The sequence below is a fragment of the Pseudoalteromonas sp. BSi20495 genome, assembly GCF_000241185.1.
GTDB classification, from domain to species: domain Bacteria; phylum Pseudomonadota; class Gammaproteobacteria; order Enterobacterales; family Alteromonadaceae; genus Pseudoalteromonas; species Pseudoalteromonas fuliginea.
The window spans coordinates 1-57,671 of record NZ_BADY01000181.1; the positions used below are offsets into that span (position 1 = coordinate 1).

Consider the following 57,671-nt stretch of genomic DNA (forward strand, 5'->3'; position numbering starts at 1 on the left):
GGGTTCTTTCTAGGGACGATTAACTCTTTGTTGCTCGGTTTTTACTTAGCCCACTAGGTTACAAACCTCGCGCCGCGATTTAATCGCCCCTAGATTGAACAGATTTCAATCCACAAAGATCAACACGCCCTAGGCAAAAAAATGGCAAGCTATATAGCTTGCCAACAATAGGGGATATTCAGTGTTTCCAATACTTGCTGTCTCATGGCAAGTACACACAATATAACCATAATATATTTAAGTTACTTTACTGTTAGATGACTCTTTTATGACTACTGTAAAGGGGCTTTACATTGTTTATTGCTCAACCCAAATTATTTCATCGGTAGCAAAGCCCAACTCTTTAGCTTTAGTTAAAAAGTGTTCTTTAAGCTCTTTGCTAACCGTTGGTGTACGCGACAAAAACCACAAGTAATCTTTGTTGTAACTGGTTATAAATGCATATTGATAATCGGGTTGGTCAAGTTCAAAAATCACGTAAGCGCCATAAAATGGACCAAAAAACGAGACTTTAAAATGCCCTGTGTCTGTGCCCTCTACAAACTTGGCTAAGCCTTCGGCGTCATCCCATTTTTTATCATCCGTTAAATACCCTTTGTTAAGGACCTTTACTGTGCCGTCGTCGTTAATTGAATAAGTCGCGGTAACTTGCTCCATACCTTCTTCGAATGAGTGATTAAGACGCGCTATTTCAAACCACTTGCCTTTATATTTTTGTATATCAAAGTTTTTAACGGGTGTTATTCCCTCCGGAGGGCTGGTGCAGGCACTAAGAAAAAATAACCCTGTAATAAGTAAACCGTATTTAATAGCCTTCATGTAAGCTCCTTTTTTAATTACATAAATCGTACGTATTATCTAAATATAGATGGATATAAAGTTTGCTAGCCGATTAAAAAAATTTGCTATAGGATCATATTAATTCTAAAGCAATAAAAATGACCATAGCATGAAAATTTGGGTAGATGCAGACGCGTGTCCTGTTGTTATAAAAGAAATACTTTTTAGAGCTGCAGAGCGTATGAAAATCGAGACTATTTTAGTGGCCAATCACGCAATGCGTATTCCGCCGTCAAAATACATAAGCCGCGTTCAAGTATCGTCGGGATTTGATGTAGCCGACGACGAAATAGTAAAACGTGTTGAAAAAGGTGATTTAGTTATTACAGGCGATATTCCGCTAGCAAGTGAAGTAATTGATAACGGCGGGCAAGCGCTCAATCCACGTGGCGAGCTTTATACCACCGAGAATATCCGCTCAATACTTAACGTGCGCGACTTTATGGATACCATGCGCTCAAGTGGCGTAGAAATGAGTGGTGGGCCGCCGCCACTTAGCCAAACCGATCGCCAAAACTTTGCAAATAACCTCGACCGTATTTTAGCGCAAAACAAGGCTAACTAGTTTGAACACACAATTAGTTGGCTTAGGTGATACGCAATTTAGCGTGGCGGTATACGTAGAAAAAGCGCCGCCAATGCCGTTTTTTGAAACACTCGAATGCCTAGAACCGGTTATAAATGAGCAAATAAATACCATAAACCAGCACTGTGGTAATGGTTGGCGCAAAGTGTTTAACGTGTATGCAAAAGTGCTATTTTCCCTGCCAAGCGAGCATTACTCATTTGCCAAACAAGCCCCTACTTGGCAACAATATCGCGATGAGTATTTACTGCAAAAAAACAGTAAAACCGCCCTGCTATTTAGCGCGCCCAACATTACTATTACGTGTGCAAATAAAGCTACTAGCAATAAAAACCAGCTACACATAATTGCTGGGCGTACGCACGCTAAAAACTTATTACAACAGGGTAAGTTGCATGCACAATTTGATTGGCTCGACGACGAGTTTGCAATAGACACCAGTAACAACATTATTGTGTGCCCATATTTTGATTACAGGCAGCTAAGTAATATAAAAATTGCGAGATTAAGCGAGCTAGTCGCGCAGCTAAAAATGACTAAATAACCTGAACTCTGGATAATAAATCTATCTCAAGCAGCTATTTTCAGCGCTAACTGCGTTGAATTTACTTGCAATAGGCCAGCTATTGACGCGTAAATTCGCCTTGCTTTCACTGAAAATCTCTGGCTAGAGAAAATAAATTTAAATATCAAAATAATTTAATATGTTAGTAAATATCTTAACCAGAGTTCAGGTTAAATAACACATTGTAAGGAACGACCATGGCCGGAATTTTAGAGTTAAACGAATTATTAAAATCAATGCAGCCAGCGCTTAAGCAAGGCGAGTATATTTTTTGTTGCTTAGCAGGGAAATTGGCTGATTATGTTCATTTAGAGCCACTTGCCACTTATATTGAAGAGGAAGGGCTAACCCTTATTTTAAAAGCTGAAACCGCCGATAAAGCAGGTATTACTTACGAGGGTAAATATAATTTAATTACCCTTAACGTACATTCAAGCTTAGAGGCCGTTGGGCTAACTGCTGCGGTATCTGCAAAGCTGACTGAGCATGGCATTAGCGCTAATGTGGTTGCTGCGTTTTATCACGATCATATTTTTGTACAAACAGATAAAGCACAAGCTGCAATTAAAGCACTTGGAGAGATTGGTTAGGATTGCTGGCACAGCAATGATCTGAGTGATGTGGATATTAGAGCGTCGGGTGGCGCTTCGCTTAACCGACCTACGTATAAAATAAAAGCGTGGTGTAGAGAGGTTTACATAAAAACACCGAGTTTGTTCACTCGGTGTTTTTATTGGTGCTAAATAGCGGGTGCTTGTTTAGCTTGTAAAACTTAAACTACATATCCGCTAAAACCTAGGGCTTTAAAATACAGCTTCGGAATGCCAAATTTGCACTCGTTTAGCAGTTCGCTAAAGCGCATTCTATCAAGCGGGTAAAACTCATTTTCTAAGTCATGCCCTGTTTGTGTTTTACCTGTTTCGGTTAAACCCAATTGCGCGCACGTTGTAAGCTGGGCTTCGCGCTCAAATGAAGTTTCAGGGCGCATTAAATCTGCAATATAAAGGTTTGCGTCTTTTTTAAGGCTTCCTTTAATTGCTTTTAATAACTCTTTTTTATCGCCGTTATCTTCTAAAAAATGCATTACTAGTAAACATAAAACGGCATCGGCTTTAACCGATAACTTATCAACGGGGCCATTATGTACATCTACGCGGCTTGTTATGCCTTGCTCATCAAATTGCTGCTGTGCGATAGCAAGCATATCGGCTGATGTATCTTGCGCAGTAAATTGCCACGTAGGGTTTAGTGCAGCCAGTGCAAGTACTTCTTTGCCTATGCCTGCCCCTACTACCAAAATATGTGCATTATCGCTTAGCGTTGCTTGTAGTTGCGCATTAGTGAGCTGATGTAATAATTCATAACCAGGAACTAAACGGGTTATACGGCTATCGTATTGTGTTGCTTGCTCGCCTGTAAACGTTGGCATTGTATCTCCTTGTTTTCAGTAATGTTGCTTATAAAACTTCAACTGTGGAATATCCACCTGGCTTTTTGGCTACATGCACTTGAGTGGCTACACGCTCGCTCATTTGTGTTACGTGCGATATAACGCCTACTTTTCTGCCTTGTGCTTGCAAAGAATCCAAAGCGTCCATTGCAATGCTTAGGGTTTCGCTGTCTAACGTACCAAACCCTTCGTCAATAAACAAAGAATTGATTTGTACTTTGTTAGACGAAAGCGATGCTAAACCAAGTGCAAGTGCTAGCGATACTAAAAATGACTCGCCGCCCGAGAGTGTATTAACAGAGCGTTGCTCGTCGGCCATGTCGCGGTCGATAATTGCAATGTCGAGCGTTTGCGCTATGGCGGTTAATTCGTAGCGTTTGTTGAGTGTTTTTAAATGGCTGTTGGCATAGTGCAGTAATATTTTTAACGTTTGTGTTTGTGCTAAGTTACGCATGGTTTTACCCGTTGCATCACCCAATACTTTATTAAGCAAGTGCCATTGTTCAACCTGTGTTTTAAGCGTAGTTAACTCAGCTTGCTTGCCTTCAAGCGCCTTTGCATTTTGGTTGTGTTGCTCAATAGCGGTATTAGTTGCTAGTAATGAATTTTGCAGCTGTGTTTGTTGCTCGTTTAAGCTGCTTAATTGCGTACTTAAAGCCTCTGCACTTTGAGTTGGTTTATCGCTAATGTTGTGTTTTTCAAGCGTAAGTTGCTGCTGTTTTAATGCGGCATTTGCATCTGTTAACGCTTGAGTTAACTGCTCGTGTTGATTTAAATGCGCTTTAATAGTCTCGCTACTAAGCGTTAGTAAAATTTTGACCTGTTCGTGCGTTGCATTGCTATATTGCGCTTTAAAGTCAGCAAACCATTGGTTATAACGTGCCTCAAGTGTTGCTAGTTCTTGGCTGTTTTCAAGTAAGCGTTGCTCCACATTTTTAAGCGTTATAGCGTGCTCATCTCGTTGTTTTATCGCGTCGTCATAGGCTTTTTGGCTCGCTTGAACCTGCGATTGTTTTTGCTCTTGCTCACTTGTGAGTTTTGCTTGGTAGTCGTCTGCGCTTATTTGCTGATTATTAAATAAAGCTGAGCGCTCACTTTGTACAGCGTCTAATAGCTCTTTAGCTTTTACAAACTCTTCATTAAGTGCTTTTAACGATTGCTCGCTTTTACTAACAAGCGGGGTAAGCTGCTTTATTTGCTCATTAGCTGTGTCTTGGCGCTTTTGGCTTTGCTCAAGTTGCGTTTGAGTTTGCTGATACTGCGTAACCTGCTTGTTCAGCTCGGTAAGTTCAAGCGTATTGGCTTGTAATTGCTGCCAAAAATCACTGTTTTCAAATTGATTATTGAGCGTTGTACCCAGCTCGTTAATTTGCGCACTTAGCTCGCTATGCTTACTCGTTAACTGGTTTTGCTGGTGTGTAAGCTCAAGGTGTTTATTACTCAACTGCTGCTGTACTTGCTGCTCTGCTTTAAGTGCTGCTTGTAGCTCATTTACTTTAGTTTGCAGTGTACGTTGACGTTTTTGTTGCTCAAAGTATTGCGCTTTCTGATCGTTTAATTGCTTATAAGTTACTTCAAGCTGTTCAGGCGTTAAGTCGTTAAGCTCTGTGCGTGCGCCTTGCATGGTATTTTTAATGTCGAGCTGTTTGGCTTTTGCTGTTTGTATTATTTGCTCAAGTTGTCCGTGTTCAGCAGTTAATACGGCATGTTGAGTTTGATGCTTATGCAGCTCGCTTTGTGCATGGTCAAATTGCTTTTTAGCTATATTAAAAGCATTTTCAAAATCAGTAATTAAGTTATTTAATTGCTGATTTTGATTTACCGCATACGGGTGCTCAGTTGCACCGCACACTAAACAAGGCTCATTAGGGCGAAGCTCAGTGCGTAAATGTTCTACGTTTTCGCTGGCTCTTAAGCGCGCTTGGTTAAGTGCGTACTCGCTACCTTTAAGCGCTTGCTCGCTGGTTATTAAATGCTGATTAAGTAAAGTATGGGCTTGCTGGCTTTCATTTAACTGCTGATTAAGTACTTGTTGGCGTTGAGTGCTTTGTTTTAGTTCTGCGTTAAATTGCCCGTAACGCTCGCGCTGCTCTTTTAAGTAATCAATACTTTTTAACTGCGCGTCGCAGTGCTCTGCATTAAATTCATTAAGCTGAGTATTTAATGCCTGTAAAGTTGATTGCTCACCACTAAGTGCCACCTCGCACTGCTGCACTTTATTATTTTGCGCATTTAAAAGATCGTTCTGACCTGCAAGCTCGCTATTAAGAGTTTGGCTTTGCGCAGCGTTTGCGGTTAATTGCTGCTGTGCATTTAAGTAGGTATTGAAGCTTTGCTGATAGTAGCTCCAGTCTTTTGCTAAAACATGCAGCTGTGCATGCTCATTAAGCCATTGCTGGCCTTTAGTTGAGTCGGTATTAGCAAGTTCAAGTTCGTTATTGCTTTGTTTAAGCTGCTGTGTGAACTCATCTAATTGAGATTGCTCTTTGGTTATTTGCGACTCTGTGCCTTTTACAGCTTGAGTTTGCAAAGCAATGCTGTTGTCGAGCTCTCTCGCTTTAGCTATAATAGGCGCTGCATTTTGTTTTTGCTCATTGGCGTTATTAAGTAGCTCGGTATGCTTAGCAAGCGCGGTATTACGCTCGTTAATTACCGCTAAATGATCAACACTTTTAAGTGATGTTATTTGCTGAACCAACGCCGTATTTTGATCGGTTAACAAATTAAAACGGCTGCGGTTATCTTTTATTTCAAGCGCTTGTTTAGCTTGTTTTGCCTGCTCGCTTTGCTCAACGATACTTTCAAGCGCTGAGCTTGCTTGTTGCTGGGTTTGCTGTGCTTGCAGTAAGTTTTGCTCAAGCACTGTAGCTTGCTGATACCAGTTAAGTGCTTTTTCGGTTTTGGATAGCTCTTTTTTAGTGTGTTCGGTTTGCGCTTTTAAATCGGTTAACTTGGTTTGTTGTAGCTCAAGTTCTTCGCTCGTTAATAAGGTATAGCTTTCAAGGCCTGCTTTAAGCGCTTCAAGCTTTGCTACTTGCTCTTTATGGCGCTCAAAAATACGCACGCCAATACGGCTAAATTTATCGGTGCCTGTTAAACACTCTAAAAGCTGCGCTCGCTCATCGCCAGTGGCTTTTAAAAATGCAGCAAACTCATGTTGTGCTAAAAGTACGGCACGGGAGAACTGCTCAAAGTTAAGCCCTATTTTGCTCTCAACTTCTTTTATTGTGTGGCTTTTGTCAGCTATTAAAGTTTTGTCTGGCAGGGTAACTAATGTGTGCTCTGCTACTTTAAGTTTACCTGTTACTTTTTTATGGGTTCGTGAAATTGTATAGCGTGCACGATAAAGCTGTTTATCTTGTCCTAAAAAGTCGACCTCGGCGTACCCTTCCCATGTACCTCTGCGTAGCAAGTTTCGCGCATCATTGAGTTTAATGCTGTCGCCGTTAAACTCAATTAAGTTACCTTTATCACCGCGCAGCCTCGCTGTTTTTGTATAAAGGGCTAAACAAATGGCATCTAAAAAGGTACTTTTACCAGCGCCAGTATCGCCTGTGATGGCAAATAGACCAGCGTCTTTTAATGGGGCTTTAGTAAAATCTATTTCAGCGTCAACTATTGAGGCTAAATTATGAATACGAACTGCGGTTATTTTCATAGTTGCTCTTGCTCCGTAAGCTCGTTTATCACGTCACTTAAAAGTGCTTTTAGCTCATCGGGTACACTTTGCCCTGCCATGTCTTTATCGTTTGCGAATGCTTGTTCTAATAGGTTTAGTGGGTTGAGCATTTCAACTTCGCTTAAATCTTCAAATACGGTGTTGTCGTCATTTTGCGCTGATTGTTCACGTACACGTTCAATACCACAAAATTTAATATGCTTGCCTTCAAGTGCTTGTTCTATTTGTTCTCTGAAGGTGGTGTCGGTATCGCTTGATTTAAGCTTTACACGTAAATAAGGCGCTATTGTATTTTGTGCGGTGTCGAGCGCTTTAATTTGCTCGCATAGTTCGTTTAATGGTACACACTCCCCTTTTGGTAAAATAATTACATCGGCAGAGCGCGGAATGTAAAGGGGGTTTACAGTTGTACTAATGTGTTGTTTTTCATCAATAATAAACTCAACAACATTTACTTGGTGCGTGTAGTTACGCTCTGAAAACGACATAGGTATAGGTGTGCCGCTGTAGCGAATAATATCGCTTTTAGCGACTTGTTGCGCTTTGTGTAAATGCCCAAGGGCAACATAGTTGGCTTGTTTACCAAATACATTGGCTGAAATAGACTCCTCACCACCTATTACTAAGTTACGCTCAGAATCACTTGAGATATCCCCGCCTTTTGCGTGTAAATGCCCCATAACTATTAATGGTGAGTTTTGCTCGTTTATATTAGTAGCGTGTTCTAGTGCACGCTCGTAAGCTTTTGCAACGCCTTGAGAATAACTAGGACCGCTTTCAGTTTGGCTAAGTAAACTTACATCGCTTGCACGTAAAAATGGCATAGCGACGATTACAGCGCGTTTACCATTGGTATTTATGGTAATAACCGTTTCATCGGGTGTTGCGACATCAAAGCGCCCTACTACGTGTGTATCAAATTGCGCTAGTAATGGCTGAGCTGCCAAAATACGATTCGCAGAGTCGTGATTACCCGCAATAATGACTATGTGTAATTGTGGGCATGCCTTTTTGGCGTCTTTAATAAATTGGTAAAGCTGATTTTCGGCGCTAGCGCTTGGAGTTGCGGTATGATAAATATCGCCAGCAACTAAAAGTAAGTCTATTTGTTGTTCAACAAGAGTGGCTAATAACCATGTAAAAAAGGCTTGGTGTTCAACACGGCGGTCGTGTTCATAAAATTGTTGGCCAAGGTGCCAATCTGAGGTGTGGAGGACTTTCATGTCGCGCTCTTAAAAAACCAGTAAGAGCGCCAATATACCCAAGGTAATTAAAGATGCAAGCCTAAGGACCATTTTAAGATTAGGTTAAACTATACCAGCCTACAAAAATAATCGGTAATGCTAGCAATGCCATAATTAGTGGGTACTTTAGTGTTTTAGTTTGCTTAGTTTGTAGCACTTTTAAAGCATTAACTTCGTTACATGCTGCTACTTTATCAATGTAAAAATAACCAGAATCGAGATACTGTTTACAGTTGTTCTCATTTGCCGGGATAGCAATTAGTTCTTGTTGTTTTTTTAGGATATAAAAATCCATGAGTCCACCGCATTTATTGCTACTAATCTATATTTATTTGAGGATAAATGTGACGAATTTATTTGCCTCAAATAAAAGGGTGGGCGATTTTAAATACAAACAGCATTAAAGATCAATAAAAATATTAACTATTTTTAATTTATCGTATAAATAGCCAATATTATTGAGATTGCAGCAATATTTACGCCAATAATAATGCGTTTCTTATTACTTTTTTGTATGGATGGGAGTCGTTTTAACGCATCCTGTTTGTTACATGCCGACACTATATTTACGTATTTGTAGTTATTATTTTGGTAACTTTCAAGCAATTCTTCTTCAGCTGGAATAGCTTCGAGCTGCTGATCTTTTTTAACAATATAAAATTTCATAGCAGTCTCCGTTTTTACTAATGTAATTTGAAGTTAATGTAAGTTAACAAATATACCTACACTGTAGTTTGTTGTAATGAATTAGGGATGAACTCTATAAATTGAGTTGTTTGTTCCTGTTTTAATACTAAGTAATTGTGTTTTTTGTAAACCCCCTTTACAGTTTTGCTCCCGTTTATTTTAGTCATAGTTTTATACATAATAAAAAGCTGTAAAACGTTAGTGAATACCACCTTATAAAAGCTGCACTTTATCGCTAATTTATTGAAGCTAAGCTGTTATTTTGTCAAAGTACCCTTACTAAAATTTATCAGGACTAACAATGAAAAAAATAGGTCTTACGCTGAGCGCTTTTGTATTGCCACTGGCAATGTCGAGTGTTGTTATGGCGTCTTCAGTTGAGCAAACAAAAGGTTCTTATGTTGATAAGTTTCGTCAATTAGACGAAGCTCTGCCAACACCAAATGTTTACCGTAGTGCGGCTGGCGAACCAGGAGAAAAATACTGGCAGCAACGTGTTAATTACGATATTGATGTAAAGCTAGATGAAAAAAAGCACCGTATTACGGGTAGCCAAAGTATTGAATATAAAAATAACTCACCACATACGCTTAAATATTTATGGTTACAGCTAGATCAAAATATTTTTAAAAGTGACTCTATTGCCGAAACAACAAAAACATTTAAAAGCACTTTAGAAAGCTTACCAGCTCAAAAGCCAGCTAAATTAAGTTTAGGTGAGCTACGTCGTCAGCAATTTATGAGCGACAACGAACTTGGTTACACTATTAGTGGTGTTAAAGACGAAGACGGCAAAGAGCTGCGCGTAACTGTTGTTGATACTTTAATGCGCGTTGATTTAAACGAGCCATTAAAACCAGGTAAAGAAGTAGAATTTAGCATGAACTTCGCCTTCAACATTGTTGAAGAAGATGCTGTAGGTGCACGTTCTGGTTACGAGCATTTTGAAGAAGACGGCAACGACATATTCTTAATTGCTCAGTGGTTTCCTCGCTTAGCCGCTTATACCGATTATGAAGCATGGACAAACAAACCATTTTTGGGTTCTGGTGAATTTACGCTTGAGTTTGGTGATTACGATGTAGAAATTACCGTTCCTGCAGATCACATTGTATCGGCAACAGGTAAGCTTGATAACGCGAGCAAAGTACTAACAAGTACTCAGCGCAAACGTTTAAAGCAAGCTGAAACATCTAAGCGTCCTGTGTTTATTGTTAATGCAGAAGAAGCGCTAGAAAACGAAAAAGAAGGCACCGACAAAACTAAAACGTGGCACTTTAAAGCGCAAAACGTACGCGACTTTGCTTGGGCGTCTTCTCGTAAGTTTATGTGGGATGCAAAAGGTTATCAACAAGGTGGTGACGTTCAGCCTTTAGTTATGGCAATGTCGTTCTTCCCTAAAGAAGGTGGTGACTTATGGAAAAAGTACTCAACTGAAGCGGTTGTACACACAATGGAAGTGTACTCTAAGTATTCTTTTGATTACCCGTACCCAACTGCACAGTCGGTTAATGGCCCCGTTGGTGGTATGGAATACCCAATGATCACCTTTAACGGTCCACGTACTAAGTTACAAGATGATGGTACACGTACTTATTCTCAAGCTGAAAAGCGCTTTTTACTTGGCGTAGTTATTCATGAAGTGGGTCATATTTACTTTCCAATGATTGTTAACTCAGATGAGCGCCAATGGACGTGGATGGATGAAGGCTTAAACAGCTTTTTAGATGGTGTTGCTGGTCGTGAATGGGATCCTACTATTCCTTGGGGTGTTGAGCCTCGCGATATAGTGAGCTACATGAAGTCACAAAACCAAGTACCTGTTATGACTCAGTCAGACAGTGTATTACGCTTAGGTCCTAATGCTTATACTAAACCTGCAGCAGCCCTTAATATTTTACGTGAAGTAATTTTAGGTCGTGACTTATTCGACTTTGCATTTAAAGAGTATGCTCAGCGCTGGAAATACAAGCGCCCTACTCCAGCTGATTTTTTCCGTACAATGGAAGAAGCCTCTGGTGTTGATTTAGATTGGTTTTGGCGTGGCTGGTTTTACACCACAGACCATGTAGATATCTCTTTAGATAAAGTATATCAACTACGTTTAAACACTAAAAACCCTGATATTGATTACAGCCGTTTACGTGATATTGAAGCAGACAAACCTACTTCATTATTTGTTGAGCGTAACCGCGCCGAAGGTAAAAAAACATGGGTTGAGAAAAACTCTGATGTTACCGATTTTTATGACGAAAACGACCGTTTTACTGTAACCAATAAAGAACGTAACTCGTACAATAAGTTTTTAAAAGGCTTAGAGCCGTGGGAGCGTAAAACGCTTGAGCGTGCTTTAGAAGAAGATAAAAACTATTACGTTATGGAATTTTCAAACCTTGGTGGTTTGGTAATGCCTATTTTATTAGAACTAACATATGAAGATGGCACTAAAGAAGAGCGCTATATTCCTGCTGAAATTTGGCGTCGTAATTATAAGAACGTTCAAAAGCTGATTGTTACCGATAAAAACAAACCGCTTGTATCAGTTACTGTCGATCCAGGCTGGGAAACAGCTGACGTAGATGTTGAAAACAATAACTACCCTCGTCGTATTATTCCTTCACGTATTGAAGTGTTTAAAAAGGAAAAGAGTAAAGCTAAAGTAAGTCGCGATATCATGCAAGATATTAAAACTGAGCTTAAAACTGATGAGAAGAAAGACGAAAAGGATGACGGTGAGGAGCAGCAATAATGCGCTTTTTGCTTATTATTGTTTGCCTTTTAGTTGCTGCGCCAAGTATGGCGCATCAACTAAAGTCGTCAGTTACAACCGTGCTTTTTAATAAACGAACGCATAATGTTGAGTTAATGCATCGCTTTTATTTACATGATACCGAACATGCCGTAGGAACATTATTTGAAGGCAAAATCGATATTATTAGTAATAAAACCGATCAACAACGTTTTGCTAAGTATGTTGAATCGCACGTTGCGCTACAAACACTAAGTGGTGAATCTATACCGCTTAGCTTTGTAGGTGCACAAGTTGATGGAAAGTTTTTTTGGGTTTACCAAGAAGCACCTATACCAAAAGGGATTGAAGGGATTAAAATGAGTAATGGTGCACTGCGTGATTTATGGCCAACTCAGGTGAATATGGTTAATGTTGAGGGGAAAGGTAGGATTAAAACCTTAAACTTTGCCCAAGATGATACATGGCTTGAAGCCCGCTTCGAGCAAAATTAATTATTATTTGAATAAACCTTTCCCAATCTACGCGCACTGTAATTAATGTGCGCGTATTCTCTTCTTTTGTTTAAGATACATTCATAATTGATCTGTACTATGTAAAGTACCGTAAAATTAATCAACTTGTATTGTATATTTACCTTGTTTCGCGCAATCTAAAGGTAATTACTAAGTTTTTATTTTTTCTTTATTATCAGTTGATTGATGTGTTTACGCATTATTAATTTAAATATAGTTGATGTTATTTCCCCATAATTTGGGCATAAGTAGTAGAGCATTTTATGTTTAAAGTACGTTTAGTAAATTATTATTACACCCAAGGAATGATATGACGACTCAGGTAGAGGCTATTCATGGTGTTATTTTTGATTTAGATGGCACATTGGTATCGTCTGAATTAGATTTTTCGCTTATAAAAGCACAAATAGGCTGTCCTTGTGAGCAGGACTTACTCGATTTTATAGCGCAACTCCCATCACCTTACATGCGTGAAGAAGCTATGAATATTGTGCATCAGCATGAGTTACTCGATGCTCAACATGCCACGTTATTACCAGGTGTTAGCGAAGCTATTGCACAGTTAAAAGCTAAAAAAATTCCAATGGCTATAGTTACTCGAAACTTTGATAAAGCAGCATCAATAAAACTTCAGAATAATCCATTACCTATCAGCACGGTTTTAACGCGAAGCGACGCACCCGCAAAACCAGATCCAAGTGCATTAAATGCAATTGCTACGCTTTGGGATATTAGTTCTGCTAATTTGCTCTACGTTGGTGATTACTTATATGACATACAAGCTGCACACAACGCAGATATGCGTGCTTGTTTATATGCTCCTGATGTGACTCCTGGTTATGCAGATCAAGCTGACTACGTTTTACATGACTTTTATGAGCTAGTTGGATTAATTGATAATTACTCAGAAAATTAGAGTTATGTTAAATAGCGTGTTACTTAATTTAATTAGTAATAAGTAGTACACTATTTAAATTACAAAACTAGCCCAATACGTTTTGAATTGGTAAAATACTGCAAAACGTAACGTATTCATTAGAGGCACAAAATGGGCAGAGCATTTGTAGTTCGTCAAAGTTCTATGATCAAAACGGCTAATGCTAAAACGAAAATAAACTCAAGGTATGGTAAAGAGATTTACGTTGCAGCAAAAAGTGGTGAACCCGATCCCGAAGTAAATCAAACATTACGCCGCCTAATCGAAAAAGCTAAAAAAGACCAAGTTCCCGCACACGTTATTGAAAAAGCAATTGAGAAAGCAGCCGGTGGAGCAGGGGAAGACTATTCAGTTGCCCGTTACGAAGGCTATGGCCCTGGTAATTGCATGGTTATTGTTGACTGTTTGACCGATAATCCGAACCGTACTATCAAAGATGTACGTTTGCCATTTACTAAAACAGACTCAAAAATTGGTACTCCTGGCTGTGTAGCGCATATGTTTGATCATTATGCGGTACTTGGCTTTGCAGGCGATGACGATGAGGTCGTATTAGAAGCATTAATGATGGCTGATGTTGATGTAACCGACGTTGAAGCCGAGGACGGTAAAATATCGGTATTTGCACCGCCAACAGAATACTTTAAAGCTAAAACAGCCCTTGAAGACGCATTTGAAGGCATTAACTTTGAAGTAGATGAAATTACGTTTATTCCTCAAGTTAATATTGAAATTGAAGACGAAGAAGTTATCGCTAACTTCGATAAGTTTATAAATATGCTTGAAGATTGTGACGATGTACAAAATATTTATCACAATGCCATTGTAAAAAATTAAACGTAAACGGTTAAAAGCTTTAAAAAGCGTGTTTTGTGTATGCAAAACGCGCTTTTTTACGTTTGAATAAATGTTAGATATTCATATGTATTATACTTATTTGAATATATATATTTTTAAAATGCCATAAAAGCGCTGCTATTTTAATTCTAGGCGATAAAAAACCAGCCCGAAGGCTGGTTTGACTCAAAAAACAATTCAAGCACGTGTTAAAAATTTGGAGTGATTAACAATGTTGTGCTTTGTATTTAATACGGTAGCTATGCAGTAATGGTTCAGTGTAACCACTAGGCTGTGTTACGCCTTCTAAAACTAATGCAGTAGCGGCTTGAAACGCAATGCTGTTATTAAGGGTTTCTTCGTCTGTTGCCATGGGTGTATAGGCAGTGTCATGCTCGTTTTGACCATCAACCACTTTGGCCATTTTAGCCATGGTTGATTTTATTTGCGCCTGTGAGCACACGCCATTTAGCAACCAATTAGCCATATGCTGGCTTGAAATACGCAGTGTTGCTCTGTCTTCCATTAGCCCAATATGGTTAATGTCAGGTACTTTTGAACAGCCTACGCCTTGATCAATCCAACGTACAACGTAACCTAAAATACCTTGTGCGTTGTTTTCTAGCTCACTTTGAATATCTTCTTTTGAAAGCGTTTTAGGGTCTGCCATTAGCGGCGGTGTAAGTAGGTTATTAAGGCTAGCAATAGTACGTTTAGCTATGCTTTGCTGCTCATTAAATACGTTTATATCGTGATAATGCATTGCATGCAGGGTAGCAGCTGTAGGGGAGGGCACCCATGCTGTATTAGCGCCTGATTTAGGGTGAGCTTGTTTTTGCTCCATCATTAATGCCATTTTATCTGGCATTGGCCACATGCCTTTACCTATTTGTGCTTTATGACTCAAGCCACAAGCAAGGCCAATATCGACATTGCGATCCTCGTAAGCTTGTATCCATGGTTGCTGTTTAATCTGTGCTTTTGGAAGTACAACGCCCGCTTGCATAGAGGTATGAATTTCATCGCCTGTGCGGTCTAAAAATCCAGTATTTATAAATACAACACGCTCTTTGGCTGCACAAATACAGGCTTTTAGGTTTACAGAAGTGCGGCGTTCTTCATCCATAATACCCATTTTAAGCGTGTTTTTAGGTAAGCTTAGCGCTTCCTCTACTAAACTAAATAAAGTGTTAGTAAATGCTACCTCTTCAGGGCCATGCATTTTTGGTTTAACTATATTAATACTTTGCGCGCTTGAATTTTTTATACCTGTTTTTTTATTTAGGTCGTGCAGGGCAGCAGTAGCAGTAAACATCGCATCCATAATGCCTTCAAATACCGGTTGATTGTACACATCAGTAATAGCAGGGTTCGTCATTAAATGGCCAACGTTTCTTACAAACATCATGCTACGGCCTTTTAAAGTAACTGTGCCACCATCAAGTGCGGTGTATGTTTTATCACTTTGCAGAGTACGCTCTACAGTTTTATCGCCTTTTTTAAACGATTCAACTAAGTTACCTTGCATCAACCCAAGCCAATTTTTATAAACTTGTACTTTATCTTCTGCATCTACCGCAGCTACTGAATCTTCACAATCCATAATGGTGGTAAGCGCGGCCTCTAGCACTACATCTTTTAATCCTGCTTTATCAGCTTGGCCAATAATGTGGTGGTGATCGATATGCAGCTCTATATGTAAGCCATTGTTTTTTAATAACACTACAGTTGGATTTTGCGCTTCTCCTTGATAGCCAATAAGCTGAGATGGGTCAGCTAATGTGGTTTGAGAGCTATCACGCAAGGTAATTAAAAGTGCGCCATCTACTACTGAGTAATTCGTGCTTTCTATATGCGAGCCATTAGTCAACGGCAATGCTTTATCTAAAAACTGGCGAGCGTAGGCCATGACCTTAAAGCCACGAACAGGGTTGTAGGTATTACCTTTTTCAGCCCCGTCATCTTCGCTTAGTACATCAGTACCGTATAAAGCGTCGTATAACGAGCCCCAACGCGCGTTAGCGGCATTAAGTGCAAAGCGTGCGTTACTTACAGGCACAACCAATTGAGGGCCTGCTGTAAGGGCCACTTCAGGCTCTACATTTTGGGTTTCAATTGTAAAGTTGGCAGGCTCTTTTACCAAGTAGCCAATATCTTGTAAAAAGGCATGGTACTTGGCGCTATTCCACGTTTTATTAGCTAGATGATAGTCATCTATTTGCTGTTGAAGCAGCTCTCGCTTTTCAAGCAGTGCCTTATTTATAGGAGTAAGCGTTTGGACGATATGTGCAAAGCTTTGCCAAAATTGCAGCTCACTTAAGTGAGTGCCAGGGAGTAATTGGCTTTTAACAAAATCAGCGAGTTGTGTGTCTACGCTGAGTCCTGAGTGTGTGAGAGTGTGGGACATAATTGCCCTCCTTAAACGGTCGCGATGTTGTTGTGCGCTTGTGCGTTAAGGCAACAATAACGCAAAAAAGCAATGTTGAGTGCTTTTTAGCCATTCATAAAATATATAGCCGTAATAACAACTATAAATTTACTAAATCTAAAAAATGAGCCTAATGTTGATTTAAGCGCTACGGAGCATGAGTAACGTAGCCACTCTCACAACACTAAAATTATTTACACACCCGTTCGAAGGATTTTATTATGACAACATATCAACGCGAAACAGACACACTCTCAACTCTTTGCCAATCTCAAGGTAGCGCATGGCACGCAATCAACCCTGAATATGCAAGCCGCATGCGCTTGCAAAACCGTTTCCGTACTGGGATTGAAATTGCACAATACACAGCAGACGTAATGCGTGAAGATATGGCAGCATATGACGCAGATACAAGCCAGTACACACAATCTTTAGGCTGTTGGCATGGTTTTACAGCACAACAAATGATGATGGCTATTAAGCGCCATCAAAAAACAACTAAACGCAGCTATGTATACTTAAGTGGCTGGATGGTTGCAGCGCTTCGCTCTGCATTTGGTCCGCTGCCAGATCAAAGCATGCACGAAAAAACATCGGTACCTGCATTAATTGAAGAAATTTACACATTTTTAAAGCAAGCAGATGCACGTGAACTCGATCACTTGTTTAACGACCTAGATGAAGCAAAAGCGAACGGAGGCGATGTTCAAGCTGTTATTGATAAAATAGACAACTTTGAAACCCATGTTGTGCCAATTATTGCTGATATTGACGCAGGTTTTGGTAACGAAGAAGCAACTTACTTACTGGCTAAAAAAATGATTGAAGCCGGTGCGTGTGCCATTCAAATAGAAAACCAAGTATCTGACGCTAAACAATGTGGTCACCAAGCGGGTAAAGTGACCGTTCCACACGAAGACTTTTTAGCAAAAATTAACGCAGTACGTTACGCCTTTTTAGAGCTAGGTATTGATAACGGTATTATTGTGGCACGTACAGATTCATTGGGTGCCAGCCTTACGCAAAAGGTACCTGTTTCGCAAACGCCAGGTGACTTAGCAAGCCAATACAATGCATTTTTAGAAACCACGCCAATTAACGGTGTTGATGACTTAAATGAAGGCGACACGGCAATGAAAATTAATGGCCAGTTATGTAAACCAACTCGTCTAGATAACGGTTTATTCCAATTCCGTGAAGGCACGGAAAAAGATCGTGTAGTACTAGATTGTATTACTAGCTTGCAGTCGGGCGCTGATTTACTGTGGATTGAAACAGAAAAACCACATGTTAAACAAATTGCAGAACTGGTAAATCGTGTAAAAGAACACGTGCCAAATGCAAAACTGGTATACAACAACTCGCCTTCGTTTAACTGGACGCTTAAGTTTCGTGAGCAAGTGTATCAAGAGTGGGAAGAGGCAGGCCGTGACCTTAGTGCTTACCCAAGTCTTGGCGATAATAAAGGCCTTATGGCACCAGAAATGGATGCAACAGAGCTTGCGCAAGCAGCCGATTTACTAGTGCAAAACTTCCAGCGCGATGGCGCACGTGAAGCCGGTATTTTCCATCACTTAATAACCTTGCCGACATACCATACAGCTGCGCTAAGCACTGATATTTTATCAGAAGGTTACTTTGGCGATATGGGTATGCTGGCTTATGTACGTGACGTACAACGCCAAGAAATTCGCCGTGAGCAAGCATCGGTTAAGCACCAAGATTTAGCAGGGTCTAACATGGGCGATACGCACAAAGAATACTTCTCTGGTGATAATGCGCTAAAAGCCGGTGGTGAAGATAACACCATGAACCAGTTTTAATTCCTAACTAGATAGTGTTACTCAAGGGCCAATAGGCCCTTTTTTATTGCTTTAAATAAAGTTAGAACATTGAAGCATAATTACAGATCAGACTTTAACTAGGGCGTATTGATCTTTGTGGATTGAAATTTGTTCAATCTAGGGGCGATTAAATCGCGGCGCGAGGTTTGTAACCTAGTGGGCTAAGTAAAAACCGAGCAACAAAGAGTTTATCGTCCCTAGAAAGAACCCAAAGGGCAGCGCCTGTTTGGTATTTATGCTACGTTATCGCCTATTAATGGGGAGTAACCACACTACATAAGCTCCGCCTTGCCTAAAAACCAAACATACTGCTGCAAATTCACCAACCAAAGTTCAACACGGCCTTGCCAAATTATTTTGGATCACTATTTAACTACCTGAGTGAATTTACAGATCAGAGTTTAACTAACCTTTCATAAAACGGCATATTTGGGGTGATTTTGCTGTAAAAAGCGTTTACGGCAACTTTAAAAGGCGGGTAAGTGACTGATTTTTGCTTTAATAGGCAAACTAAACGAATTTATAAACCGATTTTTTACTAACTTCTTTGTGCTATAAAACAAAATTTTACTAACTGAAAGGCTATAAACAGTGACTCAAACCGATTTTTTACCAACTCAAGTTACAAAAAATGTTATAAACCGAAATTTTACTAACTGAAGTTTTAGCTAAGTCCGATATTTAACTGTCACAGAAGTGTAAAGGGGGTTTACAGTTTGAATACTATAGTGGTAAATATAAAAGCCACTTATTTGAAGTGGCTTTTATTTGAGCTATAAATTTATTATTTAGTGTGTTTATCAAACCACCATTGAATATAAGCAACTTTTGTCATTAAGTTTGATGGCCGAGCTGTAATGCCATGTGAAGCATTAGGAATTCGCACCATTGCAGTATCAACACCTTGTAATTTTAATGCCTGATAAAACTGCTCAGTTTCTGAAATTGGTGTACGGTAGTCAGATTCACCAGTGAGCAACATAGTAGGAGTTTTAACGTTTCCAACATAGCTAATAGGCGAGCGTTTCATGTAGTGCTCAATGTGATCCCATGGTTTACCTGGGAACCAATAATCAGCAAAAAACGGGTAAAAATCTGCTGTTAGTACAAAACTGATCCAATTGATAACAGGCTTAGCAACTACAGCTGCAGCAAAGCGATCTGTATGACCCACAATCCATGCAGTTAATACACCGCCACCAGAGCCACCGGTTACAAACAATTTAGACTCGTCAATAAAGCCTTTCGCTATTAGCGCATCAACACCTGTCATTAAATCATCAAAATCGTTACTTGGGTAATTATGATGAATAGTTTGTGCAAACTCTTTACCATAGGAATCACTACCACGTGGGTTCATGTATAAAACGACATTGCCTTTGGCTGCAAACAGTTGAATTTCAGCGCTAAAGTGCGGGCCATAATTAGCGACAGGGCCGCCGTGAATTTCTAGTATTAGCGGGTATTTTTTGCTGCTATCAAATTCTGGCGGGTAGGCAATCCACCCCTGAATAGGAAGTTCATCGTGGCTTGATTTAACCCAAATTTCTTCCACTTTAGCCAAAGCTTTGTCGCCCAATGCATCTGCATTAAGGGTAGTTAAACGCTGGGCTTTACTGCGTTTAATTGTTGCTATATCAGCAGGGCGCTGGGTATCGGCAAGGGTAAATGCTACCTCTCCATCTTCGCTTACATCAAAGTCGCCACCAGAATAAGGGCGTCCAAAGGCAACGCTGCCAATTTGAGTTGTTATTATTTTACGCTTGCCACTGCGTGGTTGATAGGCGAGGGCGGTTTGGCCTTTATCGGCGTAACTAAAGTACACACCTTTTGAATTGGCACTCCATTTTATTTGCCCAACACTTCGATCAAAATTTGGCGTTAAACTAGTTGTGTTACCTGTTTTTAAATCACGAATATAAAGTTGAGCATTTTCGTAATTAGTGCGTATATCGTCATAACCTGTGTACGCTAAGTAACGGCCATCGGGCGATACTTTAGGTTGTTCATCAGGGCCATCTCGGTTAGTAATTTCGCTTATAGTTTGCGAGGCCAAATCAAGTTTATAAATTTCATTATTTGTGAATTTTAGCTGGTTGTTTTTATGCCTGTTCGCAGAAAAATAAAGTGATTTACCATCGTTACTAAAGCTTACATCGCCGGCGTTATCAAACTCATCATGAGTGAGTCGCTTGGCATTACCACCGTTAGCATCTATGGAAAATAATTGGCTAAAACCTTTTTGTGTGTAACCGCCACCATCTGAACGGTAATAAACATCATCAATAAATTTAGCGGGTTCTGCCCACGTTGCCCCTTTTGGTTTACCGGGCAGGTTTACGGGGGCTGAAGTTGCACTTGGTACAAACATGCTAAATATTAATTGGCTAGAATCAGGGCTCCATGTAATTGCACGTGGGCTACTCGTTAAGTTACTAATTTTTGCCATAGCACCTGTTTTAAGCCATTTTATATATATTTGGCTGCTGCCATCACGTGTTGATATAAACGCAAGGCGTTGACCATCAGGAGAGAGTACTGGCGAATAATCCATATGCACGCCAGAGGTTAATGGTTGCATTTGTTTGGTTTTGTAATCAACAGACCAAATATTACCCACTTTGCGATCTGTTTTTATATCCATACGATTACGCACAAAGTAAACGGTTTTACCGTCTTCGGTTATATCTATCTGATTCGCATATTCAAGGTCGAATACGTTTTCAAGTTGTAGCGTTTGCTCTGTTTGACTCGTAAAACCTGAAAAACTGACTGTTGCCAAAAGCGCAAAAGGGGCAATAAACTTCATTTTTATTCCTTGTTATTAAACAGTATCACATCTGTTATAAGGCAATAATGATTGAAAATAAACCCGATTGCGATGAATGCACATTACTTAGATAATGACTTATTTGAGTAATATGCATTTCAAGTGGTTAAGCTAAAGCAACTGCTTGCTGAGCCTGTTCTTGCAACTCTGCCTGTAATGAGTGTGCTATTTCTGCTGACCTTACTGAAAGTATTGAGAGTAAGGTGTCGCTTAAACCATGGGATGATTCTGAACGCCCTTGCAAAAATAACGATGGAAGAAAACGTTCGTCCGTTTTAACTTGATAATTTCGATCAATATCAATGTTTCCTAAATAGGCTTTAATAGGTTCTAACATAGGCGCCATTTTAGGACGTTGATACCCTGTTGCTAAAATTACTAAATCGTAATTATTCGTGGCATGCTTATTTGATTTTCTATCAAGTATAGACAGCGTTATTTTTCCATTTTTTTCAGATGCTTCAGTAACTTCACTGTTAGGGCAATATGTATGTTGCTCCATCATGGCAACTTTTTGTTGATAAAAAATATTATATATTTGCTCAATCATCGATGAGTCAACAGCTGAATAATTAGCGTATTTATATTCTTTTAATAGCTCTTCTCTTTCTTGCTGCGTTTTACTGAATATAGAGTCTGTTGATGATGGGTTAAAAATTTCATTCACATAGGGACTTGAATCTGCTGGCTTCATCGAATTACCACGCATAATTAAATCAACTTTTGCGTGTGGATAATTATCATCAATATCAATAAAAGCTTCCGCAGCACTTTGTCCACCACCGATTATAGCAATGCGTAAATCTTTTGTTTTTACTGGAATAAGTTTAGCCATTTTTGATAGGTAGTGAGTATGATGAAATACAAGCGGGGTTTGTTTTAGCGGTTGAAAAACTTCCGGTATTAAAGGGGTTCCGCCAGTGCCCATAACAAGTGATTTAGTAAAACGGATCTTACTTGTACCACCTGTATCTGCTGTTGTCACTTTGAGTAATTTTACTTTTTGATTATCCATAACCGGCTCAATAGAGGTAACCTCTTCGCCGTATTGACATTGAGAAGAAAAATGACCCGCAACCCAGCGAAGGTAGTCATTAAATTCTAACCTGCTTGGGTAGAAAGTACTTAAATTTATGAAGTCCACTAAACGATTATGTGAATGTAAATAATTTAAGAAAGAGTAAGGGCTGGTTGGATTTCTCAATGTAACAAGATCTTTCAAAAATGAGACTTGTAGCCCACTTTGGTTAGTAATAGTATCACCATGCCATTGATACTCTGGCTGTTTATCAATAAATAAGGCATTTAGTGTGGTGGAATTGCTCTTAATTTCTTCTAAGGCAATCGCCAAAGCTATATTTGATGGGCCAAATCCGACACCAATGATATCGTATGTAGGTATTAGTGGCTGTGCCATGCTTAAACTCCTCGTTTAAAACAACTTTTATCTGCTACATAAATTTACTTTTGTTTATAAAAATGTGTAGCAGTGGGTATTAGCTGAATAAGGATTCATTAAGTATCCTTATTTAATGAATTACGTTAATTTAGCTTGTTTTTTCAACAACCCAAGGTGAAATGCTTGCTAGTTTTTCACTGGTTTCGGTGAGTTCTCTTTCTGGTGTTGAATCAAGTACAATTCCGGCTCCAGCCTGTAACCAGTGCTGATCGCCTTTACTCATAACACTGCGTAAAACTAATGCTGCGTCAATAACGCCTGTGTGATCTAGTTTTAAAATTGCGCCTGCATAAAGCCCTCTGCTACTGCCTTCGTGTCGTCGTATTTCTGAAAAAGCAGCCAGCTTTTGAATACCAGACGCTGTAACAGCAGGGAATAGGCTTTCGAATGCATGCCAAGCGTTATATTCTGTTTTTAGAGTGCCACAGACTCTCGAAGCTAAATGTTGCACAGAACCTCGCTTTTTTTGAACCATGAACTGTGGTACATGTACAGATTCTGGCTCACAAACTTCATTCATTTCGTCAACTGAAAGTCTCACAGATATTGCGTGTTCGTGGGTTTCTTTTGGATCTTTTAGTAACTCATCAAATATTTTTTGATCTGTTTCTGGATTACCTTCTAATCGTCGAGTACCCGCTAACGGCTCTGTTGTAACTTTACGGTTTTCATCAACTGAAAGTACAATTTCAGGACTAAACCCAGTGATTTTCCAACCAGCTAAATTCATTGTAAATGAACGAGCCGGTGTGTTCATCGAACGCCCTTGAAGCCAAGTCGCAGTGTAATCGGGCGAAAAATGTAGGGGAACCTTACGCGAGAGTATGACTTTTTCTAGTAAACCATTTTTAATATTGGCGACAGACTTTTTGACTGCATTTTTATAATTAATATTGTCTGGTATTTCGACATTTTTGTAAGGAACGTGTGCTCGTACAACTGCATTTTCTAGTATTAAGCGTACTTGCTGCTCAAGTTCACTGGATTTAGATTTAATGAGTGTTGGTTTTTTCCCCAGGGATACCGTTATTTTTGGCTCACAAATAAATAATAACGCTTCTTGACCTGCTTTTTCTTCTTCGGTTAATAGTTCTGGTGATTTCAGGGCATACGCGAATTCAAAACTAGACCATCCGCATGCTTGCCACTCACCATCCCAAGTATTTAATTCTTGCTGTAGGACTTGGCAGAGGTTTTCGCTGTTAACTTGGCGCTGAGTTTTTCCTGCAGAGGTATTAGATTCAATGTGAGTTGCAAATACGGTTATAGATCGAACAATACCCCCTGCAAACCAACATTCACCGTTATCTTCGTAAATTAAATATTCTTTAAATATACCACTGTCGGCTAGAGCGGCTGCTCGTGCGAAGATTAAATTTTGCTCATCGCTTTGGGTTGTGCCTTCATTGGAAAAATTAGTTTTCATAATATCTTATGCTCCTTTTCAAAATACATTTTGCATACACACGGGATTAATTTTCAATCAATGTGTTGCAATAATAACTACAGTAAATAATAATGCAAATTATTATTGTTTATATTTTAGGGTCTGTTTTATGGATAATGCACTTAGGCTAAAGCTTGCGAGAAAATTGGCGGCAACTCGAAAAATAATCATGCCGAATAATAATGTGGACTCTTTATCGACATTAAATCAAAGCTTTACAGTTTCAAAAGCAAAAAATGAGACCAGTTATGTACTTTCTAATGCGCAAGAAAGGATGTGGTTACTTAATCAACTGGACCCACTTTCGTCTGCTTACAATGTTTGTGTCTTGTGGCAATTTAAAGGTTGTTTAGATGCGCGTGTTTTACAGCAAAGTTGTTTTGAATTAGTGAACAGGCACAGTATTTTTCGAACTTCCTATTATGCAGACCCTATTGTTGGTGCTCGACAAAAAGTGCTTGATGAGTTTCCTTTGCAGTGGTGTGAATATGATTTACAAGATTTAGATCATCAGACGCGAGAAGTACGTCTTAAAGAAATAGCACAACATGCAAGTACAGAACCTTTCGATCTTGCAACTAAGAGTACACTTCGACTTGCTCTCGTAAAAATGACCGACAGTCATCACACTTTAGTTATGGTAGGGCAACATATTGTTTGGGACGGGGCGTCATTTGGTATTTTTTCTAATGAATTATCAACATACTATAGGCTAATTAAGAGCGGCGAATCTAAACAACGGGCTCCTTTACCCATCCAGTATTTAGATTTTGCTCAATGGCATCGTGAAAAATGGCAACAAGATTCCGAACAAAGCAAAGAGCAGGTTGCGTTCTGGCAAAAGCAGCTTACACCGCTACCTGAGCCTATTGATTTTCCAACTGATTTTCCTCGGGGAGTGAAGCAAAATGAAAATGGTGGCTGGCACAGTGATAATCTTGATCAAGCAACAACACAAACTCTACTTACGTTAGCACGAGAAGAACAAGTTACAACTTTTGAAGCCATTATTGCGGTGATTGCTTTATTAATGACTCGGCTTTCTAGGGCCTCAGAAGTGACGATAGGGACAGTGGCTTCGCATCGTAATTTACCTGAGCTGAGTGATCTGATAGGTAATTTTGGGAATGTTATTCCACTGCGGATTAAGGTTGATAATAAACTTTGTTTTCGTGAGCTGATCCGTGATTGTGCGACACAATGTCGTGCTGCTTTTTCACATGCAGACTTACCCTTTGAATTATTACTTGAAAAATTACAAATAAAACGAGGGGAATCGCAAAACCCATTATTAGACACTATGGTGACTTTCTTAAGCCATGGGATGTCTCCACCCATAATAGATGGCTTAGATGTACATTGGGAAAAGTATTTTAATGGTACAACGCAAACAGATCTCTCTTTTGACGCATTATTAAAAGATAACTGCCTTCAGTTTCAAGCCACTTGGCGTGCTTCATTATATCGACCAAAAACCATACCAAATCATTTAAAACGGTTGCTACAGTTACTTAAACATTGTGTCCAAGAACCAGATGTAGCACTAGCTAACATTACCACTGTATTACCCGATGAAAATCAGTTAATAAAATGGGGTCAACGCGATGCTTTTGTAAGCCCAGTAACAACGCTCGTTGCTTGGTTTGAGAGTACCGTGAGCAAATACCCAAATCGAACTGCCGTTGAGTTAGTTGGCAGTGAAACGATAAAGAGTGTTTTGCAAAAACAAAACGTGCTGCATGACCTCAGTTTTCTAACGCTCAATGCAAGAGCAAATAGAGTCGCAAGGTGGCTAGTATCGCAAGGGATTGGGCCAGAAGATCGGGTTGCCATAATAATGCCTCGCCAGTTGGAATGGTTCGTTGTGATGCTTGGTACACTCAAGGCAGGTGCCGCTATTGTACCTATAGATCCAAATTATCCAGAGGATTACATTAACCGAGTACTTACATTGGCGGCGCCAAATATAGTAATTAATAATGGTGATGCACATTCATTTGAATCAGCTAAAGCGACTGAATTAAAAACTAAAACAGTCAGTTTGTTAGTTATTGAGAATGAAGCATTAAGTATAAAAAATAGTGATCTTAATCTTACAAACGAAGAGAGATGCCGGCCATTGCGCCCATCTCATCCAGCCTGTATTACGTTTACATCAGGCTCAACAGGGCAGCCAAAAGGTGTTGTTGTAAAACATGCTTCTCTGGTTAACCTTATTGCTAGTCATAAACACGATCTCTATAGCGAAGCTTCTGCGCTTGTAGAACATAATCAGCTAAAAGTTGGCCATGCTTGGTCTTTGGCTTTTGATGCCTCATGGCAACCTACACTGTGGATGTTTGAAGGCCATAAAGTCTATTTATTTGATGCAAATACGATGCAAGACGCGGTCACTCTTGCCAAAGAGATAATGCTTAAAAAAATGGATTTTATTGAGTTAACTCCCAGTATGCTAGATGAAGTATTACCGTGGTTACAGTCAGGACTTACAGATACAAATGGGCAATTTATTGAACCTCACACACCTGCAATATTGGGTTTTGGTGGTGAATCGGTAAAACAAGAGCTTTGGCAACGTATAAAGAGCCTTCCTGGTACGTTGGGCTTTAATTTATATGGCCCGACAGAGGCAACAGTGGATGCGATGATTGCTAAAACCAATGTCGCTGAAAAGCCGGTAATAGGTGGGCCGGTTGCAGGAGGGCAAGTTTATGTTTTAGATAATTGCTTGCAATTAGCGCCTTTAGGGGTGCCAGGTGAGCTTGCAATTGCTGGTGCTGGATTAGCAAGAGGATACCTTGATCGTAGTGATTTAACAGCAAGCAAGTTTATTGCTAATCCTTTTGCTGAACAAGGTGAAAGACTTTATCTAAGTGGTGATAGAGTAAAATGGACAACTCAAGGAAATATTGAATACATTGGCCGTATAGACGAGCAAGTGAAAATTAGAGGTTTTCGTGTTGAGCCGCTCGAAGTTGAGTCAACCATTGAGCTGTTAATTAAATGTCCTTGCGCTGTAATTGCCAGAGCAGTTACTCAAAGTGCGATGGAGTTAATTTGTTATATTGAAAATGAAATAGAGCAACTAAGCGATAATCAAGAGGCTAATTTAAACTTAATAGCTCGCTTTCGCTATGTATGTGAGCAAGCTCTACCCCCTCACTTAGTCCCCAAGTATTTTGTAATTAATAAAAAACTACCTAAGTTACCTAATGGAAAAATTAATCGTAAAGCGCTGTCGATACCTGATGATTTAGGTGTTATTGCCAAAAGAGCCCCTCGCAATGAACTGGAGAAAAAGCTATGTAATTTAGTGTGTGACGTTTTAGGGATTGAGACAATAGGCATTGACGATGGATTTTTTGCAGTGGGTGGCGATAGTATTTCAGTTGTAAAATTAGTCAGTCGCGCTCGTCGAGAAGGGATCCACCTTACTCCTCGCCAAGTATTTAATGCAAAATGCATTGCGAATTTGGTTAAAGAATTACACGAAGTTGATCCCCTCGGAGACAGTCAAAATAGTAAAACGGTTAGCCACGATAGTAATGATAAAGGTCAGCTTACTTCAACTTTATTAATGCAGCGCTACCTTAATGCAGCGACACCGCTTGATCGATTTGCACAACTAGCAAGTGTAGTAGTGCCTGAAAGTATGACGGCTGGTGAACTAAAAGAGCTTGTGTATGCTTTACTTAATCGCCATGGGTTGTTGCGAGCTCAATTGGTGCAATCGGGTACGGGAGAGTTATCCCTAAATGTTCCGGTTGAAAATACCCAAACCATTTATTGTGAGCAAACTTATCAACAGTGTGATGATAATAAATATAGAGTGTATTCTGAAAATGCTGATTTACCCACTTTAGAAAACTCAGGTGTATTATCAGCAGCTGAGTTGGCAAAACAACTATGCAGTAATTTAAGTCCTAAAAACGGTGTTATGGTTGCCGTATCGTTAGTTAAAGAAAATGAAAATAATAACCAAAGAGCTTGGTTTGCCATAAACCATTTAGTCATAGATGCCTCATCATGGCATATTTTGGCTGAAGACCTTGCGATTGTCCGAAATCAGCAAGTGAGTAATGAAAAACTTGAATTACCTCCCGTACCAACATCATGGCGTAGTTGGTCCAATCATATAAATAAATTAAGCCAGCAGTATATACCTGCGCCAAATTCAACCAATTTGGGAACGTTGGCAAGTGCTCACACATTAACTTGGAGCTTGGAACCTTATAATAAAACATGTCCTGCATTAACTGTCGCTCGTAGGTTAGGGCTTCCACTGGCTAGTTTATTACCTGCTATAAGTTGCTTAGCTGCTATTACATCAAAATTAAAACCAGCGCTAGATAATCGCTGCCCTACCTTGGTACTAGAGCGGCATGGTCGAGAAGTACAGGAACCAACACAAGATTTAAGCAGGACCATTGGCTGGTTTGCCCGTGAAGTTTATGTGGCTCTCAATAGTGATGTTTTAAAGACTAAATCGGACGAAATGTCGAGCCAGTTGATAGAAACAGTATTGCGTAAATGGTGTGGTCAAATTATTCAGCAAGACTCTCCTTTTGTATCATCAAGTGGTGTCGCGCCTGTTCAACAAAGTGTAAATGGATGGTTAGTCGGTTTTAATTTTCTTGGTGATTTAAATTTATCCTCCAATTCAGATTTATGGTCAGTAACTCCGCTTCTTGAGCAGCTCACTGAAGCTTGCTCCGATCACTGGCCGTTACTAAATTCTTTAGATTTAACAGCCTATTACAGCCAACAAAAAGGGATAAAAACACTTCACTTTAATGCGATAGCACCTAGTAGCGAATTGCACCATAGTGATCTACTACGATTTAAAGCTGAGTTAAATAAGCTTTTTCATCAACTACACGACTGTTTTATTGAAGAACAACAACAGCTACAAGCGCAAGGTCTTGTTGATAGTAATAATTTGACAATTAAGCCAGCTACGCCACTGCAAGTTGAAATGCTTCGCCACTGTCATGGACTAGCAGATCCATGGACAACACAAATGGAAATAACTCTTTCTAATCAACACAACCCAGAAATATCTGAAAGTGCTTTAAAAGCAGGGGCCGCGGATCTTCTGCGCCGTCATGACGCGCTAAGATCAGGCTTTTTTGTGAAAACATTTTCTACCTTTACTGCCGATATACTCGAGCCTGTATGGGAAACTTTAGATTTACGTGGTGAACCAAGTGAGCAATATGAAGCATTGTTAGTGCAGCATCGCACAGCATGGTACCAATATCGCTTTGAATTTGATGCTCCGCCACTCATGCGATTTTTATCTATACGTATAAGTGATAGTCAGTGGCTAATTTTGATTCATTGTCATCACTTACTGCTTGATGGTTGGTCAGCCCCTCGAATTTTGCAAGAGTGGCTTGGAGGAATGAGTGCTGAAGCCACTTTAGCTTATCCAAATTTACATTGGGGTCAATATCTTGATTGGTTACAAAAACAAGATCCGACAATAGCTTGTCAATATTGGAATAAAGCGCTGGATGGTTTCAAAGCCCCTTCATTATTATGCCCGACAAGACAACAACGATTTCCTTCACAAGAATTATCTAGTGTGCTTTGTGCTGCTGTAAATGCAGACATTAAAGCATTAGCTGCAAAGATTAATGTATCTACGGCCATGCTATTTCAATTGGCATGGGCTAAAACAGTGGGTAATGCACTTAATCAGGACGATGTCGTATTTGGTTTATTTGATTCTGGTCGTGCAGCGTCGTTAGCAGGTATTGAAACGCTTGTTGGATTGGTTACTCAGTTAGTACCAATACGGATTAAGACCGATCCTTTGAGTAGTCCAATTGTGTTGTTGCAGCAGTTGCAAACTGAACAATTTGAATGGCAAGCGTTAGCTCCGGTTAGGTTGGATAATTTGGAGGCGACTCATCGTTTTGGCGAATTTTTTGATACTTTATTAGTTATTGAAAATGCCCTTGATGCGGATACACAAACCGCAGAGCTAATTAAACAAGTCGATTCATCTCAAGGGCTTACATTACCAGTTGTATTGGCAGGATTGAAGGATGTTAAGTGGCAAGATTCGGTTGGCCAAGCCGCTGCTTTATTTATCTACCCTGGTGCAACAACCAAGATCCGTTTGAGCTTTGACCCGCATGCAGTGGGCAAAAAACGTAGCGCTCAGCTATTAACTGATTTTGAGTTCTATTTGCAAGAAGTTGTCGATAGTTGTAACAAATTCAGTAATGAAGCCGCAAATTCTGCGCAACTTAATAACAGCGAATTAAACCCCCTATCAACAGTCTCTTTGGAGTTAAATCATGAGTGAAAATATTTTCGATGATGAATCAATGGCATTTGTAGTTCTTATCAATCATGAAAAACAGTATTCGTTATGGCCTGAAGTATTAACTATTCCTTCTGGTTGGGAGCAGGTTTTTGGCCCTCAAACACGTGATACTTGTTTGAGTTGGCTAAATGATAATTGGACAGATTTACGTCCTAAATCACTCATAGAGATGGATGGGAATTAATATGGAGCAGATTAACAAAGGGATGCCAGCAGGTACAGCATGCCTGTATCAATCCTTTGCTGAACAAGCCGTTATGCACCCTAATCGCATCGCCGTTAGTGATGAACATAGCTCCTTGACATATAAAGCGCTTAAACAAAAAGCTGATTTGGCATCACATCGACTTTATGCAAGTGGTGTTCGTACAGGAAACTGCGTGGCTTTAATACTGCCTAGAAACTGTGAGCAAATTATTCACGTGTTAGCAATATTGCAACTTGGAGCGTGCTATGTGCCGATTGATCCCGACTACCCTAAAGAAAGGATCGATTGGATAATTGCTTGTAGTCAGCCTAGCGCAATTGTTACTCAGCGAGAGTTGAGCAAGACACTTTGGGGTAACGATTCACTTACTAAAGCTATGAGTCATTTGTTGTTTGTCGAGGACCAATTTAACTTTGTTCCAGATGAGCACGAGAAACCTGTTTACAGAGCCGCAGGTGCTTTCGCTTATATTATTTTTACTTCAGGGTCGACGGGAAACCCTAAGGGAGTTGTTGTAGGGCATCAGCAAGTTCTGGCCTTAATTAATGCGGCAATGCCTTTATTAGATGCAACACATACTGATGTTTGGGCTTTGTTTCATTCACTGGCTTTTGATTTTTCGGTGTGGGAAGTGTGGGGAGCTTTGACCACAGGAGCCAAGCTAACGATTATTCCAAAAAGTGTAATTTGGTCACCAGACGCCTTAGTGCAATATTTGAGAGCAGAAAAGGTCACTATTCTGAATCAAACGCCTTCAGCATTTTATGCCTTAATTGACGCAGAAAGTAAGGCTCTAAAAAATGAGTGAGCAACCACTATGCTTGCGCAAAGTGGTCTTTGGTGGTGAAGCACTTAATTTGGATAAAGTAAAAAAATGGTGGCAGCTTTACCCTTGCGAAACATTGCAATTGATAAACATGTACGGGATCACAGAGACAACGGTGCACGTAACATGGCTAACACTAAGTGATTCACTTTGTGGCACTGAAAATAGTCCAATAGGTGAAGGACTATCTAGTTTGGAGGTGCTTTTACTTGATGAAAATTTAGAAAAAGTGGCTGATGGTGAAATTGGTGAAATTTATGTAGCAGGAGATCAAGTGGCATTCGGTTACATCAATCGCCCTGATCTAACCGCGATGCGATTTGTTGGCAGTCCTTTTCACACTGGGAAGCGGATGTATCGTTCGGGTGACTTAGCGAAGCAAATTGATGGTCAACTCTTTTATTTTGGTCGCGCAGACAGGCAATTGAAAGTAAGGGGATTTCGTATTGAGCCGAGTGAAATAGAAGTTATTTTAGAATCTCATGCAAAGATACAAAGAGCAGCCGTGATAGCAAAACCATGCCTCGACAGTGGTTTATCAGATGGCTTAATTGCTATTTTAATCGCGACAGAGGAATCATTTACCGCACAACCAATAGCAACATTGAGAAATTATCTATCTCAGCTTCTCCCTGTTCACTATTTACCTTCAGACTTTCTATTTGTTAAAAAATTCCCGCTAACAGTAAATGGAAAACTGGATGAGAAAGCGTTACTTATGCAGTGGCAAGCAAATCAAAAAAGTACTTCTTCTTTGCATCAACAGCGGCTAGAGCTGCTGCGTTTGAAGCAACAAGACATCCTCGCCAAGTCAACAACATGATTTGGTAAAGACAAACATTAAGAATGGAAACTACCCAAATGAATAAAAATAGTAATTCAGCCTCGCTATTAGAAGATGTACTTGCTGTCGTTAGTAATACGTTAAATTTACAGCCTGGCGCTGTATCAGCAGAATGTAACCTAATTGAAGCAGGACTTGATTCGATCACATTAATGAACTTAGTGTCAACTTGGCGAGCGGCTGGTTATGATATTAACTTTGCAGATTTAGCTAAAAAACCATTTGTGGGGGCATGGGTTGAGTATCTTAGGGTATCGGCTGCCAGCCTCGCTGATAATACACAAGACACTATCTTTGGGGTCCCAAAAATAAAAATCGGGAAACTTCCTCATGCGCCTTTTTCACTTGCGCCTATGCAGTATGCCTATTGGTTAGGACGTGATGTTAATCAACCGCTTGGGGGTGTATCAGCGCATCTGTATTGTGAATTTGAGTTGTCGGCAATCAATGATAAGTCACAGCCATTAGATTTAGCCCGTTTGACGCTAGCAATAGAGAAACTTGTTCAACGTCATAGCTCGTTGCGTTTACAAGTATGTTCCAGCGGACAGCAAATACATAATCCAAGTAATAATACAGTGCATGTCATTTTTAATGATTTACGAGATAAACCTACTGATGTTGCGCAGCAGTTACTTGAGCAGTATCGCTCGACCTATTCATCACAAATGTTAGATATTGAGTCAGGAGAAGTATTTGCGGTCGCTTTAAGCTTATTAGAAAATGGTAACAGTCGCCTGCATTTAGACATTGATATGATAGCTGCAGACGCCGTTAGTTATCGCACGCTACTGCGTGATCTTGCACTGTTATACGATGACCCCGATGTAGAACTTGCTGATTTAGCAATGAGTTATAAAGATTGCCGAATGGCCATTGAGCATAATTGGGAGTCAATAAAAGAAAGCTCAGGAATGTGGTGGCAAACACAGCTAGCTTCTTTACCCAATGGCCCATTACTGCCTTTAAAAGCAGCTTCATCGCAGCATCCTATTACAACACGACGCCATTTTAATATTGATCCGCAGCGTAAAGCACAATTATATGCGCAATGTCGTCAGTACGGATTAACCCCATCAGTGGTGTTAGCAACCGTGCTGGCAGAAACCCTGGCTGGATGGAGCAAAGATCCGCGTTTTATTCTTAATGTTCCTTTATTTCAACGTCCACTCGCAGGCCCTAATATTAAAGAGGTGGTAGGCGACTTTAGTAGTTCAATACTTCTCGATGTTGATACTGGCCCGACTGCAACTTTTGTGACACGAGCGCGTGATGTTCAATCTAGTATGCACGAGGGAGCAGCGCGCGCAGACTACGGTGGAGTTCATGTTTTAAGAGATTTAGGGCGTGCACGTGGGCAGCAAGTAACAGCGCCTGTTGTATTTACAAGCGCATTAAATTTAGGTGAGTTATTTGATGCAAATGTGCGCCGAGTATTTGGGGATCCTATTTGGATTATTTCTCAAGGGCCACAGGTATTACTTGATGCGCAAGTAACTGAACTTGATGGTGGTATTTTAATTAACTGGGATTGTCGAGAGGATGCTTTTGTTGATGGTGTGCTCGATGCAATGTTTAATTTTTTCAGTAATACCGTGGTGAACCTCGTCACTGAGCCGGGTTATTGGGATACGCATATTGGTGATACGTTACCCAAAAATAGAGCCGTTGCTGAGGTCCAAGAGCCAGTAATTACTAAAAATGTGGAACATGATGAAACCTTGTTAAGTATGCCAATAGTTCGTGTGGTAGCTTCTATTTGGCATGAAGTGATCGGGGGGGATGGTAGTAATATTCATCAAAACTTATTTGCTGCGGGTGGGGATTCTGTTTTAGCAAGTTCGTTAATCGCGCAAATTAGGGAAATCTTCGGATCCAATTCGATAGACATGAAAAGCTTATTTAGTTCACCTTCTATTGCAGGCATTGCCGCTTCAATTACTGACTCGAGCGATGCTGAAGAAGTATTACAAATTGCTCAAGTGTATTGTGAAATCTTAGATTTAGATGATGACGCACTCAGTGCTGAATTGGAAATGGAGGGGTCACTGTGACTGAGTTTGTGCCTACCGAAGCTGGGTTATATGCTTGGCCAGAAGAAATAAGCAGAAAGTACAAAGAGCAGGGGGTGTGGAAAAATGAAAACTTTGCAAATTGGTTAACTGCAAAACTTAAGCAATATGCTGATGTTATTTTGCTCAGCGGCCCCGACCTTCAATCTGGTGAATGGCAACAGATGACAGGCCAAGAAATAAGCGCTGTCGTGAATAATATAGTAGAGCATTGCCACAGTATTGGTCTTGGACGAGGTGATAAAGTGGTGATGCAAATGGGTAATAATAATGCATTTGTATTAACCTTTTTCGCTTTACTCCAGCTAGGCGTTATTCCTGTCATGGCGTTACCTGGACATGGACAACGTGAAATTTTGCATTTTGTGAAATTAACACAAGCACGTGCTTGGTTTGTTAGTGAACAATCGATTAGCTTCGATTGTCATGCATTTGCCAATGAGCTACTTAATACAGTCCCAACACTTAAACATGTTGTTGTGGATGGCCTAGATTTAAAACCGCATTCGTCAATATTATCTTTACTAGGGTTTACTAAAGCAACTGAAGCTCAAATGACAGCACTTGAGTTTCCTGGTCTCGCAGCGGAACCTGCTGAAATGGCTTTATTATTATGCTCAGGCGGTACAACAGGAATACCGAAGTTAATTCCAAGAACACATAGAGATTACCTCTACAATATAAAAGCCAGTGCTAAGCTGTGTGAATTGAGTTCACAAGACCGCTATCTTGTAGCATTACCAGCGGCGCATAATTTTCCATTAGCTTGCCCAGGTATTTTAGGTGCGATTGAAGTGGGGGCTGGTGTCGTTATGTGTCCAGTGCCGAGTCCTGAAATTGCATTTGAGTATATTGAAAAAGCAGGGGTTACGGTGACAGCGTTAGTGCCGACTTTAGTGAAAACTTGGCTTAATTATGCTGCATTAGTAACACCTCCAGCGGCATGTCTTGATTTATTACAAGTTGGCGGTGCTAAACTTGATGAAGCTACAGCTCGCAGAATCGGTAATGAACTTAATTGTAATTTACAACAAGTGTTTGGCATGGCTGAAGGACTTCTTAATTTCACTCGTAATTCAGATCCTAGTGTTTTAAAACTCAAGACTCAAGGACGTCCATTATCTGATTTGGATGAAGTTAGGGTGGTGGACGAACAAGGCCAGGATGTTGCAAAGGGAAAGTGTGGCGAGCTGTTGACCAGAGGTCCATATACAATCCGTGGTTATTATAAAGACGAGCAGGCCAATCAAAAATCATTTACTACTGAAGGTTATTACCGTACTGGGGATCAGGTAAGGCGGCTAAGCAGTGGTCACCTTATTGTTGAAGGCCGAATCCAAGAGGTTCTTCGCCGAGGTGGAGAGACTATTTCTGTTGAAACATTAGAAGCTCATTTAGCTTGTCATCATGGCATAAAAGATGTTGCTGTTGTGGGACTACCTTGCGAACAACTCGGTGAGCGAACATGCGCAGTTATTGTTTCGCAAGACCCAAATTCGCCTAACTTAGCACTCAAAGACGTAAGGCAATACTTAGCGGCACAAGGTGTTGCACGCTATATGTTGCCAGATACAGTGGCGTACGTTGAACATATCCCATTAACCGTTATAGGTAAAATTGCTCGTAAAAAATTATCTGCACAAATTCACCTTGAGCTTAATAAGCAACATCAAGCAATACAAACAGTGTGAATTAAATTAATGATGCGCAATCACCACCAGAGGATGTACCGCAGTGGCTGGCTGCTGAATATAAGCAAGCTAATGATGTTGATTATGGCTAATAGTGGATTGGTAGTGCGTTTAAAGTATTAGTTATTACTGGGAGTTTGTTGTTTAACTTGTTGATGAAACAAACTCCCTCAATACCCTTTATTTAATTATGAGGTGAGCCTTATCATCGATGAACAATTTACTTTAACGGCTGAGTTAAAGAGCGAATACCAAAGTCGAGTAATTGAGTATGCACGTGAATTACTGCAATTTGAATCGGTAACACCTGATGACGCAGGTTGCCAAGCATGGATTGCAAAAAAGTTATTAATGCTGGGAGCAAAAATCGATACATTTGAAAGTCATGGGGTGAGTAACCTAATTGCTGTTATATCTAATGGTGATGGACCCGATTTAGGTTTTTGTGGGCACACGGATGTTGTGCCCGCAGGTAATCTTAATAAATGGCAAGCCCCACCTTTTGCAGGTAAAATTAAAAATGATTACCTGATCGGTCGAGGTATCGCAGATATGAAAGGCGGTATTGCCGCAGCCTTAGTTGCAGCTGAGATGCTAGTACTCGAAGGGAGCTTTGTTGGGCGACTATGGTTTTTAATTACCAGCGATGAAGAGGGCGATGCTTTATTCGGCTCATGTGAAATTGTAAAACACTTTAAAGATGCAAAACAGGACTTGGATTATTGTATTGTTGGAGAACCGACATCAATAAAGCAGTGCGGTGACATGCTAAAAATTGGACGCAGAGGGGCGTTGAGTTTTGCCATTCAAATTAATGGAAAAAGTGCGCATGTTGCTTATCCGACTCAAGGCATTAATGCTATCCATCATGCCTGTAGCATTGTAAAAGATTTAATGAAATTTGATTGGGATAATAGAGATAGCAATCAGCTTGGTACAACAATGCAAGTCACTCATATTGACTCAGGCTTGTGCAGCGATAATGTCATACCTGACGCTGTAATAATTAATTTAAATATTCGTTATACCACGGCTTACAGTGAAGATGATCTAATTCATTTAGTCACTCATATTGTAACGCGAACTACTAATGATTTCTCACTAACAACATCGCATGCTTGCAACCCTTATTACTCTGCAGAGAATAGTAAAAATAAACTTTCGCTAATAAAAGAGTGTAAAACAGCCATTAATCAATGTACTGGTTTGCTTCCTCAAACCTCAACTGCAGGAGGAACTTCTGATGGCCGTTTTTTTAGCGATATTTGTCCGCAAGTAGTTGAACTTGGTTTAACTAACGGCACTATCCATCAAGAAAATGAACGAGTTCATATTAGCGAGCTTGGAAATTTAACAAATATCTATTTTACGGTGTTTAAAAAGTTACTAAGTAACCTGAACACGGGTTAAGAGATTTACTAACATATTGAATCATGGTGATATTTAAATTTATTTTCTCTAGCCAGAGATTTTCAGTGAAAACAAGGCGAATTTACGCGTCAATAGCTGGCCTATTGCAAGTAAATTCAACGCAGTTAGCGCTGAAAATAGCTACTCGAGATAGATTTATTATCCAGAGTTCAGGTTAAATAAATAGGGGAAAAATAAGCTTTAATTTACTTCTCGATGTTGAATTTGCAGCCGAGTGTTTGATTTTTAGGCAAGGTAGCGCCTATGTAGTGTGGTTATTTACCATAAGTAGGCGATGACAAACATGGATGACACTCGCTGCTATTTAGGTTTGACTCGGTGATGAAACCCTTTTGTCATCCACTATTTTAATTATTCTCACAAGGATACAGCTATTAGAGTAACGCGGGCCGTTATGGGGCGACTTGGTTACACATTTTACGCCGTGATTAAATGGCCTTTAAATTGAAATAATTTAACTCTGAAAAGCTAACATACCTTATTACCTAAGAGGCTAAACTAAATTTTATAGGTCATTAAAACAATCATAATAAAAACTACAAGTTGTAAATGAAAACTGTTAGTATTTTTGTTTTCAAATTAAATTTAACATCAATGAAACCCTTATCTATTTTATTTATTATGTTTGTTACTTTACTTGCTAATAGCTATGTACATGCAAGTCCGCAGCCTGTTAATCCACAGCGAATAGTGGTTGCAGGGGGCTCAATAACAGAAGTTATTTACGCCCTTGGTGAACAACAACGCATTGTTGGCGTTGATAGCACCAGTGTTTATCCAGCCGCTGCAACTCAGAAGCCACAAATTGGCTATGTTCGCAAAATAAGCGTTGAAGGTGTGTTGTCATTAAATCCAGATCTTATCCTCGCTGAATCAGATATTGGTCCTAAAAAAATGGTTGAGCAATTAAAGCTCACTGGCGCTAACTTGGTTATCTTGCATGAAAACGACAACTTTTGGCGTATTGAAAATAAAATAGAGCAAATAGCCAAACAATTAAATGTTGTGAGTAAGGGCAATATGCTCGCAGACTCTTTGCAAGCGGACCGCAAGGCCTTGTCATATATTTTAGAGCAAACAAGTACTAAACCTAAGGTTTTGGTTATCCGCAGTAGTAAACTTATGGTTGCAGGGGCAGAGACGACTGCTGATGAGTTGGTAACTATTGCCGGTGGAGTGAATATGATGGCTCAAACAATGGTTAACTGGCAGACGATTTCAAGCGAGGCTGCATTGGCACTAAATCCTGATGTGATTATTAGTATGGGAATTGGCGCCAATGATCAGCAACCAAGCGCTGAAATATTATCTGTTTTTAAATATTCAAATGCGATAAAAAATGGACGTATTTACAATTTTGATGCGCTCTATTTGTTAAGTATGGGGCCTAGAACGCCTCAAGCGGCCGTAGAACTAGCGCATGCATTTTATCCTAAAACACGCTTGCCAGATGGCTATCAATATAGATTTTTAAAATTAGCTGAAAACAGCACAAAACAACAGGATGAGCGATAGTTATGCTGGCGTTAGGAAATAGGTTATTAGCGCAACAACGGATACGGGTTTTATCTATTCCTGTTTTGTTTATTATTTGTATATTGGTATTTTTTATTGCTCTAAGTCAAGGAGGGGTCGTGATAACGCTGCGCGAGACGATGCTTATGCTAACCCAACCGGTAGATGATCAGCTTAAACACGCTATAATTTGGCAGATCCGCCTTCCTCGTATTCTACTTTCGATGGTTGTTGGAGCTGGTTTAGCAACCTGCGGTGCTGCAATGCAAGCTTTATTTAGAAATCCATTAGCAGATCCTGGCTTGATTGGCATTGCCAGTGGTGCAGCGTTAGGTGCAGTAGCAACAATTGTATTAGGAACAAGCTTGTTTGCTAATTTTAGCGACAACTTAGGCTACTATGCGGTGCCTGTAGGGGCATTTTTGAGTTGTATAGCGGTATGCATGTTTATCTATCGGTTGGGCGCGCAAAATGGGCGTTTTACTATCGTTAGTCTACTACTGGCAGGGATTGCCGTAAATGCGATTGTAAACGCTATTATCGGTATCTTAACACTGGTAAGTAATGAGCAACAATTGCGTGATTTAACATTTTGGAGTATGGGCTCTTTGGCGGGGAATCACCTTGCGATGATAATGCCAACACTCGGTATTATTATTGGTTGTTGTATTGGTTTATTACGTTTATCTAAACCTCTTAACGTGTATTTATTAGGAGAGGCTCAAGCGAAGCATGTCGGCATTAATGTGACTAAATTGAAAAAGCAGGTTTTTATATATACGGCACTTTGCATTGCCGCAGCCGTCGCAATTACGGGCGTTATTGGTTTTGTTGGCTTAATAGTGCCGCATATTATGCGCTTAATATTAGGCCCAGATCACCGTTATTTATTACCAGCTTGTATGTTAGGGGGAGCATTAATGCTTAGCCTTGCTGATTTATTTGCCCGTACCATAATGCTACCAGCAGAAGTGCCCATTGGTCTAATAACCAGTGCTATTGGCGGTCCATTCTTTTTGATTATGCTGCTAAAAACTTACCAAGGAGCAAAGTGAACTATGTTAATTGGCAATCAACTTAGCGTGAAAATTAAACATAAAACGTTGCTGGATAATATTGATTTTTATGTAAAACCACATGAAATTGTAGTTATCATTGGTCCCAATGGCGCAGGTAAATCATCATTAATGAAAGCATTATCAGGAGATTTGCCGTTAAGTGGCGGAACGGTAAATATTAATCAACGAGAGTTAAATGAGTATAGTTTGCTAGAGCTTGCTAAATTAAGGGCGGTATTAACCCAGAGCTACGAGTTAGATTTTCCTTTCACCGTTAATGAAGTTGTTGATATGGCGCATTTTAGTCATCAAGAACAGTGTACGCAGGCTACTTTGAAACAGTGCTCTAATGATGCAATGAAAGCCGTAGGGATTACTCACCTAGCACAGCAATGCTTTACTCAGCTTTCTGGTGGTGAAAAGCAACGTACTCAATTAGCGCGTGTATTGTGCCAATTACAGCCAAGTTTAACTCAGCAAAAAAATGCTTATTTATTAATTGATGAGCCAACTGCTAGCTTAGATTTATATCATCAATATGAAGTTATGAACCAAGCCGTTACAACGGCAAAACAAGGCGCGGGAGTTGTTGCTGTTCTTCATGATTTATCACTTGCTGCGAGCTTTGCAGATCGAATTTACATGCTTGATAAAGGAAAAGTTGTTGCTCATGGCTCGCCTGAAGAAGTACTAACACAGCGCCATTTAAGTAATGTTTATAATATTAATGCAAAGCTGCAAACAGATATTGAAGATGTACTTCCCCACATTATGGTGGCGGAAAAAACACTCACAAATATATGATTTTAAGTTGTATCGATTACATATTATTGAGTGTTTTTATAAAGGGGTAACTAGGGCTTGTTTATCTTTCGAGGTTAAATTTGCAGCAGTATGTTTGGTATTTAGGCAAGGCTGAGCCTATGTAGTGTGGTCACTGCCCATAAATAGGCGATAATGCAGTATAAAGACCAAACATGCGCTTCCCTTTGAGGGACGATTAACTCTTTGTTGCCTTGTTATCGACACGATTTTCTTACCTCAAAATAGATCACTTAATTAAGCTAATTGGTATTACCGCAATGAGAGTGGACAAGTGTAGCTACATCTTGTAATTCAATATTTTCAGGTATCGCTATCTCTTTGGCTGATGCCTGTAGCCATGTTTTAGCATCATCAAGTGATTTAAATACGGCTCCAGGTATACCAAAGGCTTTTTGAACGCTCATATTCTGCAATTTTTGATATTGCTCCTCAGGAACAACGATAAGCATCGCTTGAACAAGTTGTTGCATTTTCTCTGCCGCACCATTTTTAAGCCATTCTTGTGTTGCAGGACCCGCCCCTTTAGGGTGTTGTAAGGATGCTTCATCTGTATAAACACGCACTACAATAAATGCTTCAGCTCTATCAAACCAACGATCCCATGATATTAAAGAGTCTAAGTGCATTGCTAGCGTGCACTCCCCCTTTGCTACTGTTACAGCTAATGGCCAGAGGCTGCTATCGTATTTAATTGTTGTCATACTTAATAACCTTTGTTATTGATTTTATAGATTTTCCACAGCAAATAATTTAGCTTTGCCGTGGAAAAATCTGATTGATTAGAATGTATACTGTATGCCCGCACTAATCGTTCTTGGTTGGGTCAATACTGCTGTATCAAAGTTAGTATCAGGTTCATTGCTATCAGCAGGTGCTGTACCTGGATACAATGCAACAGGAGCATCTTCATCAAAAATATTACGTACTGAAAGATACACTTTAGCTTGCTCAGAGATAACGTAGTTCAAACTTGTATCAAAGGTCGCAAAAGCGTCTGTTTTACCGCCTTCATCGTTTGAAATACTGGTATACCAGCCATCAGTGTACTGGCCACTAACGTTAACAACCCAATTATTTGATTGCCATGTGGTCCCTAATTTCATAGAAGCAGAAGGAACCGTAAGTAATGAGTTTCCTTCTAGGCCTGAGTTTGGATAATCAGTGATCTCTGAATCTAACAGTGCAAAACCACCATAAAGATTGAACTGATCATTAATCTGCCAATCGGCATTAAATTCAAAACCAATAGTAGTTACTTCGTCTGCATTTCTAACTACATAAGCTTCATCACGTGAGTTTTCAGGTGTTAAATCAAAAGGTAGTTGCATGTCTGTATATTGCGAATAAAACAGGTTTTGAGATGTGCTTATACTGTTATTAGCCCATTGCTGACGACCATAGATTTCTAAAGAGTTTACGTACTCTTCATCATATTCATAGTTAACAATTGGTGCGCCAAAGGAAATGCCGCCGCCGCCTGCATTATACCCGCGAGATAATTGTAAACCGACAATATGCGTATCACTTACTTGGTAGCTGAGCCCAAGCTTAGGTAATAAGGCACTGTAGTCATTATCGGATTCTATTTTTGCAATCGCTCTATCAGGATCACCGCCTTCACGTTTGCGGTTTTCTTTTTCGTAGCGTAAACCTGCCGTTAGCTCAAACTTGTCACTAAATGGGAGGGCACCCTCAGAGTAGATTGCAAAATTATCTGAATCATCAGTAAAGCTTTGTTTTACAATAAATTGGATCCAATCATCTTGTTTTGAAGTGTAGTAGCGACTACCAATAACCCATTGTTCGCCGTTATCACCTTGATAGCGTAAACGAGGTTCTATCACAAACTCTTTGTTATCAATATTCGCTTTAGAACCATCTGGCGTAGATTTACGTTCAAAATTAAAGTCTGTTGCTGAAGCCGTTACTTCTAACTGTAGTTGTTGAGTTAATGATGCGCTGTATTCAATGCCTAAGCTTTTAGTATGCGTAACATGAACGGGTTGTTGCGGAAAGTTAGAACGACGCTGATCAAATGGGTAATCAATGATTTCACTATTTGGACCACTGTATTTGTTATCGGTTAGTGTGACAACAACGCGTGTACCGTATTTGTCATCGCCCTCATAAAGTAATTTCCCTCTAATTGCACGGCCTTCCATGTCAGCTGGGTCTTTAACACCAGGGTAAGATTCATAATCAACAGATGAACTACGTTCAAATTGATCTGCTGCAATTCGTAAGGAAAACTGCTCCGAAAGAGGTTGATTATAAATAGCTGAAAGTCGTTTTTGGTCTAAATTCCCGCCTTCAGCACGAATTGTGAACTCTTGTTCAAACGTCGGATCTTGTGTTTCTACCCGTATTGTACCTGCTATTGCATTACGCCCAGCTAAAGTACTTTGTGGCCCTCTGAGAACTTCAATTTGTTCTAGATCCCAAATACCTAAATCGCCAAAAACTATTTCGTTATAAGTCGCTGAACGACCATCAATTTGCCAGTTTAAGCGTGCTCTGCTGCCTGCAAAAAATGCATTCGCGTTTTCTGCGGCTCCAGTACCATCAATACCCCTTACTGTTGGAGCTTTACCAGTACCAGTGACCATTGTGATGTTTGGAATTTCGCTTAGTACGTCTCTTACTGTTCTTAATTCGGGGCGGCTTTCAAGTTCTTTACTATCGAAAACAACAACGCTATTACCACTTTGTAGTAGACTTCTTGATAATAACTCTCCAGTAACTTCAATAACGGTCATTTGATCCACTGTGTCATTGTTATCAGAATTAGCTAAAGCTGTAGTAGATGTAAGTGCTGCGAGGGGGATTAAAACATCCTTAAATTTCACAGGTATTCCTTTTTGCAAATGTAAATGATAATTGTTTTTAATACTACATTTGGTTGTATTAAAATACAACACTAAAGTTAATTAATGTTGTATTTTTAACTTAATTGTTAATCAGTAAAGAGGTGGTTTGGCTGTTATTTCAATCTAGGGGCGATTTAATCGCGGCGTGAGGTTTGTAACCTAGTGGGCTTGGTAACGGCTCCTGCGTTACCCTACTGGCAGCGCATGTTTGGCATTTATTCAACGTTATCGACTATATTATGGGGAATAACCACACTGCATAAGCTCAGCCTTGCCTAAATACCAAGCATACGGCTGAAAATTTAACCTCGAAAGATAAACAGGTCCCAGACAAATTTTTTATCTAGTTGTTTCAAATAAAAATTTTAACGACGTATAGTGCAATTTAATTCGTTAAATTGCTCAAAGATTTATGCAGGTTGGTATAACTAGGAATTTTTGAATTCGCACTCTGTGAGCACTATATTTTTGTCACATTGGTAAAATACGGTTAAGTAAGTGTCTTTAGGCACTTGCGGTGAAAGTGCTTGGGTTATTTTAAATTGCAGTTGTTGTTCATTAAAGGCAATGAGCGTAGCCGCTTCAAAGCCAAAAAAATTGTTTCACACTTGCGTACAAAGCTTTAAAAATACTTTCTTTTGCTGAAAAGATAATGGTTAACGGGTGTGATACCTGCTCCGCGAACAATCTAAACTGAGGATAGTCATTAGGGTGCAAAATTTGTTCTTGTAGCTCTCGCTCTTGTTTTGCGCTCATTAGCTGTTCGATATCAATACCAATGCCAGCGATATCTGTGCGCTGAGAGGCCATTGCCATTGCAATCCCTTGAGTGTGGGTAATACTACCGATAACTTTATCAGGCCATATCGGCGCGCGATCATTGCCAGAAAGAATATCAAAAGAGAAAATACCGAGTGCGTTTAGTACTTTTTTCGCACAAAATCGGCCAGCCAAATACTCGGCCTTTCGTTTTGTGACTGCTTTTTGAAGTTGCAGCGGTGAAAAAATCTGATAACTCGAAAAGTCACTATCAATAAAGTGGTTACTATCAAATTTACAACAAAAAGTGCTGTGGCTAAGGTAGGGTGTAAACTGAGTATAAGGGGAAAGTTCCATATGCTATTTGCATTTTTCCTAAAATTAAGAGTAGCGCTTTAATGGTACGTTAAAAATATAATAAATAAAGTAAAGTTTATGACCTGTGTTGAGCTTAAGCTCATTGCGTAATGTACAATATGCATGATTAATTAACCTGAACTCTGGATAATAAATCTATATCGAGTAGCTATTGACGCGTAAATTCGCCTTGTTTTCACTGAGAATCTCTGGCTAGAGAAAATAAAGTTAAATATCACCATGATTCAATACGTAGTAAATCTCTTAACCAGAGTTCAGGTTACTTAGTTTTTGAGTGTTTAACGAGTTTGGCACAGAGCTTTGATCTCCTGAATAAGGGCAATGCTTGCTTCGTTATCGCTATGCACACATAAACTATCAGCATGTAAAGGTAATACCTTTCCCGATTGAGTTGTTACACAGCCTGTAGTTAACAGTTGTTTTACTTGCGCAATCAGTGCCGATTTATTATGCACGCTACCAGGAATATTCCGCGACACTAACAGTCCTGCATCGGTATATTGACGGTCCGCGAAGGCTTCTAACATTAATGTTAATTGGTATGTTTTGGCAAGTTGCTGATGGCTTTGTGCTTTAGCCGTTGCAAGTAGCATGAGCTTTAATGGGGTTGGGTAGATGGCAATGGCATGCATGACAGTGTTTAATATTGTTTCATCAGCCATCATGTCGTTATAAAGCGCACCATGTGGCTTTACGTAGCTAAGTGTTAATCCCTGCACTTTTGCCATACCTTCAACCGCTGCAATTTGATAATGTAGGCAGTTTATTAGCTCGCTTGCACTAAGATTCATTGAGCGCCTACCAAAACCTTGCAGATCTGGGTAGCTCGGGTGAGCGCCAATTTGTACGTTATATTGTTTTGCAAGAGTGAGCGTGCTTGCTATTACATCGGCATCGCCGGCATGAAAACCACAGGCAATGTTAGCCATATCAATATGTGGCATTACGCTGCTATCAAGGCCCATTTTCCATGCGCCAAAGCTTTCGCCTAAATCACAGTTAAGTTTCATATTAGCGCGCCTTTTGCTGCTTTATAGTGACAGGTAATACACCATTGGCGGGTGACTGCCCAAGTAGTACTTTTGCAAGCGCGGTAAAAGCAGGGCCAGATACAACATCGTTTTTATCGACATCAATATTATATGCGTAGGATGCAAGTACAGCTTGTGCGTAGTTGCCAAATTCAGCAATATCGTAAGGGGCTCTTAAGCTTATAAATACGGTATTTTTATTATTGGCTTTAGCAAAACTGAGTAATGATTTAAGTGCTTTTGGCTGCTGTGCATCATTGAGTGCAAAATTAGCGTCGTCTTTTAAATCATCCATGCCGCCAATTTCTACCGCACTTTGGTTTGGTGTCGCATTACCTGCAATTATTATATCGGCAGTGGTTATATCGATATGTGCTTGCTGCGGGTTAAAACCTTGCAGGCTGCTACAAGTATAGTTAAGCACTTGAGTGCTTATAGCTTCAATGGCTTGTTGCATTGCCATACACTTACGTGTGTCAGGCATAATAATATGAATATGCTGATCTGTTTTAAGGCTAAGCGGTAAAGTGTTTTTATTATTTTTAACTAGCGTTATAGCCTCCACAGCTAGTTGCGCTTCTATTTCACGATGTGCTGCACTGCCAATTGTTTGTTTTGCATTTATAAGTGCGCTGATAGGGTCCAAATGAGTGTTTAATCTAAACTTATTTTTAAGTGATATTATACGTTGCGCTGATTTAGCTATTTCTTGCTCATCAAGTTGCGCTGATTTAACCGCTGCGGCAAGTGATTTTATAAGTTCATCCAACGTTATTAAATCGTCTGGCGTTCTAATTTCAATTGGCATTAGTGCAATATCAACACCAGCTAAAAATGTATTAATTACCGCTTGAGTGGGTGTAAAAAAATGGCTAATACCAGCCATGTCAAGCGCATCAGTTATTACAACACCTTGGTAATTTAGTTCTCCTCGTAAAATGTCGGTTACTATTTTACGAGACATCGTTGCAGGTTTTATCATGGTTTTTCCATCAACGCTTACAAACGTTGTACTATCGAGCGCAGGATACTGAATATGCGCCGTCATGATCATACCGGGGTTTTGCTTTGCAATAATGTATTTAAATGGTGCTAAATCTTGAGCGTAAATAACCTCTTTTTCATGACTTACCATAGGTAAACCAGTGTGACTATCGACGCTGGTATCGCCGTGCCCAGGATAGTGCTTTAACGACGTAATAACCCCATTGCTTTCAAATCCTGCAACTTGTTCAGCACCAAGCTTGGCAACTAAAACAGGGTCTTCTCCAAAAGAGCGTACGTTTATTACCGGATTATCTGGGTTCATATTTACATCGATAGTGGGCGCGTAGTTTACATTAATACCCAAAGAACTTAGCTCTTTAGCAATAACCGTTGCCGTTTTTGTAGCGAAGCTTGTTCCGTGTTTTTTATATGTTGCACCAATCGACATGTTGCCAGTAAATGAAGTAGCTAGATCACGCGGTAACCTAGCTACTCGTCCACCTTCTTGATCTATGGATATAAATAACGGTAGTTTACTACTCGATTTACTTGCTGCATTTTGCAGTTGAGCATTCAGTGTAATAGTTTGCTCTATTGATTGGGTATTTTCAGAAAATAAGATAACCCCCCCAATGTTATGCTTTGCAATTATGTGTGCAAGCTTGTCTGGTAATTGAGTTAATGGTGTTCTGCATTGTTTATTCGTACCTTGTTCGCAAAAATAGCGAAAATCAAGCATGAGCTTTTGACCAAGCTGTTGTTCAAGAGAAAGTACAGGTTGTGCGAACGAGGATTGTATTGGCATGAAGCACCCAGATAAAAAAACGATAGACGACACAATATACTTATTTAGCAAAACACACTCCAAAGCTAAATAAAATAGATAAGTGTGTGCAGCTTATCTACTTTTTAGTGCAACTGCAAAACATGGTTTTTCTTTACTAAAGCCATTAACGTATTGTAACGAATAGATAAAATTTATATCGTTAAATTTAATGAAAATCAGTACTTACATATGCTTTTTCTGTCTTTGTAAACATTAGATTATAAGTTTTCAAGAGGGTATAATTGTAGGCTTTATATACAATAATAAGTGCAAGCTTTAACTGCCTTGTACTGTGGACGATATACATTTGCTGTACAAATTACTACCTGCACTTAATCTAAGGTTACTCATTCTGCTTTTAGCATTTTCTGCTTCGTTGAGCACTCTAGTAAGTAGTTTTTATTCTACTTATCAAGTGCAAAAAGAGCAGTTAATGAATTACACACTAAAAAGCAATTATGCTTATGCAAATAAGTTGGCTTCGGCAACCGATAATTTTTTAGAAGCTGCAATGCAGCAACTTACTTATTCAGCAAAAATAATAGAGCAAGAAATAAATAATGAAAAATTATTGAAAGAAGAAGTAACCAGATTAAATTTACAAACAAATAGTTTTAATTCTGTAGTGATAAACAAGAACGGTATTATTGCAGCGACGTCTCCTGTTTTACCGCAAATAATGGAGCAAACAATTTCCTCTCCAGGCGCAATACAAGCATTGAAAGAAAAGCGCCCGCTCATTAGTAAACCTTATATGTCAGCCGCAGGTAATTTGATAATTTTTATTTCCCATCCGTTATTTGACAATGCAGGGGATTATTTAGGCTATCTTGGTGGATCTCTTTATTTAAAAGAACGCAGCATTTTGAATGATTTACTGGATCAACATTATTACGATGAAGGGACACATATATATGTGGTCGATTCTTATAAACGCATACTTTATCATCCGGATCATATTCGTATCGGCACCTATGTAAATAATAACGCAATTATAGATGATGTTATTAATGGAAAAGGAGGGATTGCGAATGTTAGAAACAGCCAAAATGTTGAGATGCTAGCAGGCTACGCCCCAGTAAAAAAAGCACATTGGGGAGTTATTGCGCAACGTCCAGTTAAAAATACCTTAGCCTCACTTGATACATTGATTATAGAAGTTATCAAACGTACGTTACCAATGGCGGTTATTACTTTTATACTTATAGGCTTTTTTGCTCATTTTATTTCTAGGCCGCTTAAACAACTCGCAAACAAAGTAAATACACTTGATAACCCGGCTAATTTTGAAAATTTTGAGAATATAAAAGCATGGTATTTTGAAAGCCAGAGGTTAAAGCTTGCCATGTTAAAAGGTGTGAGTATTTTACAAACTCAAATAGGCCAATTACGCCATGATGCACAAACAGACCCACTTACAGGGGCGCATAACCGCAGAAGTTTAAACGGATTACTTAATCAACTTATGCTTAAGCAAATTCCATTTGCAATATTGGAAATTGATATCGATTTTTTCAAGCGTGTAAATGATACCTTTGGCCACGATAAAGGTGATGAAGCACTAAAAACACTCACCGATATTATAAAAAAACTATCCAGAAAGGATGATGTTGTAGCGCGTATTGGTGGTGAAGAGTTTGTACTCATATTACCAAATGAAGACAGCGAAAGTGCTTTTAAAATAGCTGAACGACTTCGAACAACCGTTGCCTCAACAAACATGGACATTATTGGATTTATTACTATTTCTATAGGTATTGCAACCTGGCCTGAGCACAGTAACGATATAGACCAAGTGTACAAATATGCGGATAAAGCACTTTATTACGCTAAAGAGCACGGCCGAAACTGCTGTGTAATAGCTGATAAAAATTAACGACTTATAGAACCATCAGTATTTAAAATTGGGTTTCTATAGGTGAGTAATTTACGGATACTTCGACATTTTTTACATCAGAATAAGCACTTAATGATTTAGCAACGGCTTTAATATTATCGTCTTGAGTGACTAGTAACATATAGTTATGCGCAGTCGAGCGTATTAAATTAAAGTTGTTGGCTAAATCCTTTGGTACAAAATCAGATGCAAGCGTAAGAACAAGTGTTCCTGTAACGACCCCTTTTTGTTGCATCGTTTGGTTAAAAACAATATCCCCCTTTTTCAATACCTCTGAGTTAAAAATCAATTTATCGCCTGATGACATAATGCTATTTGCTTGCAGATGAATTTTTTGGCTAACATCTTCTACTGCCGTATTATTTTTTATGCTGACCTGTGTTGGAGTTTGAGGCTCAGACTGTTGTACGGCTGCAGCAGCTGGTTCTTTGCTGTTATTACAGGCAGTCAAAGTGCCTGAAGCAGTTAATATCAATGCAATTATTAAATACGGCGGTTTCATATTTTTACCTTTTTATTATACAAGATAGAGTTTTTTAGCTTTTTTTTTACGCGACTTATTGCTACTGTCGTTTGGTATTACATTTAAAATACATTTAATAAACAAAAATTACAAAATATAAACAGGGTGTTTTATGTCTAATTTCAAACTAACCACAGTAGCAACAATTGTTGCAGCTACTTTATCCGCAGGACAACTAACCGCAGCTGAATCAGCGCAATATTTTGATGTAACTGCAAACTCTCAAACTCAAGCAATAGCACCAGCGGCAATGCAGCAACGCGCACTAGCTGAGCGAACGACAGTATCTGGTCATCGTTCTATTTATGACAAACAATTGGGTAAAGCCACATTTTTATGGCAAGCGGTGGGGCAAAAGGCGCCAAATATGTCGCTTATTGAGCCTGCAAAACGAAACCAATATGCAGCGGATCTTTATTTAGAATCTCTAACTGGTATTAGCAGTCAGAAAAGCACAATATCATCAGCAGTAATGACTGATTTGCATGAGCAAAAGCGAGGCTCAATAGTCGCAAAGTATAAACAGCAGGTTCATGGTATTGATGTTTTTAATCGTGAATTCAACTTAATAATGGATAAAGAGTTTAACCTTGTGGCTGGCTCTGGCTATTTTGCGGATACGTCGTCAGCTGAAAAATCATTTGCGGCTTTGAGTGGCTTTGTAAATGCTGAGCAAAGCATTAAATCTGCACTTTTGGAATTGGCTGGTATTAATGCATCGCTTCGTAAGATTGGCGAAGAAGGTGGATATGCTAAATATCAGGCCACCTCAGGTGATGATTCTAAAATTATATTAGGTGAACCCCGCGCGAAGAAAGTATTTTTTGAAGTCGCAGGACAATTAGAGTCAGCATATTATGTTGAAGTCGAAGTTGCGGATAAAAATGCGCTTGAAAGCGACTATTATAGCTATGTAATTGGCACTCAAAATAACAAAGTTTATTTTAAGAAAGACTTGAAATCACATGCAGCTGACTTTAATTATCGCGTGTATGCTAATCAAGATGGCTACCCAATGGAAAGCCCTCATGGTGATGTAATTCCAGCTGATGGGCCTGATCAAGTTGATGAAACTGAAATTTTAGACGCGCCAATGGTTGCGTTATCTTATTACAGTAAATTAAGCACAATGGATCCATGGTTAGCTGATGATGCTACGACTACATCGGGCAACAATGTATTTGCTTATGCTGATGTTGTTGCGCCACAAGATTTTAGTGAGGGCGACTTTACAGCTGACACCACAGCCGATCTGACATTTGATTATCCGTACCAAGTAGATCAAGTTGCTAATAGTTACGCTAATCGAAAAGCCGCAATTGTTAATTTATTTTATATGAATAACTTTTTACATGATTTTTTCTACGATCACGGCTTTGACGAAACATCAAATGTTGCGCAATTATCTAATTTTGAACGTGGAGGCATCGAAGGCGATCCAATTGAAGCACAAGCGCAGGATAATTCAGGACGTAACAATGCCAATATGTCGACACCTGCAGATGGCGCAAGCCCTCGTATGCAAATGTATTTATACAATAGTAAAGATGCACAAGTCGGTGTTGATTTTGGTATTACAGTTACTTCGCATGCGACTTTAGGTTTATTAGATTCAACACAAGAGTCAGGCTTTGGTCAATATCAATTTAGTGATATTAAAGGGGATGTTGTTCGCTTAGACGATGGTAATACAGCCGATTCAACAAGTATTAATGATGGGTGTGAGCCTGCTATAAATGCCGCAGATCTTGCAGGTAAAATAGCGTTAGTCGATCGCGGCTCATGTTCTTTCACAATTAAAGTAAAAAATGCACAAAATGCGGGCGCAATAGCAGCAATTGTTGTGAATAATGACCCAGACACAGATGAGCCAGCGCCAATGGGCGGTGAAGATGATGCAGTTACTATTCCAAATATGGGATTAAATTACGCTGATGGTCATGCTATGTATGACTTAATGGCTGCGGGCGATACTGTTTCTGTAGATATGTTTACTAAAGCAACATTAAAAGATGGTACGTTTGATAATGGTATTATTGCTCATGAGTGGGGACACTATATCAGTAACCGTTTAGTGGGTAACTCATCTGGTTTAATTAACTTCCAAGGTCGCGCAATGGGCGAGGGTTGGGGGGACTTCCATTCACTCATGTTTATTGCTAAAGCTGATGATATTAACATTACAGGCAATGATAAATTCCAAAAGGCATATGGTAGCGGTACATTTGTAGAGGACTTTTATTACGGTATTCGTCGCGTACCTTACTCAACTGATACCGAAGTAAATGCATTATCATTCCGCCATATTACAGAAAATGCAGGCGCTGATATTGGTATTACACCAACAAGCGTAGCTTCGCCACATGCCGCAGGCGAAATTTGGGCAACGATGTTATGGGAAAGTTATGTAGCATTAATTAACGAGCATGGTTTTGAGGAAGCTCAAAACCGCATGGCTGACTACCTGGTTGCTGGCTATAAATTAACGCCAGTAGCTCCGCTTTACACTGAAGCGCGTGATGCCATCTTAGCTGCTGCTTATGCTGTTGAACCTGCCGATTATAAATTAATTTTAGGAGCATTTGCTAAGCGTGGCATGGGATTAGGAGCTGAATCGCCAGAGCGTTTCAGTGATGATTTAACGGGGGTTGTTGAATCTGATAAATCTGAGCTTGCTACATTCGCGTTAAGCGACGTGATAGTTAATAACGCATATAACGGTGCTGAGCTTGGTTATTGTACTAACGATAATATTCTAGATAAAGGTGAAACAGGTTCTATTAGTGTAAGCATTGTTAACCGTGGTAGTGAAACCTTAACAGGGACTAAAGCGCAGTTAACGGTAATCAGCGATCATGATGTAACACTTGAAAATGATGGGTTAGTTACCTTTGCTGAAACAGCACCATTTGCAATATCAACAAGTGACGCTATCACTATTACTTTAAATGATGCAGGCACCGCTGAAACACTAGAAATAGCAGTAACCTTCCCTGAGCTTGAAACGGATGATGATATTGTTGAAGCACTAGAAGATTCAATTTCATTCACTGTAAATATAGATTTTGAAGATGAAGCACCTGTCAGTGCTACTGTTTCAGATGATATGGAAGTGTCGGCTGCCTCATTATTTGATTTAAACGAAAATGTAATGTTTGGTGGGGATGCTGCTATCGGTACGCAGAGCATGGATAACAGTGGCAATATAACCACTTTTGATGCTGCGGGCTTTGGGTTAGGCGCTCAGGCAATGTTTTTAAATAACAATAGCTTCCAAACTGATGTGGCGGTTGAGTCTAAATCGTTTGAAATAGGTTACTCAGGTGATTTTGAAATATCATTTTGGCACCTTTACCTCATTGAAGAGAATTGGGATGGTGGTGTTGTAGAAATTAGTGTTAATGATGGCGAGTGGACGGATGTAACGCAAGTGGGTGGGGAATTTAGTGTTGGTTATAACGGCCCACTAATTGAAAATACCTCTCAAGCACTCCAAGAGCGAAATACATTTACAGGACGTAATATTCAAGACGATGGGGCTTTTGGCAACTACGAAACAATTAATTTTGGCGATGCTTTAAATGGCAACCAAGCTAAAATTCGTTTCCGTATTTCATCTGATTCGGCTGTTGCTGATTTTGGTTGGTGGATTGATAATTTAACAATGTCTAACGTGTTATCGCCTGTATTCTCTAAAGTAGTCGCAGGAGACGCTGTAACATCATGTGATAACGCGATGCCATTGCTACTTGTTGAGAGTGATTCAGCAGAAATAACTGAGTCTGGCACTGGCACTATTACAGCGACTGCCACAGATAGAAATGGTGATGCATTAACTTATGCTTGGACGCAAGTTAGTGGCACAGCGGCAACACTGTCGGGTATAGATACAGCAATATTGACTTTCACACCTGGCTCTATAAATGCAGATGAAGAACTTGTATTTGAGGTTGCGGTAAGTGATGGGACGACAACTGTAGCTCAGCAAAGTACAGTAATGGTAAAAAATGAAGCCGTTCCTGTAGTACCAGTAACCGAGAAGAAATCTAGCGGTGGTAGTGTTGGCTTTATTGCTTTATTACTTACCCCATTAGTGTGGTTTAACAGACGTCGTAAAAACGTTAGTAAATAAGTTTAAATAAACGTTATTTAAAAGCCCCTGAATTTATTCAGGGGCTTTTTTATTTGATTAATACCAATCTGCTTATAAATGGGGTCTATTTAACGTTAAGAAAATTACGCTAGAACTAGGCAAAAGTTTTTGTATCTAGTTGTTCTCGGCAATTGCTCCCTGCATTGCTCTACCTCCTACATCCATGCAGTCGTAAATAAAAATTTTTAACGACGTTATAGTGCAATTTAATTCGTTAAATTGATCAAAGATTTATGTAGGTTGATATAATATTTATTTTCTTAAGTTTTCTTTAAGTTTCGCTCGCTAAGTTACAAACATACACTTTATATGAGCGATGTTTATGCAATTAGCACACCTACCTTCATCACCCGTTTATATTCAAAATAACTCACGCTTTGTTAGTGCTCGCATTAATGATGAGCATAGAAGTGCGTTAGAAAACACAGTTAAAGAAGGGTTTTTAGTCGCTTATAACGCCACGCTTACCTCTTTTATGCCATTACTTTGCCAATACACGACAAACGAAGGGCAGTGCACATTGGGTTTAAGGCAAGCAACGGCTCCTCTATTTATAGAGCAATACTTAGCACAGCCCATTGAGCATTTTTTACCTGAGAACACACAGCGTAATAAAGTATTTGAGCTTGGCAATCTATGCTCTACACATCGCAAAGCAACGCTTGGGCATTTTATTGTTGTTAATGAAGCCCTGCAAAGTGTAGGAGCAAAACATTTAGTATTTTGCGCCACTAAAAAAGTACGTGCACTGCTGCGCTTATTAGGCGTTAACTGCACTGAAATTGCTGTGGCAAACAGTTTTGTTGTGGAGCATCCGCTAAGTTGGGGAAGTTACTACGCTAACCAGCCTACCGTATGCGTTGTGAGTTTAGAGCAAGCTCACCAACAAGTATTAAATACCCCAATGCTTTATAGTTTGATGCAGCAAAATCACTCAAATATCAATTCTTTGGTAAATGCGTTGGTGAATGTATGAATTACTATAATACCCATGCAATATCGCCATTAATTATTGCCCACAATAAAGAGCAAACACTTGAAATTAACGGTGATGAGTTTAATCAGCAAATACAAAAAGTAGTAAAAATACTACAAAGCTTTAACGGCAAATGTATCGCTTATAAGCTCGATAATACGCCAGCTTGGCTTGTTATTGATGCCGCTACTGCGGTTTCTAATAAAGTGGCTGTGCCAATTGCTCACTTTTTTAGTGAACAACAAACTCAATATGTACTAGCTCAATGTGGCGCTAATGTATTTATGAGCGACACGCTAAACCCTTTACTTGGGGAGCCGACTGCATCAATTACTTTATTTGAGTGTTACACATTATATATTTACGAAATCGTTGTAGCTAACCCCGGCAGTTATTTTCCAGATACTCAAAAAGTAACATTTACGTCAGGATCGACTGGGCAACCAAAGGGCGTGTGTTTATCTGCAAAGAGTCAAATGCAGGTAGCTCAATCTCTGTGCGATAAAATTAACATTAAAAAGCCTGTTCATTTATGTTTATTGCCGCTTGCTGTATTGCTTGAAAATATAGCCGGTGTGTATGCCCCTTTAAAAAGTAACGGTACAGTGCATTTAATGCCGTTAAATGAATTAGGCTTTGTTGGTACTGCATTAAAACAGCCCGCACAGCTTATAGCTGCTATTGATAAAGTTAAGCCAAATACGCTTATTTTAGTGCCTGAACTATTAGCATGCTTAGTTACTTTTGCAGAAGGTGGTTGGCAACCGCCTAGTTCGTTACAGTTTATTGCCGTAGGTGGTGCGCGTGTCAGCGAAATACTATTAACCAAAGCGCGTAGCTTAAACTTACCGGTGTACCAAGGTTATGGACTTTCTGAGGCGGCATCTGTAGTGAGTTTAAATACACCCACAAACGATAACATCCACAGTGCCGGCTCTGTGTTACCTCATATTCAAACCAAAATTGAAAACGGTCAGCTTTTTATAAAAGGCGATTTGTTTTTAGGTTACTTAAATCATCAACCTCACAACAAAAACCAGTGGTATGCAACTGGCGACCTGGTCGAACAGCATCAAAATACTTTATTTATTAAAGGCCGATTAAAAAACCTAATTATTACCAGCATGGGTCGCAACATCAGTGCCGAGTGGCCAGAATCACTATTACTCAGTCAAAACGGTATTTTACAAGCCGTTGTGTTTGGTGAGGGTCGACCTTTTCTCAGTGCCATTATTTACGCCGATACAAAGCTAAGTAACCTAGTGTTAGCGCAATACATTAACGAAATTAACAAACAACTACCCGACTATACTCGAATTCAAAAGTGGCATCGTTTAGCTGCCCCATTAAGTGTGCAACAAGGATTATTAACAACAAATAATCGCCCAAAACGAGATGCCATAAGTAAGCAGTACCATGCTGTATTTGAGCAATTTTACCGACTTGGAGAAGTAATTAATGAGTGATTTTTTTAACATCCTTAAAGAGCAAACTAAACAAGAGCAAAACTACCTGCTTACAGCGCCGATTATACAGCGTGTTTTTAAAGGCGAAGCATCACTTGAAGAATACGCCTCGTTTTTAGCGCAAGCGTATCACCATGTTAAGCACACTGTGCCATTAATGATGTCGGTTGGTGCACGATTAACCGACGATCAAGAATGGCTGCGCGAAGCCGTCGCAGAATATATTGAAGAAGAGATTGGTCATCAAGAGTGGGTACTTAATGATATTGCAGCCTGTGGTTTTGACAAAGAAACAGTACGGTGTAGTCAGCCGCAATTTGCTACCGAAATGATGGTGTCGTATGCGTACGACTCCATTGCACGTAAAAATCCGTTAAGCTTTTTTGGCATGGTGCATGTGCTTGAAGGCACTTCTATAGCGCTTGCTGATGGCGCGGCTTCAAACATTGCAAATGCTGTGGGTTTACCTAAAAAAGCATTTAGTTATTTAACCTCTCACGGCGCGCTTGATATAGAGCATGTAAAGTTTTTTGAAAACCTAATGAACCAAATAACAGACGAGGCGGATCAGCAAGCCATACTTCATGGTGCAAAGCGCTTTTATCGTTTATACGGCGATATATTTCGTGGACTCGATGACGAACCATTTTTTAAAGCACGTGCACAAGGCAAATTGGCATGAGTAGTTCTTTGTGTGTGCTCACTGGTGCAACAGGCGGAATAGGGCAAGCGATTGCTAAAGCCCTATATGCAAAAGGGTGGAAGTTACTACTTGTAGGGCGAAATACCCAAGCCCTTGAAAAACTGAGCCGTGCATGCCCAGACAGTGAAATATTTACGGGCGATTTAACCGACGATACAGCACGTATTAACCTAGCAATAAAAGCCAAGCAACTCGGCGGCG

General features: G+C 39.6%; 40 protein-coding genes (1 of these 40 running past the window's edge). 24 read left to right on the forward strand and 16 right to left on the reverse strand.

The annotated features are described in order from the left end of the window. Nucleotides 1–297 precede the first annotated feature (297 nt). Nucleotides 298–819 carry a lipocalin family protein gene (locus P20495_RS00865; protein ID WP_007376693.1) on the reverse strand — a complete coding sequence of 174 codons (522 nt, stop codon included), beginning with the start codon at nt 817–819 and terminating at the stop codon, nt 298–300. 130 nt (nt 820–949) lie between these two features. On the opposite strand from P20495_RS00865, the gene P20495_RS00860 reads away from it, so the two are divergent. The 3 genes from P20495_RS00860 to P20495_RS00850 all read left to right on the forward strand — a co-directional run bounded on the left by P20495_RS00860 (nt 950) and on the right by P20495_RS00850 (nt 2,581). Continuing rightward, complete coding sequence (locus P20495_RS00860; protein ID WP_002959175.1) at nt 950–1,405, forward strand: YaiI/YqxD family protein; 456 nt, start codon at nt 950–952, stop codon at nt 1,403–1,405. 1 nt (nt 1,406) lies between these two features. After that, the gene (locus P20495_RS00855) at nt 1,407–1,970 is read left to right on the forward strand and encodes a hypothetical protein (protein WP_008139298.1); all 564 of its coding nucleotides are present in this window, start codon (nt 1,407–1,409) and stop codon (nt 1,968–1,970) included. Between the two features lie 218 nt (nt 1,971–2,188). Continuing rightward, a complete protein-coding gene (locus P20495_RS00850) occupies nt 2,189–2,581 on the forward strand; it encodes an ACT domain-containing protein (RefSeq protein WP_008139300.1) in 393 nt (130 codons plus the stop codon). A 182-nt stretch (nt 2,582–2,763) separates the two neighbouring features. On the opposite strand, the gene P20495_RS00845 is transcribed toward P20495_RS00850, so the two are convergent. The 5 genes from P20495_RS00845 to P20495_RS00825 form a co-directional block, all read right to left on the reverse strand. Beyond that, complete coding sequence (locus P20495_RS00845) at nt 2,764–3,420, reverse strand: class I SAM-dependent methyltransferase (RefSeq protein ID WP_008139302.1); 657 nt, start codon at nt 3,418–3,420, stop codon at nt 2,764–2,766. Between the two features lie 28 nt (nt 3,421–3,448). Continuing rightward, the gene (locus P20495_RS00840) at nt 3,449–7,099 is read right to left on the reverse strand and encodes an AAA family ATPase (protein WP_008139304.1); all 3,651 of its coding nucleotides are present in this window, start codon (nt 7,097–7,099) and stop codon (nt 3,449–3,451) included. Then, nucleotides 7,096–8,343 carry an exonuclease SbcCD subunit D C-terminal domain-containing protein gene (locus P20495_RS00835; RefSeq protein ID WP_008139306.1) on the reverse strand — a complete coding sequence of 416 codons (1,248 nt, stop codon included), beginning with the start codon at nt 8,341–8,343 and terminating at the stop codon, nt 7,096–7,098. Before P20495_RS00835 ends, P20495_RS00840 begins: the two co-directional genes overlap by 4 nt. 79 nt (nt 8,344–8,422) lie before the next feature. Beyond that, nucleotides 8,423–8,659, reverse strand: coding sequence for a hypothetical protein (locus P20495_RS00830; protein ID WP_007376681.1), 237 nt, complete (start codon nt 8,657–8,659; stop codon nt 8,423–8,425). Between the two features lie 134 nt (nt 8,660–8,793). Continuing rightward, a complete protein-coding gene (locus P20495_RS00825; RefSeq protein WP_008139309.1) occupies nt 8,794–9,030 on the reverse strand; it encodes a hypothetical protein in 237 nt (78 codons plus the stop codon). Between the two features lie 322 nt (nt 9,031–9,352). Between P20495_RS00825 and P20495_RS00820 the strand changes: the two genes are divergently transcribed. The 4 genes from P20495_RS00820 (at nt 9,353) to P20495_RS00805 (ending at nt 14,089) form a co-directional block, all read left to right on the forward strand. Beyond that, nucleotides 9,353–11,800, forward strand: coding sequence for a M1 family metallopeptidase (locus P20495_RS00820; protein ID WP_008139312.1), 2,448 nt, complete (start codon nt 9,353–9,355; stop codon nt 11,798–11,800). After that, the gene (locus P20495_RS00815; protein ID WP_008139315.1) at nt 11,800–12,294 is read left to right on the forward strand and encodes a DUF6702 family protein; all 495 of its coding nucleotides are present in this window, start codon (nt 11,800–11,802) and stop codon (nt 12,292–12,294) included. Before P20495_RS00820 ends, P20495_RS00815 begins: the two co-directional genes overlap by 1 nt. A 331-nt stretch (nt 12,295–12,625) precedes the next feature. Then, on the forward strand, nt 12,626–13,231 hold the full coding sequence (locus P20495_RS00810) for an HAD family hydrolase (RefSeq protein ID WP_007376677.1): 606 nt from the start codon (nt 12,626–12,628) through the stop codon (nt 13,229–13,231). A gap of 132 nt (nt 13,232–13,363) precedes the next feature. Continuing rightward, nucleotides 13,364–14,089 (forward strand): YebC/PmpR family DNA-binding transcriptional regulator, encoded by a 726-nt coding sequence (locus P20495_RS00805; RefSeq protein ID WP_007376676.1) that lies wholly within the window; start codon nt 13,364–13,366, stop codon nt 14,087–14,089. A gap of 226 nt (nt 14,090–14,315) precedes the next feature. Here P20495_RS00805 and P20495_RS00800 read toward each other — a convergent pair whose 3' ends face one another. Continuing rightward, nucleotides 14,316–16,496, reverse strand: coding sequence for a malate synthase G (locus P20495_RS00800; RefSeq protein ID WP_008139317.1), 2,181 nt, complete (start codon nt 16,494–16,496; stop codon nt 14,316–14,318). 242 nt (nt 16,497–16,738) lie between these two features. Here P20495_RS00800 and P20495_RS00795 point away from each other — a divergent pair, with 242 nt between their 5' ends. Beyond that, nucleotides 16,739–18,340 (forward strand): isocitrate lyase, encoded by a 1,602-nt coding sequence (locus P20495_RS00795; protein ID WP_007376673.1) that lies wholly within the window; start codon nt 16,739–16,741, stop codon nt 18,338–18,340. A gap of 805 nt (nt 18,341–19,145) precedes the next feature. Here the strand turns inward: P20495_RS00795 and P20495_RS00790 are convergent. The 3 genes from P20495_RS00790 to P20495_RS00780 form a co-directional block, all read right to left on the reverse strand. Continuing rightward, nucleotides 19,146–21,170 carry a S9 family peptidase gene (locus P20495_RS00790; RefSeq protein ID WP_008139322.1) on the reverse strand — a complete coding sequence of 675 codons (2,025 nt, stop codon included), beginning with the start codon at nt 21,168–21,170 and terminating at the stop codon, nt 19,146–19,148. Nucleotides 21,171–21,297: 127 nt separating this feature from the next. Next, a complete protein-coding gene (locus P20495_RS00785; protein WP_008139324.1) occupies nt 21,298–22,608 on the reverse strand; it encodes a lysine N(6)-hydroxylase/L-ornithine N(5)-oxygenase family protein in 1,311 nt (436 codons plus the stop codon). A 130-nt stretch (nt 22,609–22,738) separates the two neighbouring features. Then, nucleotides 22,739–24,076, reverse strand: a complete 1,338-nt coding sequence (locus P20495_RS00780) for a salicylate synthase (RefSeq protein ID WP_008139325.1) — start codon at nt 24,074–24,076, stop codon at nt 22,739–22,741. Between the two features lie 130 nt (nt 24,077–24,206). On the opposite strand from P20495_RS00780, the gene P20495_RS00775 reads away from it, so the two are divergent. From P20495_RS00775 to P20495_RS00740, 10 genes are all read left to right on the forward strand, one after another. Next, entirely contained in the window at nt 24,207–30,413 is a 6,207-nt protein-coding gene (locus P20495_RS00775) for a non-ribosomal peptide synthetase (RefSeq protein WP_008139327.1), read from the forward strand. Then, complete coding sequence (locus P20495_RS00770; RefSeq protein ID WP_008139329.1) at nt 30,406–30,618, forward strand: MbtH family NRPS accessory protein; 213 nt, start codon at nt 30,406–30,408, stop codon at nt 30,616–30,618. Before P20495_RS00775 ends, P20495_RS00770 begins: the two co-directional genes overlap by 8 nt. Nucleotide 30,619: 1 nt before the next feature. Then, nucleotides 30,620–31,450, forward strand: a complete 831-nt coding sequence (locus tag P20495_RS21370) for an AMP-binding protein (RefSeq protein WP_008139330.1) — start codon at nt 30,620–30,622, stop codon at nt 31,448–31,450. After that, nucleotides 31,443–32,291, forward strand: a complete 849-nt coding sequence (locus P20495_RS22710) for an AMP-binding protein (protein WP_008139331.1) — start codon at nt 31,443–31,445, stop codon at nt 32,289–32,291. The genes P20495_RS21370 and P20495_RS22710 overlap by 8 nt, the downstream gene beginning before the upstream one ends. A 38-nt stretch (nt 32,292–32,329) precedes the next feature. Continuing rightward, complete coding sequence (locus P20495_RS00765; protein WP_008139332.1) at nt 32,330–34,366, forward strand: condensation domain-containing protein; 2,037 nt, start codon at nt 32,330–32,332, stop codon at nt 34,364–34,366. Further along, the gene (locus P20495_RS00760; RefSeq protein ID WP_007376665.1) at nt 34,363–36,075 is read left to right on the forward strand and encodes a (2,3-dihydroxybenzoyl)adenylate synthase; all 1,713 of its coding nucleotides are present in this window, start codon (nt 34,363–34,365) and stop codon (nt 36,073–36,075) included. The genes P20495_RS00765 and P20495_RS00760 overlap by 4 nt, the downstream gene beginning before the upstream one ends. A gap of 195 nt (nt 36,076–36,270) precedes the next feature. After that, a complete protein-coding gene (gene dapE / locus P20495_RS00755; protein WP_008139333.1) occupies nt 36,271–37,485 on the forward strand; it encodes a succinyl-diaminopimelate desuccinylase in 1,215 nt (404 codons plus the stop codon). 570 nt (nt 37,486–38,055) lie between these two features. After that, nucleotides 38,056–39,021, forward strand: coding sequence for a hemin ABC transporter substrate-binding protein (locus P20495_RS00750; protein WP_008139334.1), 966 nt, complete (start codon nt 38,056–38,058; stop codon nt 39,019–39,021). 2 nt (nt 39,022–39,023) lie between these two features. Next, on the forward strand, nt 39,024–40,076 hold the full coding sequence (locus P20495_RS00745) for an iron ABC transporter permease (protein ID WP_033016464.1): 1,053 nt from the start codon (nt 39,024–39,026) through the stop codon (nt 40,074–40,076). Nucleotides 40,077–40,079: 3 nt separating this feature from the next. Continuing rightward, the gene (locus P20495_RS00740) at nt 40,080–40,883 is read left to right on the forward strand and encodes a heme ABC transporter ATP-binding protein (RefSeq protein WP_008139336.1); all 804 of its coding nucleotides are present in this window, start codon (nt 40,080–40,082) and stop codon (nt 40,881–40,883) included. 260 nt (nt 40,884–41,143) lie between these two features. Here P20495_RS00740 and P20495_RS00735 read toward each other — a convergent pair whose 3' ends face one another. The 5 genes from P20495_RS00735 to P20495_RS00720 form a co-directional block, all read right to left on the reverse strand. After that, the gene (locus P20495_RS00735; RefSeq protein ID WP_008139338.1) at nt 41,144–41,605 is read right to left on the reverse strand and encodes a hypothetical protein; all 462 of its coding nucleotides are present in this window, start codon (nt 41,603–41,605) and stop codon (nt 41,144–41,146) included. Between the two features lie 78 nt (nt 41,606–41,683). Beyond that, the gene (locus tag P20495_RS00730; RefSeq protein WP_008139340.1) at nt 41,684–43,750 is read right to left on the reverse strand and encodes a TonB-dependent receptor; all 2,067 of its coding nucleotides are present in this window, start codon (nt 43,748–43,750) and stop codon (nt 41,684–41,686) included. A 603-nt stretch (nt 43,751–44,353) separates the two neighbouring features. Continuing rightward, a complete protein-coding gene (locus tag P20495_RS21105) occupies nt 44,354–44,887 on the reverse strand; it encodes a 4'-phosphopantetheinyl transferase (RefSeq protein WP_008139345.1) in 534 nt (177 codons plus the stop codon). A gap of 299 nt (nt 44,888–45,186) precedes the next feature. Then, the gene (locus P20495_RS00725) at nt 45,187–45,918 is read right to left on the reverse strand and encodes a 5-oxoprolinase subunit PxpA (RefSeq protein WP_008139346.1); all 732 of its coding nucleotides are present in this window, start codon (nt 45,916–45,918) and stop codon (nt 45,187–45,189) included. Nucleotide 45,919: 1 nt separating this feature from the next. Then, the gene (locus tag P20495_RS00720; protein ID WP_008139348.1) at nt 45,920–47,731 is read right to left on the reverse strand and encodes a glycoside hydrolase family 3 protein; all 1,812 of its coding nucleotides are present in this window, start codon (nt 47,729–47,731) and stop codon (nt 45,920–45,922) included. A 454-nt stretch (nt 47,732–48,185) separates the two neighbouring features. Here P20495_RS00720 and P20495_RS00715 point away from each other — a divergent pair, with 454 nt between their 5' ends. Beyond that, a complete protein-coding gene (locus P20495_RS00715; protein WP_008139350.1) occupies nt 48,186–49,628 on the forward strand; it encodes a sensor domain-containing diguanylate cyclase in 1,443 nt (480 codons plus the stop codon). A gap of 22 nt (nt 49,629–49,650) precedes the next feature. On the opposite strand, the gene P20495_RS00710 is transcribed toward P20495_RS00715, so the two are convergent. Next, on the reverse strand, nt 49,651–50,151 hold the full coding sequence (locus P20495_RS00710) for a hypothetical protein (RefSeq protein ID WP_008139352.1): 501 nt from the start codon (nt 50,149–50,151) through the stop codon (nt 49,651–49,653). A gap of 133 nt (nt 50,152–50,284) precedes the next feature. On the opposite strand from P20495_RS00710, the gene P20495_RS00705 reads away from it, so the two are divergent. The 5 genes from P20495_RS00705 to P20495_RS00685 all read left to right on the forward strand — a co-directional run. Next, nucleotides 50,285–54,304, forward strand: a complete 4,020-nt coding sequence (locus P20495_RS00705; protein ID WP_008139354.1) for a rhombosortase-dependent M36 family metallopeptidase — start codon at nt 50,285–50,287, stop codon at nt 54,302–54,304. A gap of 343 nt (nt 54,305–54,647) precedes the next feature. Then, entirely contained in the window at nt 54,648–55,301 is a 654-nt protein-coding gene (locus tag P20495_RS00700; protein WP_007376652.1) for a thermostable hemolysin, read from the forward strand. Beyond that, complete coding sequence (locus tag P20495_RS00695) at nt 55,298–56,767, forward strand: AMP-binding protein (protein WP_008139357.1); 1,470 nt, start codon at nt 55,298–55,300, stop codon at nt 56,765–56,767. The genes P20495_RS00700 and P20495_RS00695 overlap by 4 nt, the downstream gene beginning before the upstream one ends. Continuing rightward, nucleotides 56,760–57,449 (forward strand): TenA family transcriptional regulator, encoded by a 690-nt coding sequence (locus P20495_RS00690; protein ID WP_008139358.1) that lies wholly within the window; start codon nt 56,760–56,762, stop codon nt 57,447–57,449. Before P20495_RS00695 ends, P20495_RS00690 begins: the two co-directional genes overlap by 8 nt. After that, nucleotides 57,446–57,671, forward strand: partial view of an SDR family oxidoreductase gene (locus P20495_RS00685; protein ID WP_008139360.1) — the beginning only. Its footprint extends 545 nt past the window's final position; only the first 226 of its 771 coding nucleotides appear in the window; the start codon lies at nt 57,446–57,448; the stop codon falls past the right edge of the window. Before P20495_RS00690 ends, P20495_RS00685 begins: the two co-directional genes overlap by 4 nt.

Coding starts and splice junctions, on each gene's coding strand:
- P20495_RS00865 (WP_007376693.1), bottom strand. CDS start 819: ATGAAGGCTATTAAATACGGTTTACTTATTACAGGGTTATTTTTTCTT.
- P20495_RS00860 (WP_002959175.1), top strand. CDS start 950: ATGAAAATTTGGGTAGATGCAGACGCGTGTCCTGTTGTTATAAAAGAA.
- P20495_RS00850 (WP_008139300.1), top strand. CDS start 2,189: ATGGCCGGAATTTTAGAGTTAAACGAATTATTAAAATCAATGCAGCCA.
- P20495_RS00845 (WP_008139302.1), bottom strand. CDS start 3,420: ATGCCAACGTTTACAGGCGAGCAAGCAACACAATACGATAGCCGTATA.
- P20495_RS00840 (WP_008139304.1), bottom strand. CDS start 7,099: ATGAAAATAACCGCAGTTCGTATTCATAATTTAGCCTCAATAGTTGAC.
- P20495_RS00835 (WP_008139306.1), bottom strand. CDS start 8,343: ATGAAAGTCCTCCACACCTCAGATTGGCACCTTGGCCAACAATTTTAT.
- P20495_RS00830 (WP_007376681.1), bottom strand. CDS start 8,659: ATGGATTTTTATATCCTAAAAAAACAACAAGAACTAATTGCTATCCCG.
- P20495_RS00825 (WP_008139309.1), bottom strand. CDS start 9,030: ATGAAATTTTATATTGTTAAAAAAGATCAGCAGCTCGAAGCTATTCCA.
- P20495_RS00820 (WP_008139312.1), top strand. CDS start 9,353: ATGAAAAAAATAGGTCTTACGCTGAGCGCTTTTGTATTGCCACTGGCA.
- P20495_RS00815 (WP_008139315.1), top strand. CDS start 11,800: ATGCGCTTTTTGCTTATTATTGTTTGCCTTTTAGTTGCTGCGCCAAGT.
- P20495_RS00810 (WP_007376677.1), top strand. CDS start 12,626: ATGACGACTCAGGTAGAGGCTATTCATGGTGTTATTTTTGATTTAGAT.
- P20495_RS00805 (WP_007376676.1), top strand. CDS start 13,364: ATGGGCAGAGCATTTGTAGTTCGTCAAAGTTCTATGATCAAAACGGCT.
- P20495_RS00800 (WP_008139317.1), bottom strand. CDS start 16,496: ATGTCCCACACTCTCACACACTCAGGACTCAGCGTAGACACACAACTC.
- P20495_RS00795 (WP_007376673.1), top strand. CDS start 16,739: ATGACAACATATCAACGCGAAACAGACACACTCTCAACTCTTTGCCAA.
- P20495_RS00790 (WP_008139322.1), bottom strand. CDS start 21,170: ATGAAGTTTATTGCCCCTTTTGCGCTTTTGGCAACAGTCAGTTTTTCA.
- P20495_RS00785 (WP_008139324.1), bottom strand. CDS start 22,608: ATGGCACAGCCACTAATACCTACATACGATATCATTGGTGTCGGATTT.
- P20495_RS00780 (WP_008139325.1), bottom strand. CDS start 24,076: ATGAAAACTAATTTTTCCAATGAAGGCACAACCCAAAGCGATGAGCAA.
- P20495_RS00775 (WP_008139327.1), top strand. CDS start 24,207: ATGGATAATGCACTTAGGCTAAAGCTTGCGAGAAAATTGGCGGCAACT.
- P20495_RS00770 (WP_008139329.1), top strand. CDS start 30,406: ATGAGTGAAAATATTTTCGATGATGAATCAATGGCATTTGTAGTTCTT.
- P20495_RS21370 (WP_008139330.1), top strand. CDS start 30,620: ATGGAGCAGATTAACAAAGGGATGCCAGCAGGTACAGCATGCCTGTAT.
- P20495_RS22710 (WP_008139331.1), top strand. CDS start 31,443: ATGAGTGAGCAACCACTATGCTTGCGCAAAGTGGTCTTTGGTGGTGAA.
- P20495_RS00765 (WP_008139332.1), top strand. CDS start 32,330: ATGAATAAAAATAGTAATTCAGCCTCGCTATTAGAAGATGTACTTGCT.
- P20495_RS00750 (WP_008139334.1), top strand. CDS start 38,056: ATGAAAACTGTTAGTATTTTTGTTTTCAAATTAAATTTAACATCAATG.
- P20495_RS00745 (WP_033016464.1), top strand. CDS start 39,024: ATGCTGGCGTTAGGAAATAGGTTATTAGCGCAACAACGGATACGGGTT.
- P20495_RS00740 (WP_008139336.1), top strand. CDS start 40,080: ATGTTAATTGGCAATCAACTTAGCGTGAAAATTAAACATAAAACGTTG.
- P20495_RS00735 (WP_008139338.1), bottom strand. CDS start 41,605: ATGACAACAATTAAATACGATAGCAGCCTCTGGCCATTAGCTGTAACA.
- P20495_RS21105 (WP_008139345.1), bottom strand. CDS start 44,887: ATGGAACTTTCCCCTTATACTCAGTTTACACCCTACCTTAGCCACAGC.
- P20495_RS00725 (WP_008139346.1), bottom strand. CDS start 45,918: ATGAAACTTAACTGTGATTTAGGCGAAAGCTTTGGCGCATGGAAAATG.
- P20495_RS00720 (WP_008139348.1), bottom strand. CDS start 47,731: ATGCCAATACAATCCTCGTTCGCACAACCTGTACTTTCTCTTGAACAA.
- P20495_RS00715 (WP_008139350.1), top strand. CDS start 48,186: ATGAATTACACACTAAAAAGCAATTATGCTTATGCAAATAAGTTGGCT.
- P20495_RS00710 (WP_008139352.1), bottom strand. CDS start 50,151: ATGAAACCGCCGTATTTAATAATTGCATTGATATTAACTGCTTCAGGC.
- P20495_RS00705 (WP_008139354.1), top strand. CDS start 50,285: ATGTCTAATTTCAAACTAACCACAGTAGCAACAATTGTTGCAGCTACT.
- P20495_RS00700 (WP_007376652.1), top strand. CDS start 54,648: ATGCAATTAGCACACCTACCTTCATCACCCGTTTATATTCAAAATAAC.
- P20495_RS00695 (WP_008139357.1), top strand. CDS start 55,298: ATGAATTACTATAATACCCATGCAATATCGCCATTAATTATTGCCCAC.
- P20495_RS00690 (WP_008139358.1), top strand. CDS start 56,760: ATGAGTGATTTTTTTAACATCCTTAAAGAGCAAACTAAACAAGAGCAA.